At 57.4% G+C, this 57,323-nt stretch carries 55 protein-coding genes, 2 pseudogenes and 1 riboswitch (1 of these 58 running past the window's edge); of the genes and pseudogenes, 37 read left to right on the top strand and 20 right to left on the bottom strand.

Translation table 11 applies throughout. The annotated features are described in order from the left end of the window. The 8 genes in view from larE to HMPREF1546_RS15255 are tightly spaced (at most 46 nt apart) and all read left to right on the top strand, a layout consistent with a single transcriptional unit that may run on beyond the window. On the top strand, positions 1–713 hold the 3' portion of the coding sequence (gene larE, locus HMPREF1546_RS15290; RefSeq protein WP_021751319.1) for an ATP-dependent sacrificial sulfur transferase LarE. The gene continues 43 nt to the left of window position 1, outside the view; only the last 713 of its 756 coding nucleotides appear in the window; the start codon falls outside the window, past its left edge; it ends in the stop codon at positions 711–713. Between the two features lie 14 nt (positions 714–727). Then, positions 728–1,489 carry a nickel pincer cofactor biosynthesis protein LarB gene (gene larB / locus HMPREF1546_RS15285; RefSeq protein WP_021751318.1) on the top strand — a complete coding sequence of 254 codons (762 nt, stop codon included), beginning with the start codon at positions 728–730 and terminating at the stop codon, positions 1,487–1,489. A gap of 2 nt (positions 1,490–1,491) precedes the next feature. Further along, positions 1,492–2,805, top strand: coding sequence for a nickel pincer cofactor biosynthesis protein LarC (larC, locus tag HMPREF1546_RS15280; RefSeq protein WP_021751317.1), 1,314 nt, complete (start codon positions 1,492–1,494; stop codon positions 2,803–2,805). An 8-nt stretch (positions 2,806–2,813) separates the two neighbouring features. Next, entirely contained in the window at positions 2,814–4,451 is a 1,638-nt protein-coding gene (locus HMPREF1546_RS15275) for an ABC transporter substrate-binding protein (RefSeq protein ID WP_036631338.1), read from the top strand. A gap of 21 nt (positions 4,452–4,472) precedes the next feature. Then, positions 4,473–5,465 (top strand): ABC transporter permease, encoded by a 993-nt coding sequence (locus HMPREF1546_RS15270; RefSeq protein WP_021751315.1) that lies wholly within the window; start codon positions 4,473–4,475, stop codon positions 5,463–5,465. Further along, positions 5,462–6,283, top strand: a complete 822-nt coding sequence (locus HMPREF1546_RS15265; RefSeq protein WP_021751314.1) for an ABC transporter permease — start codon at positions 5,462–5,464, stop codon at positions 6,281–6,283. Before HMPREF1546_RS15270 ends, HMPREF1546_RS15265 begins: the two co-directional genes overlap by 4 nt. A gap of 46 nt (positions 6,284–6,329) precedes the next feature. Continuing rightward, on the top strand, positions 6,330–7,268 hold the full coding sequence (locus HMPREF1546_RS15260) for an ABC transporter ATP-binding protein (RefSeq protein WP_021751313.1): 939 nt from the start codon (positions 6,330–6,332) through the stop codon (positions 7,266–7,268). Continuing rightward, on the top strand, positions 7,265–7,885 hold the full coding sequence (locus HMPREF1546_RS15255; protein WP_021751312.1) for an ABC transporter ATP-binding protein: 621 nt from the start codon (positions 7,265–7,267) through the stop codon (positions 7,883–7,885). The genes HMPREF1546_RS15260 and HMPREF1546_RS15255 overlap by 4 nt, the downstream gene beginning before the upstream one ends. Positions 7,886–8,150: 265 nt before the next feature. On the opposite strand, the gene HMPREF1546_RS19975 is transcribed toward HMPREF1546_RS15255, so the two are convergent. From HMPREF1546_RS19975 to HMPREF1546_RS15210, 9 genes and pseudogenes are all read right to left on the bottom strand, one after another. Then, positions 8,151–8,291 (bottom strand): hypothetical protein, encoded by a 141-nt coding sequence (locus tag HMPREF1546_RS19975; RefSeq protein WP_337601395.1) that lies wholly within the window; start codon positions 8,289–8,291, stop codon positions 8,151–8,153. Positions 8,292–8,415: 124 nt separating this feature from the next. Beyond that, positions 8,416–10,115, bottom strand: a pseudogene (locus HMPREF1546_RS15250) (type IV secretory system conjugative DNA transfer family protein). Positions 10,116–10,178: 63 nt separating this feature from the next. Next, positions 10,179–11,105, bottom strand: coding sequence for a DUF3991 domain-containing protein (locus HMPREF1546_RS15245; protein WP_021751309.1), 927 nt, complete (start codon positions 11,103–11,105; stop codon positions 10,179–10,181). 84 nt (positions 11,106–11,189) lie between these two features. Further along, positions 11,190–11,267, bottom strand: a complete 78-nt coding sequence (locus HMPREF1546_RS19015) for a hypothetical protein (protein WP_301546212.1) — start codon at positions 11,265–11,267, stop codon at positions 11,190–11,192. A 10-nt stretch (positions 11,268–11,277) separates the two neighbouring features. Further along, on the bottom strand, positions 11,278–11,484 hold the full coding sequence (locus HMPREF1546_RS19010; RefSeq protein ID WP_021751308.1) for a hypothetical protein: 207 nt from the start codon (positions 11,482–11,484) through the stop codon (positions 11,278–11,280). Positions 11,485–11,604: 120 nt separating this feature from the next. After that, complete coding sequence (locus HMPREF1546_RS19720) at positions 11,605–12,588, bottom strand: tetratricopeptide repeat protein (RefSeq protein ID WP_147629947.1); 984 nt, start codon at positions 12,586–12,588, stop codon at positions 11,605–11,607. Then, positions 12,485–13,438: a MobP3 family relaxase gene (gene mobP3, locus HMPREF1546_RS15230; RefSeq protein ID WP_021751306.1), complete on the bottom strand. Its 954-nt coding sequence runs from the start codon at positions 13,436–13,438 to the stop codon at positions 12,485–12,487. Before mobP3 ends, HMPREF1546_RS19720 begins: the two co-directional genes overlap by 104 nt. 368 nt (positions 13,439–13,806) lie before the next feature. Then, the gene (locus tag HMPREF1546_RS15220; protein ID WP_021751304.1) at positions 13,807–14,874 is read right to left on the bottom strand and encodes a hypothetical protein; all 1,068 of its coding nucleotides are present in this window, start codon (positions 14,872–14,874) and stop codon (positions 13,807–13,809) included. 286 nt (positions 14,875–15,160) lie between these two features. Continuing rightward, positions 15,161–15,652 (bottom strand): hypothetical protein, encoded by a 492-nt coding sequence (locus tag HMPREF1546_RS15210; protein ID WP_021751302.1) that lies wholly within the window; start codon positions 15,650–15,652, stop codon positions 15,161–15,163. A 197-nt stretch (positions 15,653–15,849) separates the two neighbouring features. Here HMPREF1546_RS15210 and HMPREF1546_RS15205 point away from each other — a divergent pair, with 197 nt between their 5' ends. After that, a complete protein-coding gene (locus HMPREF1546_RS15205) occupies positions 15,850–17,142 on the top strand; it encodes an ATP-binding protein (protein WP_021751301.1) in 1,293 nt (430 codons plus the stop codon). Positions 17,143–17,425: 283 nt separating this feature from the next. Here the strand turns inward: HMPREF1546_RS15205 and HMPREF1546_RS15200 are convergent, their stop codons facing one another. From HMPREF1546_RS15200 to HMPREF1546_RS15165, 8 genes are all read right to left on the bottom strand, one after another. Then, complete coding sequence (locus HMPREF1546_RS15200; protein WP_021751300.1) at positions 17,426–17,884, bottom strand: hypothetical protein; 459 nt, start codon at positions 17,882–17,884, stop codon at positions 17,426–17,428. A gap of 991 nt (positions 17,885–18,875) precedes the next feature. After that, entirely contained in the window at positions 18,876–19,166 is a 291-nt protein-coding gene (gene cas2 / locus HMPREF1546_RS15195; RefSeq protein ID WP_021751298.1) for a CRISPR-associated endonuclease Cas2, read from the bottom strand. A 9-nt stretch (positions 19,167–19,175) separates the two neighbouring features. Then, the gene (gene cas1 / locus HMPREF1546_RS15190) at positions 19,176–19,856 is read right to left on the bottom strand and encodes a CRISPR-associated endonuclease Cas1 (protein ID WP_083491032.1); all 681 of its coding nucleotides are present in this window, start codon (positions 19,854–19,856) and stop codon (positions 19,176–19,178) included. 3 nt (positions 19,857–19,859) lie between these two features. Further along, positions 19,860–20,519, bottom strand: coding sequence for a CRISPR-associated protein Cas4 (gene cas4 / locus HMPREF1546_RS15185; protein ID WP_036631331.1), 660 nt, complete (start codon positions 20,517–20,519; stop codon positions 19,860–19,862). Next, positions 20,519–21,415 carry a type I-C CRISPR-associated protein Cas7/Csd2 gene (gene cas7c, locus HMPREF1546_RS15180; protein ID WP_021751295.1) on the bottom strand — a complete coding sequence of 299 codons (897 nt, stop codon included), beginning with the start codon at positions 21,413–21,415 and terminating at the stop codon, positions 20,519–20,521. Before cas7c ends, cas4 begins: the two co-directional genes overlap by 1 nt. Further along, positions 21,408–23,168, bottom strand: a complete 1,761-nt coding sequence (gene cas8c / locus HMPREF1546_RS15175; protein ID WP_021751294.1) for a type I-C CRISPR-associated protein Cas8c/Csd1 — start codon at positions 23,166–23,168, stop codon at positions 21,408–21,410. Before cas8c ends, cas7c begins: the two co-directional genes overlap by 8 nt. After that, positions 23,165–23,827 (bottom strand): type I-C CRISPR-associated protein Cas5c, encoded by a 663-nt coding sequence (cas5c, locus tag HMPREF1546_RS15170; RefSeq protein ID WP_036631302.1) that lies wholly within the window; start codon positions 23,825–23,827, stop codon positions 23,165–23,167. The genes cas8c and cas5c overlap by 4 nt, the downstream gene beginning before the upstream one ends. 95 nt (positions 23,828–23,922) lie before the next feature. Further along, positions 23,923–26,073, bottom strand: coding sequence for a CRISPR-associated helicase/endonuclease Cas3 (locus HMPREF1546_RS15165; RefSeq protein ID WP_021751292.1), 2,151 nt, complete (start codon positions 26,071–26,073; stop codon positions 23,923–23,925). A gap of 343 nt (positions 26,074–26,416) precedes the next feature. Between HMPREF1546_RS15165 and HMPREF1546_RS19970 the strand changes: the two genes are divergently transcribed. From HMPREF1546_RS19970 to HMPREF1546_RS18995, 5 genes and pseudogenes are all read left to right on the top strand, one after another. Then, a complete protein-coding gene (locus tag HMPREF1546_RS19970; RefSeq protein ID WP_083491031.1) occupies positions 26,417–26,647 on the top strand; it encodes a helix-turn-helix transcriptional regulator in 231 nt (76 codons plus the stop codon). Between the two features lie 120 nt (positions 26,648–26,767). Then, entirely contained in the window at positions 26,768–26,983 is a 216-nt protein-coding gene (locus HMPREF1546_RS19005; protein WP_021751290.1) for a DUF6514 family protein, read from the top strand. A 180-nt stretch (positions 26,984–27,163) separates the two neighbouring features. Continuing rightward, positions 27,164–28,116: pseudogene (locus HMPREF1546_RS19715) on the top strand (transposase); the annotation flags it as partial. A 455-nt stretch (positions 28,117–28,571) separates the two neighbouring features. After that, complete coding sequence (locus tag HMPREF1546_RS15155) at positions 28,572–28,847, top strand: hypothetical protein (protein WP_136890698.1); 276 nt, start codon at positions 28,572–28,574, stop codon at positions 28,845–28,847. Positions 28,848–29,051: 204 nt separating this feature from the next. Beyond that, complete coding sequence (locus tag HMPREF1546_RS18995; RefSeq protein ID WP_147629945.1) at positions 29,052–29,660, top strand: hypothetical protein; 609 nt, start codon at positions 29,052–29,054, stop codon at positions 29,658–29,660. On the opposite strand, the gene HMPREF1546_RS15150 is transcribed toward HMPREF1546_RS18995, so the two are convergent. Further along, positions 29,628–30,515, bottom strand: coding sequence for a LysR family transcriptional regulator (locus tag HMPREF1546_RS15150; protein WP_021751284.1), 888 nt, complete (start codon positions 30,513–30,515; stop codon positions 29,628–29,630). The two genes, HMPREF1546_RS18995 and HMPREF1546_RS15150, sit on opposite strands and share 33 nt — an antisense overlap. Before the next feature lie 479 nt (positions 30,516–30,994). Between HMPREF1546_RS15150 and HMPREF1546_RS15145 the strand changes: the two genes are divergently transcribed. The 11 genes from HMPREF1546_RS15145 (at position 30,995) to HMPREF1546_RS15095 (ending at position 43,634) form a co-directional block, all read left to right on the top strand. After that, positions 30,995–32,071, top strand: a complete 1,077-nt coding sequence (locus HMPREF1546_RS15145; protein ID WP_051320052.1) for an NAD/NADP-dependent octopine/nopaline dehydrogenase family protein — start codon at positions 30,995–30,997, stop codon at positions 32,069–32,071. 137 nt (positions 32,072–32,208) lie between these two features. Then, positions 32,209–33,777, top strand: coding sequence for an ABC transporter substrate-binding protein (locus tag HMPREF1546_RS15140; RefSeq protein ID WP_021751281.1), 1,569 nt, complete (start codon positions 32,209–32,211; stop codon positions 33,775–33,777). 111 nt (positions 33,778–33,888) lie between these two features. After that, entirely contained in the window at positions 33,889–34,821 is a 933-nt protein-coding gene (locus HMPREF1546_RS15135; protein WP_021751280.1) for an ABC transporter permease, read from the top strand. A 6-nt stretch (positions 34,822–34,827) separates the two neighbouring features. Further along, on the top strand, positions 34,828–35,721 hold the full coding sequence (locus HMPREF1546_RS15130) for an ABC transporter permease (protein ID WP_021751279.1): 894 nt from the start codon (positions 34,828–34,830) through the stop codon (positions 35,719–35,721). A 14-nt stretch (positions 35,722–35,735) separates the two neighbouring features. Beyond that, positions 35,736–36,749 carry an ABC transporter ATP-binding protein gene (locus tag HMPREF1546_RS15125; RefSeq protein WP_021751278.1) on the top strand — a complete coding sequence of 338 codons (1,014 nt, stop codon included), beginning with the start codon at positions 35,736–35,738 and terminating at the stop codon, positions 36,747–36,749. Continuing rightward, a complete protein-coding gene (locus tag HMPREF1546_RS15120; protein ID WP_021751277.1) occupies positions 36,746–37,705 on the top strand; it encodes an ABC transporter ATP-binding protein in 960 nt (319 codons plus the stop codon). Before HMPREF1546_RS15125 ends, HMPREF1546_RS15120 begins: the two co-directional genes overlap by 4 nt. Positions 37,706–37,753: 48 nt before the next feature. Continuing rightward, entirely contained in the window at positions 37,754–39,229 is a 1,476-nt protein-coding gene (locus HMPREF1546_RS15115; protein ID WP_021751276.1) for a serine carboxypeptidase, read from the top strand. A 63-nt stretch (positions 39,230–39,292) separates the two neighbouring features. Next, a complete protein-coding gene (locus HMPREF1546_RS15110) occupies positions 39,293–40,624 on the top strand; it encodes a M20/M25/M40 family metallo-hydrolase (protein ID WP_021751275.1) in 1,332 nt (443 codons plus the stop codon). 24 nt (positions 40,625–40,648) lie between these two features. Further along, entirely contained in the window at positions 40,649–41,020 is a 372-nt protein-coding gene (locus tag HMPREF1546_RS15105; protein ID WP_036631299.1) for a hypothetical protein, read from the top strand. A gap of 105 nt (positions 41,021–41,125) precedes the next feature. Then, entirely contained in the window at positions 41,126–42,643 is a 1,518-nt protein-coding gene (locus tag HMPREF1546_RS15100; protein ID WP_198016090.1) for a UxaA family hydrolase, read from the top strand. Positions 42,644–42,797: 154 nt separating this feature from the next. Continuing rightward, a complete protein-coding gene (locus HMPREF1546_RS15095; protein ID WP_256264618.1) occupies positions 42,798–43,634 on the top strand; it encodes a DMT family transporter in 837 nt (278 codons plus the stop codon). 287 nt (positions 43,635–43,921) lie between these two features. Here the strand turns inward: HMPREF1546_RS15095 and HMPREF1546_RS15090 are convergent, their stop codons facing one another. Then, the gene (locus HMPREF1546_RS15090) at positions 43,922–45,808 is read right to left on the bottom strand and encodes a heavy metal translocating P-type ATPase (RefSeq protein WP_021751270.1); all 1,887 of its coding nucleotides are present in this window, start codon (positions 45,806–45,808) and stop codon (positions 43,922–43,924) included. A 115-nt stretch (positions 45,809–45,923) separates the two neighbouring features. Beyond that, entirely contained in the window at positions 45,924–46,142 is a 219-nt protein-coding gene (locus HMPREF1546_RS15085; protein WP_025544472.1) for a cation transporter, read from the bottom strand. 221 nt (positions 46,143–46,363) lie between these two features. Here HMPREF1546_RS15085 and HMPREF1546_RS15080 point away from each other — a divergent pair, with 221 nt between their 5' ends. The 12 genes from HMPREF1546_RS15080 to HMPREF1546_RS15025 form a co-directional block, all read left to right on the top strand. After that, positions 46,364–46,726, top strand: coding sequence for a helix-turn-helix transcriptional regulator (locus HMPREF1546_RS15080; RefSeq protein ID WP_025544470.1), 363 nt, complete (start codon positions 46,364–46,366; stop codon positions 46,724–46,726). Positions 46,727–46,745: 19 nt separating this feature from the next. Continuing rightward, positions 46,746–47,729 (top strand): AraC family transcriptional regulator, encoded by a 984-nt coding sequence (locus HMPREF1546_RS15075; RefSeq protein ID WP_021751267.1) that lies wholly within the window; start codon positions 46,746–46,748, stop codon positions 47,727–47,729. A gap of 56 nt (positions 47,730–47,785) precedes the next feature. Next, the gene (locus tag HMPREF1546_RS15070) at positions 47,786–48,568 is read left to right on the top strand and encodes a heparan-alpha-glucosaminide N-acetyltransferase (RefSeq protein ID WP_021751266.1); all 783 of its coding nucleotides are present in this window, start codon (positions 47,786–47,788) and stop codon (positions 48,566–48,568) included. Positions 48,569–48,729: 161 nt separating this feature from the next. Then, entirely contained in the window at positions 48,730–49,878 is a 1,149-nt protein-coding gene (locus HMPREF1546_RS15065; RefSeq protein WP_036631297.1) for an ROK family protein, read from the top strand. 156 nt (positions 49,879–50,034) lie between these two features. Beyond that, positions 50,035–50,967 (top strand): carbohydrate kinase, encoded by a 933-nt coding sequence (locus HMPREF1546_RS15060; RefSeq protein ID WP_021751264.1) that lies wholly within the window; start codon positions 50,035–50,037, stop codon positions 50,965–50,967. 63 nt (positions 50,968–51,030) lie between these two features. Next, positions 51,031–51,137: riboswitch (TPP riboswitch) on the top strand. Positions 51,138–51,250: 113 nt separating this feature from the next. After that, a complete protein-coding gene (tenA, locus tag HMPREF1546_RS15055; RefSeq protein ID WP_021751263.1) occupies positions 51,251–51,910 on the top strand; it encodes a thiaminase II in 660 nt (219 codons plus the stop codon). Between the two features lie 2 nt (positions 51,911–51,912). Then, the gene (locus tag HMPREF1546_RS15050; RefSeq protein ID WP_025545093.1) at positions 51,913–52,668 is read left to right on the top strand and encodes an ABC transporter ATP-binding protein; all 756 of its coding nucleotides are present in this window, start codon (positions 51,913–51,915) and stop codon (positions 52,666–52,668) included. Further along, on the top strand, positions 52,665–53,420 hold the full coding sequence (locus HMPREF1546_RS15045) for an ABC transporter permease (protein WP_021751261.1): 756 nt from the start codon (positions 52,665–52,667) through the stop codon (positions 53,418–53,420). Before HMPREF1546_RS15050 ends, HMPREF1546_RS15045 begins: the two co-directional genes overlap by 4 nt. Before the next feature lie 64 nt (positions 53,421–53,484). Then, a complete protein-coding gene (locus HMPREF1546_RS15040) occupies positions 53,485–54,498 on the top strand; it encodes an ABC transporter substrate-binding protein (protein ID WP_326131160.1) in 1,014 nt (337 codons plus the stop codon). Positions 54,499–54,508: 10 nt separating this feature from the next. Further along, complete coding sequence (locus tag HMPREF1546_RS15035) at positions 54,509–55,690, top strand: M20/M25/M40 family metallo-hydrolase (RefSeq protein ID WP_021751259.1); 1,182 nt, start codon at positions 54,509–54,511, stop codon at positions 55,688–55,690. 149 nt (positions 55,691–55,839) lie between these two features. Next, complete coding sequence (locus tag HMPREF1546_RS15030; RefSeq protein ID WP_021751258.1) at positions 55,840–56,901, top strand: M23 family metallopeptidase; 1,062 nt, start codon at positions 55,840–55,842, stop codon at positions 56,899–56,901. After that, positions 56,885–57,323 (top strand): peptidase M50 (locus tag HMPREF1546_RS15025; protein WP_021752085.1); only part of this gene is annotated, 439 nt, incomplete at its 3' end. The genes HMPREF1546_RS15030 and HMPREF1546_RS15025, both read left to right, overlap by 17 nt.

Here is a 57,323-nt window from a genome sequence, read left to right as displayed (position 1 = left end):
CCGCCTTCTCCGGCGGGACGGATTCGGCTCTTCTTCTGTGGGCTGCCAAGCGGTATGGCTGCGATGTGCGGGCCTACTATGTAAAGACTCCCTTCCAGCCCCGATTTGAGTACGAGAATGCCTGCCGCTTGGCCCGGGAGCTGGACGTCCTCATGAGCGTGGTGGAGCTGGATGTCCTGACGGTGCCGGAGGCGGCGGCCAACGGCCCCCAGCGGTGCTACCACTGCAAGCGGGCCCTGTTCAACCGCCTGTGGGAGACCGTCCGGCGGGACGGCTACCCAGTGCTGCTGGACGGCACCAACGCCTCCGACGACGCGGGGGACCGCCCCGGGATGCGGGCCCTGCAGGAGCTGGAGGTCCGCTCGCCCCTGCGGGAGTGCGGCCTTACCAAAGAAGAGGTCCGCCGCCTGTCGAGGGAGGCGGGGCTGTTCACCTGGGACAAGCCGGCCTACGCCTGTCTGGCCACCCGCATCCCCACCGGAACGCCCATCCAGGCCCGGGACCTAGAGCGGGTGGAGCGGGCGGAGGCCGCGCTGGCGGCATTGGGCTTCCGGGATTTCCGGGTGCGGCTCTTCCACGGGGCGGCCCGCGTCCAAGCAACGGCGGCCCAGCTGCCCCTGGCCCTGGAGCGGCGGGAGGACCTGACGGTCGCCCTCCGGTCGGACTTTTCAGACATTCTGCTGGACCTGGCCCCCAGAGCCCCGTCCGCCTGAGAGGAGGCACTTCCATGGATAACAAACACGATATTTTGCAGCTGCTCCGCAGCGTGGCGGAGGGCGCAACCGCTCCGGAGAATGCCCTGCTGAAGCTCAAAGAGGCGCCTTTTGAGGACCTGGGCTACGCCAAGGTGGACTTCCACCGCTCCGTCCGCCAGGGGGCAGCGGAAGTGATCTACGGCGCTGGCAAGACAACGGAGCAGATCGCCGGCATCGCCCGAACCATGGGGGAGCGGGGCTGCCGGAACATCTTGGTGACCCGCATCGGCCCGGAAGTGGCGGAGGCCGTCGCCCAGTCCGTCCCTCTGGAGTACCACGCCAGCGCCCGGCTGGGCCTAGCCTTCCCCGGGGAGCAGAAGCGGCGGGGCAACATCGTGGTGGCCACCGGCGGCACCAGCGACATCCCGGTGGCGGAGGAGGCAGCCCTCACCGCCGAGGCTATGGGGAATCATGTCACCCGTCTGTACGATGTGGGGGTGGCCGGACTCCACCGGCTGCTGAGCAATCTGGACACCCTGATGGCCGCCCGGTGCGTTGTCACTGTGGCGGGGATGGAAGGAGCGCTGGCCTCCGTAGTGGGCGGCCTGGTAGACTGCCCGGTTATCGCGGTACCCACCAGTGTGGGCTACGGAGCCAGTTTCGGCGGTTTCTCTGCCCTGCTGAGCATGCTGAACTCCTGCGCCTCAGGGTGCAGTGTGGTGAATATCGACAACGGCTTCGGCGCGGGGTATCTGGCCAGTCGGATCAATCAGATGGAAGGGCTGAAGGAGTGAAAATGAAAACACTTTTTATTGAGTGCAACATGGGCGCAGCCGGGGATATGCTGATGGCCGCCCTGTATGAGCTTCTGGAGGACAGGCAGGCGTTTTTGGACGCCATGAACGCCCTGGGCCTGCCCGGCGTCCGGGTTGAGGCCCAGGCTGCCGCTACCTGCGGCATCGCTGGCACCCACATGACGGTGGCGGTCCACGGCCAGGAGGAGACGGGGGGTTCCGTTCCCGCGGAGGCACCCCACCCCCACGTCCACAGCCACGGGGAGGCCCACGGCCACGACCACGATTACCATCACCATCACGACCATGACCACGATCACCCCCATGACCATGGTGAGGGCCACCATCATTACCATGCCACACCGGGGCACATCGGGGAGCTTCTGGACGGCCTTCCCCTGCCGGAGGAGGTGCGCCGTCGGGCCCGACGGGTGTACGACGCCATCGCCCGGGCGGAGGCCAAGGCCCACGGCTGTCCGGTGGGAGACGTCCACTTCCACGAGGTGGGGGCCCTGGACGCAGTGGCTGATGTGGCAGGGGTGTGCTACGCCCTGTACCTGCTGGCACCGGAGCGGATCGTGGTGTCCCCCATCCACGTGGGCAGCGGCACCGTCCGGTGCGCCCACGGGGTGATGCCCGTTCCGGCCCCGGCCACCGCCAACCTGCTCTCCGGCGTACCCATCTGCGGCGGGACAATTCAGGGGGAGCTGTGCACGCCCACCGGTGCGGCCCTGCTGACCAGCTTCGCCGACGCATACGGTCCCATGCCGGTCATGGTCACCAAGGCCGTGGGCGTGGGCATCGGCACCAAGCAGTTCCAGCAGGCCAACTGCGTCCGGGCCTTCCTGGGGGAGACGGTGGAGGAGGCCAACGGGGAGATCCTGGAGCTGGTGTGCAATGTCGATGACATGACGCCGGAGGCACTGTCCTTCGCCGCCTCCCGCCTACTGGAGGCGGGAGCCCTGGACGTGTACACCCTCCCCGGCACCATGAAGAAGGGCCGCCCCGGCCACGTGTTGACGGTGCTGTGCGTCCCGGAGCAGGAGGGGGAGCTGGCCCGGAGGATCTTGGCGGAGACCACCACCAACGGCCTGCGGGTCCGGCGGTGCGGAAAATACTTCCTGACGCCCGGCGCGGGGATGGTCCAGACCCGGTGGGGACCGGTGAAGCTGAAGCTGGCCCGGGGCTACGGCATCACCCACGTAAAGCCGGAGTTCGAGGATGCGGCGGAGCTGGCACGTGAGCACGATGTTCCCTACCAAGCTGTCCTCCAGGAGGCCCTGGGACAGCTGCGGCAGGAAGATTTCCGTAAGTGAGGTGTTCCGTGAAAGGAAAATACCTTGTCAGTATCTTTCTGGCTGCCGTTCTGGCGGCCGGCACCCTGACCGGCTGCGGGGGACCGTCCGCCGCCGGCGCTTCCGCGGCAGAAGGGCCCGCCCAGAGGACGGACACCGTGGTCATCGCCATGGACCCCAATTCCGAGCCCGCCGCGGGCTTTGACCCGGCCTTCGGCTGGGGGGCGGGGGAGCACGTCCACGAGCCCCTGATCCAGTCCACCCTGACGGTCACCAACACGGACCTCACCATCGGCTATGACCTGGCGACGGATTACGTAGTCAGCGGCGACGGCCTCACCTGGACGGTACACATCCGGGAGGACGCGGGATTCACCGACGGGGAGCCCCTGACGGCGGCGGACGTGGCCTTCACCTACAACACGGTCAAGTCCAGCAGCTCCGTCAACGACTTCACCATGCTGGATTTTGCCGAAGCGGCGGACGACACCACTGTGGTCTTTCACATGACCCGCCCCTTTTCCATCTGGCCCTATACCATGGCCATCGTGGGCATCGTGCCGGAGCACGCCTATGACCCGACCACCTACGGGGCAAATCCCATCGGCTCCGGCCGGTATGAGCTGGTCCAGTGGGACCGGGGCCAGCAGGTGATCCTGGAGGCCAACCCGGACTACTACGGGGAGGCCCCGGAGATCCAACGGGTGGTGATCCTCTTCATGGAGGAGGACGCCGCCTTTCTGGCGGCCCAGGCGGGGCAGGTGGACGTGGCCTACACCTCCGCCACCTACTCCGACCAGACGATCGATGGCTATACCCTGGCCGCCTATGACAGCGTGGACAACCGGGGCTTCAACCTGCCCGCCGTCCCCGCCGAGACGGACAGCCGGGGCCGGGCTGTGGGCAACGACTTCACCGCAGATGTGCGGGTCCGCCGGGCCATCAACATCGGCATCGACCGGCAGGAGATGATCGACCACGTGCTGAACGGCCACGGTTCCCCAGCCTACAGCGTCTGCGACAATCTGCCCTGGTACAATCCGGCCTCGGAGGTGTCCTACGACCCGGAGGGGGCCGCCGCCCTGCTGGACGAGGCGGGCTGGCTCCTGGACGATGACGGCTATCGCTACAAGGACGGCATCCGGGCGGAGCTGGACCTACTCTACTCCACCGGGGACTCGGTGCGTCAGGCTCTGTGCGCCGACTTCGCCGGCCAGCTGGAGGAGCTGGGCATCGCCTGCACCCTGGAGGGGGTGGGCTGGGACACCGCCTATGACCGGGCCCTCTCCCAGCCCCTGATCTGGGGGTGGGGCGCCCACACCCCTATGGAGCTCTACAATCTCTATCACACCATCGGGGACACCAGCTCCGCCCAGTACTCCCCCTATGCCAACCCCGACGTGGACCGCTATATGGACCAGGCTCTGGCCAGCACCGATTTGGAGGCGTCCTACGAACTCTGGCAGCTGGCCCAGTGGGACGGCACCGCCGGCGTCACTCAGGAGGGGGACATCCCCTGGGTGTGGCTGGTGAACGTGGACCATCTGTACTGGGTGCGGGACGGGCTCCGGATCGCGGAGCAGAAGATCCACCCCCACGGCCACGGCTGGTCCATCGCCAACAACGTGGACCGGTGGAGCTGGGAGCTGCCGGCGGAAAATCCCTGACCCTCGGAAAGGAGCGACCCCATGAGACACCGCCTGGAATTCGCGGGGAAAAAGTGCATCCAGATGATGCTGCTCCTGCTGGGGGTGAGTCTCGCGGCCTTCCTGCTGATGGCCGCATCTCCCCTGGACCCGCTGCAGACCAACGTGGGTCAGGTGGCTCTGGGTTCCATGAGCCCGGAGCAGGTCGCCCAGCTGGAGGACTACTGGGGCACCAATACCCCCCTGCCGGAGCGGTATCTGGGCTGGCTGGCCGACGCGGTCCGGGGGGACTTCGGCACCTCGCTGCTGTACCGCCGGCCGGTGCTTGAAATCATCGCGGAGCGGCTGGGGAACTCCCTGGGGCTGCTGCTCTTCGCCTGGGGGCTGTCCGGCGTGCTGGGCCTGACACTGGGCGTGACGGCCGGAGCCCTGCGGGGCCGGTGGCCGGACCGGCTCATCCGGGGCTGGTGTCTGCTGATCTCCAGCACCCCCGCCTTCTGGCTGGCCCTGTTGCTGCTGATGGTGTTCTCCGTCTGGCTGGGGTGGTTCCCCATCGGCCTGTCGGTGCCCATCGGCGCGGCGGCGGACAGCGTCACAGTGTTGGAGCGGCTCCACCACGCCGTGCTTCCGGCCCTGACCCTCAGCATCACCGGGGTGTCCTCCATCGCCCTCCATACCCGGGAGAAGATGGTGGATGTGCTGGAGTCGGACTATGTGCTCTTCGCCCGGGCCCGGGGAGAGCGGCTTCATGCCATCGTTCTGCGCCACGGCCTGCGGAACGTGGCCCTGCCCGCCATCACTCTGCAGTTCGCCTCGGTCAGCGAGATCATCGGCGGCTCCGTGCTGGTGGAGCAGGTGTTCTCCTATCCGGGCCTGGGTCAGGCCGCAGTCAATGCTGGGCTGGGAAGTGATCTTCCTTTACTGCTGGGCATTACGGTCATCACCGCCGCCATCGTCTTTGCCGGGAATCTGGCCGCAGATCTGCTGTACGGCGTGGTGGACCCCAAGATCAGAAGGGGGGCGGCCCGGCGATGAGATCCTGGAACCGTAGGCAGCGGGCTCTTGGGCTGCTGCTGTTCACGGCAGTGCTCCTGCTGGCGGTCACGGTGTCGGGGGCGCTTTTGACAGATCGGGCCACGGCGGCGGACTTCTCCCGTACGAATCTGGCCCCCGGCCCGGACGGGCTGTTCGGCACCGACTGGCTGGGGCGGGACATGCTCTCCCGGACCCTGGCGGGGCTGTCCCTGTCCATCCGCATCGGGGCCCTCACTGCCTGCGTCAGCGCCGTCATCGCCCTGGCCCTGGGCGTGGCCGCCGCCCTGAGCCGTTGGGCGGACGCGGTCCTCTCCTGGCTGATCGACCTGTTTTTGGGTATTCCCCACATCCTGCTGGTGATGCTGATTTCCCTGGCCTGCGGCCGGGGCTTCCTGGGGGTGGTGGCCGGCGTGTCCCTCAGCCACTGGTCCTCCCTGGCCCGGCTGGTCCGGGAGGAGGTCCTCCAGCTCCGTCAGGCCCCCTATCTGCTGGCGGCGGAGAAGCTGGGCGTGCCCCGGGGACAGCTGGTCCGGCGCCATCTGCTGCCCCATCTGCTGCCCCAGTTCCTCACGGGGCTGATCCTTCAGTTCCCCCATGCCATCCTCCACGAGGCCAGCGTCACCTTCCTGGGCTTCGGCCTGTCCTCGGAGCAGCCCGCCATCGGGGTGATCCTGTCGGAGAGTATGCAGTACCTCACCACCGGCCGGTGGTGGCTGGCCCTGTTTCCCGGCGCGGCCCTGGTGGGGGTGGTGTTGCTGTTCGCCGGTCTGGGGGAGCAGGCGCGGCGATTGCTGGATCCCTCCAGCTTGCATCAGTAAGGGCGGGCCGGTGTGTCCGCCCGAATCTCAGGAAAGGAGGCCGTCCATGGAGCCTCTGTTACAGGCGGAGCACCTCTCCATCTCCTTTACCCAATATGACCGGGGCACCCGGCGGCTGAGCCTGCCGGTGATCCGGGATCTGACTTTTGCCATCCGTCCGGGCCAGGTGACGGCGGTGGTGGGCTCCAGCGGCTCCGGAAAGAGCCTGCTGGCCCACGGCATCCTGGGCATCCTCCCATACAACGCCAGCTTGGAGGGGACAATCGCCTATGGGGGCGAGCCCCTCACCCGGCGGCGGGTGGAGGCCTTCCGGGGCCGGGAGATCACGCTGGTGCCCCAGGGGGTCACCTACCTGGATCCCTTGATGGAAATCGGCCCTCAGATCCGCCGGGGCCGGCGGGATGATAGGGCCCGGGCGGAGAGCCGCGCCGTCCTGGCCCGGTACGGCCTGGGGGCGGAGGCAGAGGGGATGTATCCCTTTGAGCTCTCCGGCGGCATGGCCCGACGGGCGCTGATTGCCGCCGCCGTGGCGGAGCGGCCGAAGCTGATCATCGCCGATGAGCCCACCCCCGGCCTGGACGCCCGGGCCGCTGGGCGCATCCTGGGCCACTTCCGGGAACTGGCGGAGGAGGGGGCCGGGGTGCTCCTCATCACCCATGACCTGGAACTGGCCCTCACCATCGCTCACCGGGTGCTGGTGCTCTACGCCGGAGAGACCATCGAGGAAGCGGATGCCGCCGACTTCGCCGCCGGGACCCTGCGCCACCCCTACACCCGGGCCCTGTGGAACGCCCTGCCTCAGAACGGCTTTGTCCCCATCCCCGGCACCCAGCCCTATCCGGGGGAGATCCCGGCGGGCTGTCAGTTCGCCCCCCGGTGCGCCCGCTGTCAGGAGGTCTGCCGGTCCGGCGGACCGGTGCCGGATACCGCCCTCCGGGGCGGCCGGGTCCGGTGCTATTTTCCGGAGGGAGGGGAGCGTCCATGAGCCTGGAGGCAAAAAATCTCACCTTCCGCTATCCCCGCCGGGGGAAACGGCCGGTACTGGAGGACGTCAGCCTTACCCTGGAGCCCGGGGAGCGGCTGGGGCTGTCCGCCCCCAGCGGCCGGGGCAAGACCACCCTCTGCCGGCTCCTTGCGGGATACCAGCGGCCCACGGACGGTCAGATCCTGCTGGACGGGGAGCCCCTGTCCCGGTACGGGAGAGCCTGCCCGGTGCAGATGATCTGGCAGCACCCAGAGACAGCCCTGGACCCCCTCCTGCCGCTGGAGGTCTCGCTGCATGAGGCCGGCCCGGTGGAGGAGCGCCTGCTGAAGGCCCTCCACATCCAGCCCCAGTGGCTCCGCCGGTATCCCCGGGAGCTCTCCGGTGGGGAGCTCCAGCGGTTCTGCATCGCCCGGGCCCTGGGGCCCCGGACCCGCTATCTGCTGTGCGACGAGATCACTGCCATGCTGGACCTGATCACCCAAGCCCAGATCTGGCAGTTCCTTATGGAGGAGGCTCAGCGGAGGGAGCTGGGGCTCCTGGTGGTCAGCCACAACAGCACCCTGCTAGAGCGGATTTGTAGCCGGATTGTGACCCTGCCGCCGTTGAGAGCTCCCTAAGAGGAAGAAGACCGGAGCAGTTTTGGGTGTCCTTTTATATCCTTTATGTAGCTATTCTCCAGAATGGTATCATATTACCATAAATGGGAGATGGAGTTGGCCTACAATCGGTACCGGAGAGAAATTAGAAGAGTAATGTATTCTGTTCTCTGAAGATAACGATCCTTCTCTTGGGATTATCTTGGTGGTCCACAATGACCCGCCCCCGGGGCTAGGTGATTGAAACAGTCTCCCCTTGGCGGGGAGACTGCTTTTTCGTCTGCTCTCATTTTCGCAATCGGTACAGGTTGGAAGTCTGGCCACCGTTCTCTCGGTAACGGGGCTGCTTCTCCACCTTGCCCAGCCGGACTAGATCGCTGAGAGCCCGTTTGACTGTGGAGCGGGAGAGGGCCAGGTCCGCCGCAATGGTGCCAATGGCGTACTAGCTCTCGCCATCTCCATTGGCACGGTCATGGAGGTACAGACATACCGTTTTAGCCCGAGTGGACAGGTCACGGTCTCCATAAACATCATTAAAAAAGCTCATCCATTCACACCTCCTGGGCCGTGTTATAGTCGCTCTGGCCCCTGTACTGATTTGTGGGCGGAGTAGTCCCACGCTTTTTCCTTATGATAGCCTGCGTCAGCTGCCGTTTCCCGGCATAGGCCACCTTTCTGGCCACCCGCTCCGGCATCTGGTAGGGTTCGCCAAAGATAATACCCCTTTCCAGAAACAGCCGCAGCCGGGTCCGCATGGGATGGGTTCCGGTCTTCATCACCACAAACTCTCCCTTTGGAATGGATTTCAACTATCCGGCGTCATGAGCGCCCGCTCCATCATCTACAGGGACTGGCTAGGATCGTTTTTCCCCCGGGAGATGGAGCCGGAGAGGACGGTGTGGCTGCCCAGGGCCTTGGACAGCACCTCCACTGTCTGGCTCTGGGGCGCGAAGCCGCCGAAAATCGTGTCCTGGCAGTTGTCCGTCAGGATCTCCGCACCCTCCTTGCCATAGATCTTCTCCAACTGCGCAATGCTCTGAATGATGGGAACCAGGGTCAGCCGCCGAGAACGGCCAGCGGAGAATAGCGGCAGGATGTCAAAGGGCGGCATGGTGCCCAGCTCGTCGCAGAAGAACACCACACGGTTCTTCAGCTTCCCCTCGTTTTTGTCCGCCAGGAAGAACAGCTCTCTCGCCAGGTTCTGGATGATGAGGCCCGCCATGAAGTTCTTGGTGGCGTCCTCCTCCGGGAGGATCAGGAATATGGCGCATTTTTGGGAGGCGAAGGTCTCCGCGTCAATGGCGCTGTCGAAGCAGAGTACCTGCTCCAGCTCTGTGTCCAGAAAGGAATTCGGTCTGGAAAGCACCGTGGACATGACAGAGGCCATGGCCTGATCGGAGGCGGTCAGGGCGGCGCCGGCCAGCATATAGGCCCTGTGATTCTCCGGCAGCCGGTCCATCAGGATCTGGAAGCCGTTCCGCTGGTCCTTGCTCCTGGGGTCTACGGCCAGGAGAGCCTGCACCAGCTTGAACACCGACACGATATGTCGTGTCTCCGGCTCTCCTTCTGCTGGCGGGAGATACTCTGACAGCAATAGGATCACCGCAGCCAGAAGGCCCTCCGCGGACTCGTAGAAGTAGGCATTTTCTCCCCTCTGGGAGCTATCTCCGCCTGGGTTGACGATGCTCTTGGCCAGGATTTTCGTGTACTTCTCGGCTCGAGCCTTGTAGGTCAGGCTGTCCGGATGTTCTCGGGCCAGATCCATGTAGCGGTTGATAAGAGTCAGCAGGTTGTTCCCATCGGACCGAGTGGGATTCCGCAGATCGATCACGGAGACTTGGTAACCGTAGTATTTGCTGGCCACCGCGCCGTAGTTCCGGGCCAGGTCTCCCTTGGTATCCAGAGCCAGATAGCTCATGCCGCTGGCACAGGCATATTCCAAATTCAGATACAGAAAGAAGGCGGTTTTGCCAATACCGCTTGCGCCGATCATCAGACAGTGGATATCGTCGCAATCCACCAGTGCTGTAACATGATTTTTCCGGCCAAGACTGCCCAGCACTAAGCCCTGCTGTTCCGGTAGGTGTTCTCCCTTCCGCCAGAGTTCTGGTTGGAAGGGCACATGGCGATACGTTTTTTGAATCTCCCGCTTTGTCGCCCAGCGGGCGGTGCCGTACTGCCCGTCACCCACAGTTTTACTCTTGATATTGTCCAGCGTATAGTGCTGGGAGAGAAATGCCAGCCCGCCCATCACGATCAAAGCCACCGCAGCAAAGCCGATCAGTGACCAGATATTCTGATTCACGTGAGATTTTCACCTCATTTCCATCTCCATTCTCTGACGCCTTGGGGCTTCCCGCAGGGCGCAGAGGTCCTCATTCCAATCCTTTTGCTCCGGGACCAGTCGACGAGTGGGAAAGCCGAACTCCGAGGAGATCTGTTTCGCCATCCGTTCGCAGCCCTGATCTCCCGCATTGTCGTGGTCCAGACAGAGAGACACCATCTGCGGAGCTTCCATCCGCGTCAGAATCCACCGTACCGGTTCATAGCTGGTACCGCAGCAGGCCACATAGCTGTGCTGCTGCCAGTTCTCCGGATGCAGGGTGATATAGGAGAGAAGGTCGATAGGGGCCTCAAATACATACAGGTCCCCATCATCTCCCAGATGGTGAAAGCTGTATCGCGCGTCACTGCCCGCCACGTTGAGTTTGAAGGACTTGCCCTGACTGTTGGTGCTGCGCTTCTGCGCGTGACGGGAAACGCCGTGTTCGTCTGTTCCGACGAACACGGCGTTGTGATATTTCGCATCCTCATAGAGTGTTCCCGCCCGCGCGAAGTGGGTGATGATATCCCGGTCGATGTGCCGCTGCTTCATAAGGTAGGCATACACCCGGCGCATATTGTGGTGGGGGAGTGGCAGCGCAAAGAGCTTCTGTGGTTCCGCGTTTCTTTCCGACGCAAACCGAAAAGCATGTCCCTGTTCTCCGTCCAGCAGCTTTGCGACTGCCTCCTGAAAGGAGCATCCGTCGTGCGTCCGCACGAAGTCGATGGCGTGACCGCCCTGCTGCGTATCATGGTCGAACCACTCGCTGCCTCGTATGGTCACACTGTGATTTGTGGCCAGACGCTTATCCCGGCCCGAGGGGAGTAGTTTCTCGCCCCGGCGGAGCAGGTAATCCTCCAGATCCACCGCATTGGCCCGACGCTTCTGTTCGTCGGTGAAGGGGATGTAGGGTTCCATGATTCTGTTCACTTCCAAGTAAAAAGCACCCGCCCTCCCAAAAGGAGAGCAGGTGCCCTTTACACAACTATATTTTACGACTGCTTATTCAGCGGTCGTGGGGCGGAGCAAATTTGTGATCGTACTTTTTCCGGAGCCATTGGGGCCAGCAAATGCGACCACCTCTGGTTTCTTAAGACAGCCGTTCACTGTAACGTCCCTTTCTGGCCTCGCCGACCTCCTCGCGGGTGCCGTCACTATGCAGCAAGTATACCTTGCCGGTTTTGGGATCGAATTTTGCAATCGGTTGTTTCAAAATTTTCTTTTTCCGCAGTTCCGCCGCAACCGCTCGTCTAGCATTCTGCACAACGACGCCATCAGATGGGATCTTGCCTGCCATACTGCATTCACCTCCACATAATCCGCCCGTTCGGAATCACGGTCTTCTGCAATATCTTATGAAAGTAGTATACTCAATTTACTTGCCATTGTCCAGTCAGAACAGTGTGTGCTCAAGCACTCAGTGGAGTCCGATCTCCTCATCCTCATGGTCATCCGGCTTGTGCCCCAGAGCGAGTCTCCGCTCCCGGAGCTGATGGCGGCGCTTGCGGTCGATCTGTAGCCCCCGGTTCATAACGTCTGTCTTGCAGTTGTCCTCGAAGATCCGGCTCATGTGGTACAGCAGCCGTGTCACAGACTGGGCTGCGATAGACCATTTCTGGTCCGGGTGATCCAGAAGATGCTGGGCGTATGGGTTTCCCTGGGCCGCAGAACGGGACAGCCACTCCCGTCCCAGGGCCTCGTCTCTGGAGACCCCATCTCCGGAACGATACAGACTTCCCAGTGTGTACTGAGCATACTGGTTTCCGCACTCCGCGGAGGCAGTCAGATATCGGACTGCCAGCTCCAAATTCTTCTCCACCTGTTCGCCCTTCAGGTACAGCATACCCAGACGATACTGGGCAGTGCTGCTGCCCAGGTCAGCAGCCGCAGTCAGCCATCGGAGTGCGTTTTGGACATTCCCTCGTTTCAGATACCACGTTCCAAGCACATATTGCCCGCGAGGATCGCCATTTCGGGCGGACTGCTCCAGCCAGTACAGCGCCTCACTGCTTCTTCGTTGCTTCATCAGGAGGTCGCTCAGGTCACACATGGCCACCGGATCGCCGCTTTCCGCAGCGTGTTGGACGTGGCGTAGGTCAGCTTCCCGCTGCGGCTCTTCTGCAATCCCTTCTTCCTGTTGTACCAGTAGTAACGCCTCTCGGATCACCATGTTCCGCACAGGCTTGAACTCCTTCTGTTTGGAGAGCGGCAGCCGCTCTGGCAAGTGCTCCGAGTAGGTCCGGCAGATAGACTCCCGCATCTCATTCCAGAGATCATAGGTTTTTGTCACTCGCTCATCAGCAGCCAGCGCATCCACAATCCCATCCACCATCAGCTTCACCTCCGGCGGCAGGTAGCCGTAGACCTTTTTCCCTCGGACCGTCCGCAGGCGCCGCGCCAAGGCCTCTATCTGATCTTCCAGCTGCGGGTTCTCCAGGGGTCTCATCCCGCATCTGCCGGATCAGCTCCTGCATGGCCTCCGCGGCATTCTGCTGTAGCTGGTTGCGGTACGCTGTCTTCTGCTCATAGATATGCATCAGGTCCTGTTGGAAGATCCGCCGGGCGAAGGCGGACTTCACCTGCCGGATGCCGTCCGGAGTGAGGTAGCCCTCTTTGGGATCGGAGGAGAATACTACCATGTGGATATGGACGCTCTTCTCTTTTTCATGGAAGGCGGCGTACCACCGCAGGTGATCCGGATGGATCTTGTAGCCTTTGGCGATGTCGCAAAGGCTGGCGTTTACCAGGGCGCGCCAGTTTTCCGCGTTGTCGTAGCCCAGCCGCTCCGCGTCCTGCCGGCGGATCGCCACCACCGGCGTCCAGACGTTGCCGGGATGCTCCGCCACCTCCCGCACCGCCTCGGCCAGATTCTCCACCTTGCCGCCGCTGGTCCAGAGACCATGCTCTCCCCGCAATTCCACGCCGGGGCGGTAGGACACATAGTCCAGATAGTTCTCCCGCTGGCTCATGGGCACCGCAAAGTCCTCTCGAGCCTGTCGGATGAACTCCGACGCGGACTCCTGCGTCTGGTTTTTCAGATAGTCCTCATACTCCAATAGCTCCCTGGCGTCAGGGAAGGCCCGGAGCAACTGCTGGATATAGGCTTTCTGCTTTTTGGTGGCGGGTTGACTTCCCCCATCGGAGAGCACCTCCACACCGGGGCGAGTGGCAAAGTAGCGGATGCGATTTGCTCTCCGGGCGCTGTCTCCTCCGCCTTTGAGATATGGTGACATGAATCGAAGGTCACTCATACGTCATCGTCAAAGACATCCTCCGGGAACCGGCGCTGCTGGTCCAGTGCCCTGTCGAAGCTGATCTGACCGTTGGTGCGCCGCACTTCGTCCTTTAGATGTTGATCCAGAATTGGAAGCGTGCATCGACTATCAGAAATATGGCCAGCACCGCATCCAGCAGGAAGGCGGCCGCTTTGGAGACCGGGGCTATGTAGCATATCTGGGGTCAAAGCCGGAAATCCGTTCGATCATGGACCGAAATCTGTCGGAGAAGCAAATGAATCAGAGTCTCTGCCAAAAGAAGAATACCAGCATAGAGATGGGAGGTGGGCGGTTTTGAACGGTAAATACTGGGCCAAAGAAGAATGTTATCGGGCAGTAGAGGACTACATCCTGAAAATAGGAAAACTTCCAATGGCAAAAGATATGAGAGGCAAGAATCGCCTGCCGCCATATAAATGTTCGGATTTCGTGATCAGAAACCAACCATACTCTTCCGCCGAGCTGATGTCCGGAACCACAGTAAAATCACGAAGTTCTTCTGCCAGATACAGGACTTCCTCCGGTGTCTCCGGCCAAACAGTATCAAAGACTGTATGGAAGTCCTCAAGCGCCTGACCGTCGAACTTTTGAAGGCATCGGGTCAGTGCGTTTAGTGTTTCCAGGTGCTCATTCAGGGGATACTCATCCTCGAAAACACCACAGACCGCCTCGCTGATTTCGGAAGTGTCCAGAGTCGCCACGCACTGTTCTGGCTGTTCGACTTCCAGCCGCCGCAGTGCCCGGGCGATTTTGCTCTCTGTGCAAGGAAAATAAAGCATCTCCCGTTCCTTGGGATGGCCTGGGAGGGTGAGGATTACAGAGGCTAAACAGCTTTCGTAGAAATACTCTGGAAAGCGGCGGCCATCATAAAGCTGTGGGAGCCTCATGCCATTGTTATACACAACGCCGTAGGGAGTGATTGTTTCGCCTCCGCCCTCAATCAAGAGCAACGCTGTTTCATATCCATCCAGATATTCCAGTTTCTCCGATCTGACGGTGCCGCCGTTCAGATCCATATAGTGATTCTGGCCGATTTCCTCCAAGTCGGAAAAATCCGTGATGATGGTAACCTGCTGACAGGAAAAGGTCAGGTTGATGAGATCTACAATCCCATGGCAGCCGCAGCTGACTGCCGCCCCCTGAAATTTTGCCATCTCCCGATCATCGAAGCTGTCCAGCCGCTTGGCCAGATAGTCCAATTCATCCACTGTCACGTTACATCCGACCAACTGCTGCAGGATGGAGGGGTCGTGCTGGATTTCCCGGATAAAGCAGTCCCGCTTGATTGGGCCTCCAATCTCCATTTTCCCCAGCAGTTCCAGGCGGCGGTCGTATTCATTTTCCCCAATAGGGAATGGGATGGTCGCCTTTCCATACTCAGGGTGCTGCGCGTTGCTCAGTATGGCTTGCATTTTGTTTTACCTCCAGTTCCTCCCAGTCGCAGGACCACAGATCCGTAGTGGTCGATTAGCAGGGCGTCCAGAATCAACGCCAATGTGAGATTATCCACAAGGTCCGCATCGCATAACTCGGGGATCGTGATGGTCCACCGTCTCTGGCTGATTCCCCGTGCGGCCTGATACAGTGCATATTCCTGTCCGCTGAGTCCATGCAGCACACGCCATTTATGTAAAGCCGTTGGCCATAAGTCAAAGAGATTTAGAGCGCCCCACCGCCGGAGCGGCTCGGTGGCAGTCATCAGATACATAGCAGCCAAACGACGATTTCCGTCATCACGTTTCCAATGGCTGGCCAAGTATGTGGAATAGACCTGTAGGCGGGCAGCGTGACCCTCGTTGTAGTAGGTGACCGCCTTTTTCCTGAGAGCACCTCTCGAATCCGATTTCCGAGCAGCCCGTCCATCCAGTGCTTATAGAATTCGGATGCCAGAACAGCGTATGTGACCACACCAGCTTCCGCCCGTTCTTCCAGCCAGGGACATACCCGCCGGGTGTCACGTTTTTTATGATATTTTGTGCAGTTTTTGCAGTCCACATCCTCTGGTCGGTATCGGAACCGGCAGAGGATCATCTGGCCGCCACCGCGAGACATGAAATTCGGAGGCGTCATCATCTGCTGTTCCAATCCTGCCAGAGGAGTATCCTTGAAAAAATACTTTGTTATGTCGTCCTTTCCGGCCCAGTTTCCGAAAAGGGGCGTCAAAAAGGCCGATCCCCCTTTCGGGATCACGGCCTTATCCTCTTTTTGATTTATATTTTAGGTGTCGAAGGACTCTCTGATTATGTTCTATTTCCCCTTTGTTTAGGAGAAACTCGAAATAGTGTGCTTTTTCACTTGCTTTTTTCTGAGAAAATGTGATAATACTTGGTTGAATTCATCAGAAAAACGTATTACAATTTTTGTAAATTACAGTGGCGGTGATTTCAATGAAGCGTAATGCGATTTCTGATTTAATCAACTGGAAAAACAGTGCGGACCGCAAGCCGCTGGTCATGCGCGGCGCACGCCAAGTGGGCAAGACCTGGCTGATGCGGGAGTTTGGGCAGAGCTGCTACAGCGGCTTTGTCTATTTCAACTTTGATGAAGAAGACGAATTGAAGTCTATTTTTGAGACCAACAAGAACCCGCAGCGCATTGTTGAATTGCTTTCCCTCATTGCCGGAGAAAAAATTCTCCCCGGGGAGACGCTGATCATTTTTGACGAGATCCAGGAATGCCCGGAGGCGTTGAATTCGCTTAAATACTTCAAAGAGAAAGCCAATGAATACCATGTCATTGCAGCAGGAAGCCTGCTTGGAACACTGCTTGCTCAACCGAAGTCCTATCTGGTGGGCATGGTCAACTTGCTGGACCTCTATCCACTGACCTTTGATGAGTTTCTGGAAGCCACAGACGAGGCACTCTATGCCTATTACGAGAGCATCCATAAGGATCAGCAGATCGAGGAAATTTTTCACAACCGCCTGCTGGAAGCCTACAACAACTACCTGATCATTGGCGGGATGCCGGAGTGCGTTGCCTCCTGGGTGAAGGAGAAAGATCCGGCTAAAATTTCCCAAATTCAGAGAGAACTAATCGAAATCTATGAAAACGACTTCTCCAAGCACAATGGCAAGGTCAACAGCGGGCGGATTTTGATGGTCTTCCGCAGCATTGTTTCCCAGCTTGCCAAATCCAATGAGAAGTTCATCTACGGCGCTGTGAGGCAAGGCGGCCGGGCTCGTGATTTTGAGGGGGCGATCGAGTGGCTGGTTTCGGCGGGAATGCTGAACCGTATCTACAATGTCTCCAAAATGGAGCATCCCCTCTCCGCCTTTGACAAGCTGGATCAATTCAAGCTCTTTCTGTTCGATACCGGCCTGCTCAAACACATGGCGGGCATTGACAACAGCGCAATTCTTCTGAAGGCTGATTACCAATTCAAGGGGCCGCTCACTGAAAACTATGTACTGCAGCAACTCCGAGGACAATTTCCGGTGGAGCCGCGATACTATTCTGATAAGAATGGAGAAATCGACTTCGTACTGCAGCATGGAATGGACATCATTCCTGTTGAGACAAAGGGCGGTGAGGAAAAATCCGCTCCGTCCTTTAAGCGGTACATTGCTGAGCGTCATCCCCAATATGCCATCCGCTTTTCGAAGAGAGGATATCGCAAGGACGGAGCCATTACCAATATTCCGCTTTACCTTGTCAGAAAAACAAAAGAGCTTTTATGATTTGCCTTTTTGAACAGAGAAGGCACAACGCTTTACAGCAGACTTTTATTGTGCGCTTGTTGTGAGGTGTGAGAATTCGGAGGCGTCATCATCTGGCGCTCCAATTACGCCTGAAGGGTGACTTTTAGAGAATACTTCGTCATGTCATCTTTTCCGGCCTAGCCCCCCAAAAGGACACCAAACAGAAGGGGCTCCCTTTTGAACACAGTTCATTTCACTTCTTAATGTGTTGTAGTTATGAATAGGGAGAAGGGGGCCTTAAACACCCATTGAACCTAAGTCCTCAGCATTCTCCCACTGCGTCACCATTGAGATACACCCAGGCTCCAGTTTGCATTTTCTCTTCCAGATTGAGAAGGCATATCCGATGTTCTCGGAGCATCTTTTGCAGTTCTGGAGAGATTTGTGTAAATAGAGATATATCGGCGGATTCTTCCGACAAGGCTGTGTCGAGATTCTCATCGCGTGATTTGCCAGACATCAGTGCGCATGGTTCCTGTTGACCACAGTTGTCACAGTCTGAGCATAACTTCAATAATCTGTCAACTAACCCAGTCACTAATTTCAAGAGGGAGTCGCTAACTTCAATCAGCTCAGAGGCGGTCATCTCACCAGGGAAGATTACTACGGCTTGATTCAGGAGATGAAGTTCTAATCGATCAAACCCCGTCAGGTTTGCCTGTTCCAGCTCCTCAGCAGAAATCATAATCTCATTTCTCTGATCAAATTGTCTTTGTTTCATTCTTTTTCCTTTCCACAAAATTCCCTATGACTTGACCCATTTTCTCGTACCGAACTGACCCATTTCAAGATAGACAGGTGTAGACTTATTGGACATAAAAGTTCACAAAATAGCACAAATATGCCGATGCTGGATATGTTTTGAATGGTTATAGTAACAAACGGTAGTTCGGGACCAAGAGGCCGTGGGTTCAAATCCCGCCACTCGGACCATGCTGAACGCCCCCGCCTAATCTGAACAGTTTGTATGAGACTGACGGATTAGATGGGGTTGTTTTATGGCTGAAAACCTTGACACAGCAAGGTTTTCAGCCATTTTCATATCTGCAATAGAAATGGGACATGAAAACACAAAAAACTCGAAATCGATTTACAAAACAGAAGATTTCCGAAATCTGAACCCCTATATGCCAACCCCTTGGAATTGGCACCACTACGTTTGGTAGTCTTCCTCCATCTGGCATGGAGTCCAATTTTTTAATGTGCGATAAGGCCATGTTGTATTGTGGAATTCAATATGTGAGTCGATCCTTCTCTTGAACTCTGATTCAGAAGCATAGTCCCTCCGATTTTGAAGTACTTCGGACACGGATCAACCCCATCTCACGCACAGATATCAGCCACAAATCTTGTGCTGACCTTGTGCTCCCTCTGCATGAGAATCATGTGGATTTTCTCAGCGCCAAGCAGAGTCTGTCTGCAGACATTGAATTTCAATTGTCGCTCCCCGTGAGGGGAGCGACTCTTCACCCAGGGCGGTTCAAGCCCGAGATCGCAATTTCAATCCACGCTCCCCGTAAGGGGAGCGACAGCGAAACAGCACAAAGGCACAGGTATGTTTTGTGACAAATGTGCAATTTCGTAAACCGGAATGGCTAGGAGCCGTGTCTGTGTCACAGTTCGCACGCTTAAATTTACGGAAATCTCCTGTCCATTTGATGATATTTGAGTGCGAACCTGCCGGGAAAACGATGTTCGCTTCCCCTTCGCACTCAGAGGATCAGAGGGGCCTCCGGTTGGTAGCTGCGCTGATTGCCGAAGTGCTCGATCTTGTTTTCATAGCGCTTTCCCAGATAGTAAAACCGCAGACTATCTCTTCCCGGGTCCATGATGGAGAGCAGTTTGGCCTGCAGCACCTTGCACTGGGCAGTGTCCAGCATACACTCAAAGACGGAGTTCTGGACCCGCTGGCCGTAGTTGACGCACTGCCTGGCGATCTGCCGCAGGCGTTTGCGGCCGGCGGGGTCCTCTGTGTTCACATCATAGGTAATCAGTACCAGCATCCGGACACCTCACTTCCACAAAAAGGGCGGGTATTCCTCCAGGTCGTCCCGCAGAGTCCGGGCCAACAGCAGCGCCTGTACATAGGGGACTAGGCCCCAGGGGATCTTCTCTCCCAGATAGGGGTGCTTCAGTTCAGTTTTCTTCCGCTCCTGCCAGTGGGTCAAAAAGACCTTGCGGCCGGAGTCCGTCAGATAGACCGCCCCATTTTCCCGGAACTGGAAGTCGTCCCTGTGCACGACACGATTGTTGATTAGAGTCAGGACGAAGCGGTCCGCAAGGCAGGGACGCAGTTCCTCCATCAAGCCCAGGGCAAAAGAGGTTCGCCCGGGGCGGTCCCGGTGGAGAAATCCCACATAGGCGTCCAGCCCCACGCTCTCCAGAGCGGAGGCACAGTCGTGCGTCAGCAGGCTGTATGCAAAGGACAGCAGGGCGTTGACCGGGTCCAGCGGCGGCCGGCGGTTTCGGTTCGAAAAGGCAAACAGCGGTTTCTCCCCTAAGATCATCTGGTCAAACACGCTGAAGTAGATCGTGGCCCCGGCGCCCTCCAGGCCCCGCAGCTGCTCCAGGGAGGTTTCGGCGGCGATCTGGGGCAGCAGCGCCCGCAGCTGGGCGGAGGCGTTGGAAAACGCGCTTTCATCTATCCGGAGGCCGTGGTCCCGCCGGGTACGCTCAACGCTCCACCGGGTGATGTCTCATGGCGATTCCTCCATGGCGCGGCGCAGATACGTCTGGACGCTCTCCCGCCGGACCAGCTGGGGCAGGCACAGCTCCTTGAGAGAGCAGGCGCTGCAGGATTTGGAGGGCTTGGCCTTGGGCGTATGGCCTCGATGGTACAGCTGGTGCATTTCGTCGGAGTCCCTGCGCACCGTCTCCCGTAGCTCCGGGGTGAAGAACACCACCGTGCGGCGGCGTGGCTCCCCATAGAACAGAACGCCTTCTGGAATAGAGCAGCAGAGCATCTCCTCCAGGCACATGGCCTGGGCGCACAGCTGCAGTTCATCCGCCTGATGGGATTTGGGCTTTCCCCGCTTATACTCCACGGGATACGGCTGCCAAAGACCCTCCTCCCCCTGAAGCGGTACGCCTTTGGGGGTGGCGTGGAATTCCACCACGTCGCACTGGCCGGAAAGCCCCAGTTGATGGGAGACCACCTGCAATCCCCGGAGGATCAGGGTATCGCCCCGCCGCTCCCGGGCCGCCTCGTCGTGGGCTCTGCGATGGAGAAGGCCGCCCTCCACAGTCCGCAGGTTCTCCTGCCATTGCTGCTCCAGATGGATCAGTGCCCACTGCCGCCGGCAGAACGCGAAGTGCTGCAGACCGGAGAGGGGGAGGAGGTCCTCAGAAAAATCAATCACCCCATGCGGGTACAGGTGATGCCGGCGGGCAGCGCGGACTCGTCCACTGAGACAGTGTAGTCTCCAAAGGAGCGGGCGGGGGAGGCGTCCGCCGGGTCCTTTCGGGCGATCTTTACCGTGTCGAACAGCTTCCAGGCGGGGGCGCAGCCCAGCTCGCTGTCGTGCTTAAAGACGATCAGCTCCCGGACTGCCATCTTGCCGCGGGCGGCGGAGTGATCGTTCTCGAACATGTTGAGGATGGCCTCCCACAGCAGGGACAGGTCCTCCTCGGAGAAACCGGTGGTCTTGCGGGCCAGATTGGCGGAGATATAGCCCTCGCACCGATAGAGCCCATAGGGGACGATGTACTTGCGGCCCATCTCCGTCCCCTTTTTCTCCGCGTCCGCCTCGGTAGTGATGGCCACCCGTGTAATGGTGATTTCCTGGGGGATAACGGGCTCCACGCTGCGGGCAAAGCCCAGCTGCACTGGACCACGGACTTGGCCGCAGTTCAGGGCGGCCTTCATAAACGTGGTCATCACCGCGCCGAAGGCGCGGATGTCGTAGAAGTTGGCGCACATCCAGTCCCGGATTTTTCGGTCCAGTTCCGGATCGGCTTTTTTCTTCTCCTTGGCGGTTTTTTCATCGACATCCAGCGCCTTGTAGGCCTCGGCATCGCTCCGGTTGAGAGGGACCCCGTCCTTCACATAGATACGGTAGCCGGCAGCGTCTTCCTTGACCGTCTCCACATAATTGCGGATCTTTCGCTTCAGGCACACGTCCGTGACAAGGCCCAGGCCGGTTTCGGGATCTACCCGGGGCATATTCCCCGCATCCGGGTCTCCATTGGGGTTGCCGTTTTCCACGTCAAAGAGAATGACAAATTCATAGCGGTTCTTGATGGGTTCAGACATCTTTCGCTTCCTCCTTTTTCTGATAGCGGGCCTGGGTCTGGCAGTAGTAGCCCAGCTGGAACGAGCCCTGCTGGGGCAGATTCATGTGGGCGGGATACTGTTCCCCAATGCGGCTGCAAAGCTCTGTCAGCTGTTTTTCATAGAAGACCACCAGCCCTGCGTTGGAGCCGCGCAGCTTTTTCAGATGCTTCTGCGCCAGGTTGAGGAGAATGGGGAAGATCACGGCCGGCGTAGCGGCGGCGGAGTTGAAATACTTGTCCTTGATGGTGGCGTTGATGCCGGGATTTGCAGAGGCCTGGATGGCCTCCAGCACAGAAAAGAGCCGGCCCAGCGTATAGGGCACGTTCGATGCATCCGGATTCAGGGACACTTGCAAGACCTCCTCTGGTATGTCTGGATTTTCGTGTTTGGTAGTTTCTGCAAGCTTTTGGTAGTAGGCTTTTACGATGGCTGCCCGCCCCCGAGTGACCTCCCGCTCCGCCCGGATCCGGAGGGCCACGCCGTTCAGCAGCGTGGCGGGATACCGGGTATTGGTCAGGACTGCCCGCAGCACTTCACCGGCCAGGTCGGGAGCAGGGGATTTGTCCCTGGCATTTTGGTTGACGGTCTCACTGAGCAGCTTCCAGAGGGGCAGCGTCTCAAATTTGTCGTAGGCCGGGCGGACGATCTCCAGCCGGTCATAATGGGCCTGGACATTCCGAAGGAACCCACCGAACGTATTGTGGAGGAAAAACCGCACCGACAGGCGGGCGGAATTGGGAGACAGGCCCAGGATGTAAAAGTCCATGCTGGGGTCCAGTTTTGTCTCATCGTAGACCACCGGATTGCCCTGGCACAAGGCGCCAACCAACCCTTTCAGGTCCGTTTCGTCATAGAAATCGGAGAAAAACGTCTGAAAGACGTCCTGATATCCCCGCTCTCCGCTTCTGGCCCAGCAGACGACGGTAGCATCGCCCACGCGAAAGACGTGTTCCCGGTCGGCCAGGAGCGCGTTCAATGCAGAGGTATATGCAAATGCCGCATACTTGCCGGTGGGAGCGTTGAGGTTCTGCTCCTTTCCGTAGGAGCAGAAGGCCGGGGCGTTGAAGGACACCAGGGCCGCTCCGCTGGACTGGGCACCCGCCACATTTTTGATGGCGGGGTGGACGCTTTCCACCGGTCCCGGCTGCCCGGTGACCAAACAGATTCCCTGAGGACCATCCCCCTTGGTCTGATAGGATGCGTCCCAGGCCCTCCGGACGGAGGGATCCCTGTGGACATAGCCGTCCAGGGTGCGGAAGATCAGGTTGCCGCCGGAGAGAATATCCTCCAGATGCTCCGCCAGAGCGGGGTGTTCCCGGGCTGTCTCGGGGTCCCAAGAGCGGAAAAAGGCGGCGACTGCCCGGGCGGCGGGGGAGTCTACACCCGCCAGCAGCTGTTCGTGCAGCGATCTGCTGGCTTCAAAGCACTCCCGCGTCCGCTGGGGCTTGCCCTTGCTGTCGATCCCCAGCAGATAACCGGCGTTGTCGCAGAGGAAGTTGGCGGCCACTCCCACCGTTCGTTTCACAGGCGCGGGGAGGGAGAGGATCTGCGGCGCGGAAGCCATCTTCTTTCCCCGCGGCTGTTCCGTCTGAATGTCAATCACCTGCTCCAGCGTGCCGTTTTCCGAGAGCAGCAGCGCATAGGACACCTTCACCGGCGCCCAGCCGGGGGCGTCGATCTTCCCGGCCTGTTCCAGTACCCGGTAGTAGTCGGTCAGCGCCTGTAAGATCATCCCCGCACCTCCCTGCTGTTCCGACCAGGGACCCGCAGGACGCCGTCTTCCAGGGACGCCCGGAAGAACAGGGGGCGGATATCCTCCGGGTCTGTGTAATCCATGTCATACAGCATCCAGCCCAGATCCCTTGGCCCTTTCAGCTCCTCCGGACAGGGCGGCGGCTCCTCGCACCAACGGAACTGGGCGGGAAATTCCCGGCAGCCGAAGCAGGGCTGATGATAGAATTGTCCCCGCTGGATGCGGCGCTTGACAATGTCCTGGAACTTGCCCGGGTTATCCCCGGGAGCGGCTTTGTCCGTCACATCAAAATGGGCCTCAATGACATAGTGCACATCCCGCAGCAGCAGCGCCGCCCGCTGCTGGATGTCGTTGGCAGTACAGAGATACAGCTCTCCGGTCCCGCGTTCCATGACGGTGCGGACAGACCGGGCGGAGAGAGTGGACTTCACCTCATTGCGCCGCAGATTGGTGAACCGGATCGGCGCGCACACGTAGATGCAGTCGATCACCCACCGCAGCCCCGGATGCCAGTAAATTGCCTCGATCAGCCCCCGGGCTGCCGAAGGGGTCATGACATCATAGCTGACCCGTTCCACCTTCATCTCCGGTCTGGTGAAGAGGGCGTAGTCCCCCCAGACCTCCAAAGAGATGGGCATCAGCATGCACTCCTTTCTTTCGTTTGTGGAAGGGTGGAGCAGCGTACCGCTCCATAGACAGATTTTGGTATAGGTATTTCAATGGATTCTCCGGCCTATCCGATGAACAGGGCATTTCCACCGCTGGGCTCCAGAGTCAGCCCGGTAGTCTGTGTATACAGCCCAATATCCCGCAGGACCACGGAGCCGTCCTCCAGATGCTCCAGCGCCCCTGCCTGCTCCAATGCCGCTAAATGCTGCGGATAGACCGACACGCCGTATTGCCCCAGGCGGCGGTACAGTGTGCGGCTGTATTGACCGCTCCGCAGCAATTCCACAAGTCCGGCGCCCTCCTCCAGAGGAAGGTACACGGTTGTGGTGGGGCTTTCAATCAGGTGGAATCGCTCCGCCACAGTGCGGAAGGGGAAGAACTCCGATTCCATCAGCGGCAGGATGTGGTGAGCATCCTGAGCTTCCGCGCCTTTCAAATCCAGCAACGTGGAGAAATAGGTGTGTATGGCCGCTCGGGAGCTGACGTCCTGGCAGTGATCCAGGACGATCTTCCCGGCGCCGATGGAGGTCTCAAACAGACGGGGAGGTGGATCTTCTCCCTGAAAGATGGTGACGATGCTGTCCTCCGGAGGGCGCTTGCCCTCCCGGTTGCACCGCCCAGCGGCCTGGAGAATGGAGTCCAGACCGGACAGCTCCCGATAGACGGCTGGGAAATCCACATCGACACCGGCCTCGATGAGAGAGGTGGAGACCACTCGGCAGGGCAGCCCATCCCGCAGGCGCCGGCGGATCTCATCCAGAATTCTCCTGCGGTGCGCGGGGTACATCAGGGTGGAGAGATGGAAATTGCCTGAGCCGGACAGTTGGTGGAAGACCTCCCGCGCGGCCCGGCGGGTGTTGACGACGCACAGAACCTGCTCCTGCTGCTGCAGGCAGGCGGCCAGGTCCATCCAGGACAGCGTTCCTGCCTGCTGGAAGGAAACCCGGCGGAAGGACTCCCAGTGCGCTTCGGCCATGGGGCAAATCTCCCGGATGGGGATCTCCGGAGCGAATTCCTGAAAAATGGGGTCCAAAGCGGGCTGAGTGGCGGTACACAAAACAGCGGAAGCGCCGTAGTGCCGGACCAGCTGGGCAATCGCCCAGACACAGGGGCGCAGATAGGGGAGGGGGAGCATCTGGGCCTCGTCAAAGATCAGGACGCTCTGGGCCAGGTTGTGGAGCTTCCGGCATTTGGAAGGCTGGCAGGCATAAAGGGATTCAAAGAATTGGACTGCTGTGGTGACGATTACAGGAACATCCCACGTCTCCACAGACCGAATCAGCGGAGCGGCCTCCGGACTGGATGCATCGTCCTCCTGCTGGTCGAACTGCACACCGGAGTGAAATTCCAGAACATTTTCATCACCCAAAATCTCCCGAAAGGCCTGGGCAGTCTGCTCGATAATCGATGTGTAGGGGATCACATAAACGATTCGCTTCATCCTGCGGGCTTTGGCCTGCGCCAGCGCAAAGGACAGGGAGGCCACCGTTTTTCCGCCGCCGGTGGGCACTGTCAGCGCGAAGAGGCCCGGCCCATACTGTGCCCCCGCCGATATGCACTGTTCCAGAATCACACATCGCTGCATGTTCAGAGCGCCCTTCGGAGGAAACCAGCCGGAGACATAGGTTTCCAGGCGGCGCCACAATTCCTCCATAGAGGAGGACGATGCTGGCAGATACGGGCTGTTGTCCATAAACGCGCCCGTATCTGTGTAGTCTGCATCTACCAGGCAGGAAAAGAGCATCCGCGTGAAAAACATCCCCTCCAGCCTTGTTCCCGCAAATGCGGGGGTATTTGCATGAGGCAGGGAGAATTCACTCTGCCAGGCATGATAGTCCTCCAGATTCCTCTGACTCGCCCGATTGATGCGCCCCCAAAAGGTGCCGGTGCCAGCGGCGTCTCCCCGGCCGCCGCCGTCGGGGAGGCCGCCGTGGTGTCCGGAGATCGCAAAAGCAGCCGCCAGCTGTTGAGCTTTCAGACACTCGAAAGCCCCGGCAGAGGCGTGATCCACTTTCGGCCCGCCATGAAGCCGCCGCTGAAAGGCAGCGGAGTATTTTCCAATATCATGAGCCATACCGGCCAGCTGTCCCTGCGCCTCTGCGTCAAAAGCAGCTGCGAAAGCGGAACACAGAGACGCGGTGCCTTTGAGATGTTCCAGAATTGTCTGGGTCCGGCCGTCTTCTGTGAGATGGGCCAGATAGGCGTAAGTATCCATCTTGCAACCACATCCTGAAATTATATAAAATGCACAATTTATAGATTTATTATATGATTTTCTTGGTTCTATTGCAAGAGGGATATCTGATTCCGGCAGCATCCATGAAACAGGGGGAGTAGATAGAGACATCTTGCAAGGAGGCTCAGGCAAGAATACGTGAAAATTGGATGACATTGGGTGACGAAACTGCTATTTCGCAGAGCAGTTTAACGCGTGATCTATCTCTGCAAGCAAGCTCGCTAGAAGCGGGCTTGCTTTTATGTGTTTTGCGACAAAATCCGATGTTTTTCTGTTGCTCTATCCAACAAGAACTATAGGTCCGTCCAAATTTTTATAGTTCATGGTTAAAATCCTCTATATAAGGAGGGATTTTCCCATGACAAAAATAACTTTACGACGAATCTTTTCAAAGCACGTCCTTCTCAAACGTACGCAATTTCGACTGACACAGGCTCAACTTGCAGAGGCGGTTGGGACCTCCCATGGATGGATTCAGAAAATTGAATCTGGTAAGAAGATGCCTGGCTTTTTCTCGCAATCAAACTTGCAGTCTTTCTCGAAATTGATATGAATAGCTTTCTGAAAGATCTGATAGAAGCCTCTGGCACTCCAATAACTGCATCTAAACGTCAGGAGTCTCTTGTTCATACCGATGCAGCAAAAGAATCCGGGGATACTGAGGTGACTGGTCATGTACAAGTATGAGGTATTTAAGATACATTCTTTATCTTCCAGATCTTACGGCATTCTTGCTAAAGAAAAAATAGGCCGAAGTTGGATTACAGTAGCAGTTACTGCCCCTTTTTCCAACGATTACGGAACCGCCCATCAACTAGCTGAATCCTGTTCTGCCCGCCAGCTTTCTCCCCCGCATCTCGTGGATGTTGTTTCTGATTTTATCTCTTAGAAAACGGTTATATCTTGAAGTTTTTAGCCTTTTCTACAGGAGCGATTCCATCGGAATGGCTCCTACCAGTTTTCTCCTATTTGGACGCTACTACAACGGGTGAAGCACACCCGTCAGACGTGCTTCATTCGTTCCCAAGATTCAGCCACAATGGGGCAACATACAGACAGCGAACGATCACTGCTTCGCGGGCTGCCCGGCAAGCCCCGTGCTGTAATGGAGTCTACGGGTAATTATCATTTACCGGAAGCCTGACTGCTGAATGCCTCCGGATTCTATGCTTCGGCAATCAGTGCAGCGCTGGTGCCAATTTGCGCCGTGCCAAGACCGACAAGAAGGATGCCATTAAACCGGCAAACGACGGTCTTGGCCACTGGCTTACCTTGGCGAGGTATAGATACCCGATTGATGCACAGAAACTGCTGCCAGGCAATACCAGCCGTATTCAAAAGTTGAAGAACAACCTGATCTCTCTGTTAGACACGGCTTTTCCGGGCGCAAACCGCCTGTTTTCAAGCCCTCCGCGTACCGATGGCAGCGAGAAATGGTGGACTTCGCAGCGACATTTTGGAACTGTGAGTGCGTTTGCGTTTTATGTGAAAAAGCATTTATTTCCAAATACCAAAGGTGGTGTAAGAAATATAGCTACAACTTCAGCGAAGATAGGGCATTGAATATTTATGCTTCTGCCCGTAGTCACTTTGATGTTATGCCGAAAACTGATACTGCCAGACTTCTGGCAGAACGGGCTGTCTCTCAACTCCGGACGGCCTGTGCAGCATTGGCCGCCCTGAAACTGTAAAACTGCAAATGCGATCTTGGGCATCTTCACGCCCGGAATATCCCGTGGTGATGAAGATATTTGGTGTTGGTCCATCGCTCGGCTCACAACTTATGGCGGAGATTGGCGATGTCCGCCGTTTCCGCTCCAAGACGGCGTCGGTGGCTTTTGCCGGTATTGATGCATCGCCTTACCAGTCTGGTCAAATAGATATTTACATCCGCAATTCCGCTTCGTTACAGAACTTTTCCTGCTGATGGGTGGATATCTCTCCAATGCCCCTGTAAACGAGGCTGCGCATCAATTCATGGAGAAAAAGTGCTCTGAGGGCAAGCATGACAAGGGTTACATGACGATCCCTTTTACCACACAGTCATGGTTCGATCCGGCTCCCGGACCAGATCCAGTTGGCAGCTTGTAACAGAAATTGTATCCACAGGCAGGAAAATCGGGAGCTAGTCCTGCGGCGGCAGATAGAGATCTGCGTCAAGGACTGCTTTGACAACTATCTGCTCCACAACATGGGAGCATCCCGGTATCCCATGGCAGAGCGGCTGGCAGCTTCCGGTTTCCCCGTGAAATGCGAGACAAGGAGTTGGCGCAGCATATCAGTTGTTCTTTCCGAAGAGCTGCGGAGGCCCTGGAGAAGATCCCCCAAGATCATCCAGATAGTTGAGCTGGTGCAGCTTCAGCGCAACTGTCCGGACTGGGAGGGATCCCAATCTCCAGTGCCGGAAGTGCGATGAGGTGGCCCGGAGATACGGGAAAGAGATTGCGGTCGTGGAGCCGGTGAAGGGAGGCGCTCTGATGAACTTACCGGAGGAGGCCGCTGTGCTGCTGTACCAAGCTGATGCGACCGCCGGACCGGCCTCCTCCTGGTCCATCCGGCTCATTGCGGGGCTGGACGGGGCTTTGACTGTTTTAAGCGGCATGAGAAATCCGGAGCGATTGGGGAACAACACGGGCTACACTGCCAACCAGGAGGCGTATTATGCGGCTCTGCCCCAGACTTACAGAAAGGCATCCGACTGCATCCGCTGTGGCCTGCGGGAGAAAATTGCCCGCAGAGGCTTCCGCCCGTGATCTGCTGGAAACGGTTGCAGAAGCGTTAGAAGCGGAAATATAAAATTTCCGGTGTCCCCAGACAAAACACATTCATAAACAATTGGCTCAGAAACATTAGAAATCTATCTCGGGGCTGTCATTTTGAAGAATATATTGGGACGCCGCACCAAAAGTCCATTGGTGCGGCGTCCGATCTTATTCAATACCTGTGTAAATATTCCTATGTCCAGCCAATTACTTGCTGTGTATTGCCCCCGTAAAATCCATATCCTGCGCCTGCCAGGAACTCCAGACGGGCTGAAGGATAGACCACTCTTTACGGAACAGGGCAGGGGGGACGGTGCTGTCCGTATTTACGAGACTCGGAAGGACATCCTTATTCTGGGGGGCTATCGCCGCATAGATACCATAGCCCAGCAGAGTTCCCGCTTAGATGCGGCCAACGGTCATCCACAGGGAAAAGTAGCTGTCCGGAACACCCTCCACGCCAGAAAAAATCTCATTCATCATTCTTTTATAGAAGAAAATCTGAGAAAAATCCCGGGTATGGATGGGCAAGGATGGTCCAAGTTATACTCTGGATCAGCAGTTTCTGAATCTCCGCCTGGAGCAAGCAGGTTTTATGTAATAAAAGGCACAGGATGCGAGGCCGAGATGAGACTGGGCAGAGAAGTGTTTCGGAAGGGGAGATTTGAGGATGGAAGGAGGCTGCTCCATGTCGCTGTTTGCTCAGTATGTTGGAATATCCTCGTTAAAGACCATGGAACATTTTTTTCAGTTCTTCCACATAGGGAGCGGTCAAAGGGTGAGGCGTCTGCCCCTTCTTGGTGACATAATAATGGGCCAGGATACTATCTTCTCCCTTAAGCGGGACCGAGGAAAATGGTAGTGCTGCGGATGCTGCCAGCGGGTAGAACTGATGAAAAAAGCATCGGATTGAGCCACAATATCCTGGCTGGCAGCACTGTCGTTAATAGAGATGATGCATTTTGGGGGAGACTGAAACAGTTGAGAGATGGACTCGGAATCATCATCGTAAAATCTGCCGAAATTCTCGTGGTTTTCTGCAATCACATAGGGATAGTCCGTCATACGGTCTTCCACCGGAACGGTCTCCTGAGCCTGCAGAATGGGGTGGTCCGCTCTCGTGACGATGCTGATATGGCTCTCCCCCAACAGATGGTAATCCAAGTCCTTTACGCTGCAAAGCCGCGTGATCCGATTACTGTGGGATTTCATCAGGAAGACGATCCCCAGGTCGGAGCGGCAGTGCTGCACATCATCCAGAACATCGTAAAAAGACTGTTTTTTCAGCCTGATATAGATAGAGCCGCCGTGGCCGTCTGAAATCTGCGGCCAAAGCCTTGTGATGGGCGTGCTGAGAAAGAAGGATCGCATGGAAGAGACACTGAAATACTGCTTGCGGAAGTGGCTCTTTGCATACAGATCTTCTACAAAAATTTTTTTGTCTATGATCTCGTTTGCATAGCTCAAGAACTCCCGCCCCTCTTCCGTGACGGAAACGCCCTTTTTGGTTCGAAGGAAGATCTGGATTCCCAATTCTTCCTCCAAGGCCTTGATGCTGTTGCTGACATTGCTCTGGGACGTATAGAGCCGCTCGGCGGCTTTGTTGATGGATTCGCAGTTGGCGACCTCTACCACGAAGCTGAGCTGTTGGAACGTCATGTTGGATCCTCCCTCCGTACATAATAATGCCCCCCTAGACAGCCTCGGCATTTTCCGCCCAGTTTGCTGAGGGGCCTTTGGGATTGCTCTCCAATGTCCTGTCACAGTCCGGAAAAACGCAGAAGTCGGACAGGGGATCCGGCGTGCGCCCGGGAGAGACAGTCTCCCTGAAGTGTGCCCGTAAAGATATGAAATTCATATATTTAGTACTAACAATACCATATAAACGGATTTCCTGTCAATGTGATAAAATTAAGACAAGCAAAACAGGACAGGATCAGACAAAAAACACAATGTTTGCAGAGAGGAGCAGTACGGACAGGAAAAGAGCTGACGAGATCACCTTCAATCAGGCACAGAAGCCGCGGTAATTTTGGAAATAGAAACAACACCTAAGGAGAAACGCCCTTGGGTATTTTTTCAAAGCAAAATACGTTTGTTCAAATTCCATAGGAAAATGAAATGTGGAGGGAATCAAGATGTTGAAATTTGCGATTATCGGAGCGGGCGCAGGCGGACAGAGCATGGCCGCCATTCTCACCAGCAAGGGCTATATCGCCAAGCTGTATGACATCGACAAGGAAAAAATCCATCGTCTGCAGGAACTCAAAACAATCAAGGTCACCGGCGTCATTGCCTGCGAGGCCGCACCGGCGGTTATTACGGACCGGATCGATGAAGTCATGGATGACGTGGACGTGATCATGGTCGTCTCTACTACGGATGCCCATAGAAGCATCGCCTATGCCTGCAAGCCCTATCTGAAGGATGGGCAGATCGTCATGCTGAATCCCGGCCACTGCGGAGGTGCTCTGGAGATCGCCAATATCCTGCGCGGCGAGGATGGCTGCGGCAAGGATCTTATCATTGCGGAGGCGGGGGACCTGATGTATGGCTGCCGCAGTTATGAGGTCGGCAATATCCTTCACACGGGCCTGAAGGTCCACGTGCCGGTGGCGACACTGCCCGCCAGTGATATCGACCGCCTGATGAAAGTGCTGGGACCCATCTTCCCCTGCCTGCAGCCTGCGGCCAATGTGCTGGAGACCGGCTTTGAGGGCGCCGGCGCCATGCTGCACCCCATCCCCAGCCTCATGAACATCAACAAGATGGATCTGGGGCAGAGCTACGACTATTACATGGAGGGAATCACCCCGCATATTGCCGATATCATCTCCGCTTGCGACAAGGAGCGTGTCGCTGTATGCAGGGCGCTGGGCGTGGATGCGCTGGCGCTGGGGGATATGCTGGTCAAGACCTACAAGCTGGAGCCGAAGGACAGCCTGTATGATCTGATTCAGAGCATCGAATCCTATCGCGCTCTGCGCAACCCGACCAATACCAAGCACCGGTTCATCGTGGAGGATACCATGTCCGGCTTGGTACCTCTGGCTTCCGTGGGCCATGCATTGGGCATCCCCACCCCGATGATGGACGCCTTTGTCAATATCGCCAGTGCTGTCTGCGGTCGGGACTTCTGGAAAGAGGGACGCACCGCAGAAAAGCTGGGGATGGCCGGCAAGACGCTGGAGGAGATTCAGGAGATGGTGCAATAAAGAAATCCCAAAAATAAAAGAATAATTTGAAGCCGATGAATGAAAAGCGGTCCTTATATAACAGGGGGAATCTTAGTTTAGCAATTCCCGATATGCAGATCGGTAGTTGTAAATAAACTTCTAAAGGAGAGAAACGTATGCGAAAGATGAAAAGATTTTTCGCCATGCTACTGTGCATGTGCACATTGGCAACTGTAACTGCTTGCGGTGGAAACAATGCTACACAGACGAATGAGTCTGGGAAGAAAGACAGCATTACAGTTTCTTTAGGCGGGAACGTAACGACACTGGATCCGGTTTCCTCTAACTTGGCCGTAAACCAGATGCTGGGAAACGTATGTATGTCTACCCTGGTTGATTTCGATGAGAATTGGAATGTTGTTCCCAACTTGGCAGAGAGTTGGACGATTTCGGATGATGCCTTGACTTACACGTTTAAATTACGGGATGACATAAAATTCCACAGCGGAGATACTATGACTGCAGAAGATGTGGTCTTTTCTGTAAATCGTTGCATGGAGTCTAGCTTCACGCAGACCGACTGGCAATATTGCGATGGTGCGGAAGCTTTAAATGATAGTGAAGTCAATATTTATCTGAATACCCCCTACACAGCATTCCTGGCCATTATGGCGAAGACGCTCTTCATCCATAATCAGAGCTATTACGAAGAGTATCTGGCTGCGGGACATACAGATGAAGAGTATCAGATGAATATAGATGGCACCGGACCGTACAAATTTGTCTCTTACGAAGACGGTGTGTCCATTGAATTCGAAGCATTTTCTGATTTCTATAAAGGTGAACCTGCCATTAAGCATTGGTATGGAAAGATTATCACTGATGACAATGCCCGCGCCATGGCTATCGAGGCTGGTGACATTGATCTAATTGAGCCCCATACTACAGTCCCTTCATCCAATATGGAGCTTCTAAAGTCTCTGGACAATATTATAGTGGAGAAGACCGACTTTGAAAAAGTGGGATCCATTGTTATCAACAACGAGATTGAACCCTTCAATAATAAGCTGGTCCGTAAGGCTCTGGCCTATGCCATTGACTATGATTGGCTCATTGAAGTGACTGCAAATGGCGATGCGTCTCCTGCCGAATGCGCTTATCTTGGTCATAAGACGGTGGGCTTCTCTACTGCGGATACCATCACGCACTACACCTATGACCCTGAAAAGGCCAAGGATCTGCTGGCCGAGGCTGGTTATCCCAATGGAGAAGGAATCCCGACGGTTGTGGCCACTATTGCCGAAAATCGTAAGAGCATCATGGAAGTTGTTCAGGCATGTTGGGCGGAACTGGGAATCAATGTTGAGTTCAATATCATGGAATCTGGAGTTGTTCTTAGCGAGGTCCGAGGCGGCAACTTTACAGTAGGCGTCGTGTTCAATAACTGCATGGCAGATGCCAGCATGTATAATACCTACTATACCGAAGAGTCTATCGGTGCTAGTAATATGGCACGTTATATCAATCAGGATCTGATTAATAAGATGACTGTAGCAGCTGCCGAGCTAGAACCTGAAGTGCGGCAAACAGAATTTGATGAGATTTGGAGCATTATTACCGATGAGGTTCCGGTTATTTGGATTTATTCTCAGGCGGCCGATATGATCTATGCTAAGGGCTTGCATGTTGGTGGAACGTATCCCACGCAGTCGGTCGTACGCTACGAGGATATGTATTGGGAATAATTTGACTCGCAAGGTTTTGCAAAACAGCAGCAAAAAGATCTGGAGGGTGGGTAGGGCATCCTGCCTGCCCTCCAAGCTCTAGATTCATGGGGCTAAAGAAAGGAAAACGGCATGTGGAAATATATTATTAAGCGATTACTCCTCATCATTCCAATTCTATTTGGCGTTTCTTTGCTAATTTTCACAATTATGTATTTTACCCCAGGAAACCCTGGAGAGATTATGACCGGTGGAACAGCCACACAAGAAGTTGTGGATGAGATTAACCACGAACTTGGATATGATCAGCCTTTTTTAACGCAGTACCTCAATTATATTAAAGATGTGGTGTTCCATTTTGATTTCGGAACTTCCTGGACTACGAAGTTATCTGTTACCAGTGAAATTATGTCTCGGCTTCCTCGGACTATAACACTGGCAGCGGTATCTATGATATTTACAGCATTGGTTGGTATTTCCGTAGGTATTTTGTCAGCTGTTAAACAGTATTCCATTGTTGATTATATTTGCTCTGTACTCTCCATGTTGTTTTCTGCAGTCCCGAGTTTCTGGATTGGAATGTCTCTTCTGGTCTGGATTGCCATGCAGAACACATGGTTCCCAATCAATGGAGTTGAAACTTGGAGAGGTTATATTTTACCTTGTCTGGCATTGACTTTGTGCAACTCTGCGCCATTGATGCGCTTAACGAGATCTACTATGTTGGAAACGATCCGATCAGATTATATCCGGACTGCACGAGCTAAAGGCGCGAAGGAGCGGCGTGTTATTTGGTGCCATGCGCTAAAAAATGCACTGTTACCAGTCATCACTGTTATCGGAAACAATTTTAAATCTTTGCTGGGAGGCTCTGTGGTCACAGAGAGCGTTTTCGTGATCCCTGGCTTAGGTGCGTATCTGGTATCTGCAATTCGCAATAAAGATGTGCCGGTGGTGATGGGCTCTACGCTTTTCATGGCAACTATGTTCTGCATTGTAATCTTGGCGATTGATATCCTCTATGCTTACATTGATCCTCGGGTGAAAGCAAAGTATACCAAATAAGGTGGGATGACCGTGAAAAAGCTTATATGTTCTGAACAGACAAAAAAACGGAGAGGCAACAGCCAGATCTGGGAGGTTTGGCGACGCTTCAAGAAAAACAAGATCGCTATGGCAGGCCTTATCATATTTTTGATTTTATGTATGGTCGCCATCTTTGCAGATGCTATTACACCATATTCTGCAGCGATTACGCAGATAAAGGGTGCATCGCTGCAAAAACCCAGTATGGAACACCTTTTTGGTACGGACAACCTGGGAAGAGATATGTTTGCCCGTGTGATACATGGTTCGCGGTATTCAATCTCGCTGGCAATTATCATCAGTTTAGTATCCCTGCTTATCAGCAGTATTCTGGGGGGTATTTCTGGATATTACGGAGGGACATTGGACAATATCATTATGCGTTTGCTGGATGTCCTCATGTGTATCCCATCACTGATGCTGGCGCTATGTATTGTCGCCGCATTGGGTGCAAATCTTGTAAACCTTTTGATTGCAATGACCATCGGACAGATCCCGGGAACAGTTCGGCTGGTGCGTTCGGCAATAATGAGTGTATCTGGAGCGGATTATATTGAGGCTGCCAGATGCCATGGCGCCAGTGACCTGCGGATTATTGTGAAGTATATCATTCCAAATGCATTGGGCCCCATTATCGTGGATACCACAGTGAATGCATCCCGTTTGATCATTACATGTGCATCCATGAGCTTCTTAGGATTGGGTATTCAGCCCCCGGCACCAGAGTGGGGCAATCTTTTGGCGGGTGCCCGCGAGTATATGCGGATTGCTCCGTGGCTGTTGTATATCCCCGGCATTGCTTTGGTGATTACTGCGCTGTCTATCAATCTGATAGGTGATGGCCTCCGGGATGCATTGGACCCGAAGATCAGGGATTGACGGGAGGCAAAGAGATGGATAATCAAAATTATTTATTGAAAATCAACGATCTGGAAGTCATATACAAGACGGATCTGGAGACAGTGAGAGCGGTAAACGGAGTAAGTTTAGACCTTGCAGAAGGAGAGACGCTGGGCTTGGTAGGAGAGACTGGCGCCGGAAAGACCACATTGGCACTGTCGATTCTACAGCTTTTGCCTGATCGCACGGGACATATCACCAATGGGGATATCCTTTTTAAAGGGAGAAATCTTCTGGCCTTGAGCCACAATGAAATGTGCGATATTCGCGGTGAAAAAATTTCTATGATCTTCCAGGACCCGATGACGGCCTTAAACCCCACGCAGACAGTGGGGGATCAGATTTATGAGGCTTTGATGCTCCATAACCATCAAGAAATGTCCTCTGCAGATTTGCATAAGCGGGTAGATGAGTGCCTGGAAATGGTGGGCATTCCTGCTGCCCGGAAAAAGGACTATCCCCACCAGTTTTCAGGTGGCATGAAACAGAGAGTGGTAATTGCCATTGCGCTTTGCTGTGAACCGGAACTTCTGATTGCTGATGAACCCACTACTGCTCTGGATGTAACGATTCAGGCCCAAGTGCTTGTTATGATGAAAAACCTGAGAGATCGGTTGAAAACCTCTATGATCCTCATTACGCATGACTTGGGGGTGGTCGCGCAGGTATGCGATAAAGTGGCGGTAATGTATGCAGGAGAGATTATAGAGTCTGGAACGTTGCAGGACATCTATGAAGGAGAAAAACACCATCCGTATACCGTAGGCCTTTTTGGTTCTATTCCACAACTGGACTCTGAAACCGACCGGCTCTCTCCTATTGAAGGCCTTATGCCAGACCCCACAGCCTTGCCAAAGGGGTGCAGCTTTGCCCCGCGCTGCCCGCATGCCTGTGAGGCCTGCCAGCAAGAAAAGCCCGGTGTATATGAAGAGGGGACGCATCGCATCAAATGCATTCTATTTTCAGGAGAGAAAGATGAAACCGGGAAGGGGGGCGCAATGCGGTGAGCACATTAGTTGAGACAAGGCATTTGAAAAAGTACTTTAAGGTCTCCAAAGGGATGCTTCATGCGGTAGATGATGTAGACCTGACGATAGAAGAAGGAGAAACCCTTGGAGTTGTAGGAGAATCCGGCTGTGGAAAGTCAACACTGGGGCGGGCTATCCTGCGTCTTCATGAACCGACCTCCGGCGAAGTGCTCTATAAGGGCGAGGATATTTTGAGGTTAAAAAAAGGAGAAAAACGTCAACTGTACACACAGATGCAGATGATTTTCCAGGACCCCTATTCCAGCCTGAATCCACGAATGTCTGTTCAGGAACTGATTGCTGAACCTATGCTTATCAATGAAATGTATGCTCATGATAAACAGGGGCTATACCAGAGGGTAGAAGAACTGATGGACATTGTAGGGCTTGCTAAGCGGTTATCCCACTCCTATCCCCACGAACTGGATGGCGGACGCAGACAGCGAATTGGCGTTGCCCGAGCACTTTCAGTAAATCCGAAGTTTATTGTATGTGATGAGCCGGTATCCGCGCTAGACGTCTCCATTCAAGCTCAGATTTTGAATCTTTTGATGGACCTTCAGGATAATTTCGGCTTGACGTATATGTTCATTACTCATGATTTAAGCGTGGTCAAACATATCTCCAATGAAATCATGGTGATGTACATGGGGAAATGCGTTGAACGAGCGCCAAAAGCTGAACTTTTTGAACATCCAAAACATCCTTATACCAAAGCATTGCTCTCTGCGATTCCGGAGCCGAATTTGAAAAAGAAATCGGAGATTCAGGTACTCAAAGGTGAAGTGACGAGTCCCGTTGATCCAAAGCCGGGCTGCCGTTTTGCTCATCGTTGTCCCCACGCAGCACCGCAGTGCTTCGAACAGGAGCAGCCCCTTGTACCAGTTGGAGAGAAACATTTTGTGGCGTGTAGCAGAGTGGCAGAAGGCGTATAGATAAACATTTTATAGCACGAAGAAACTTCAGAAAGGCGGGGAAATGCAATGTTCGATGCCATGTATAAAACCGCGTCATTTGAGAATTTCAAGCCAGAACGCTTTCTGTCTCAGGGAAGTATTGAAATAAACGGTAAAGAAGTCCCTTACCAAACCGTTTGTGAAGACAATGTCTTCTACAACAACGCGGGAAAACCTATTGCAAGCATTTTTTCCTATTCCTATATTAGGACTGATGTCAAAGATCGAAAGAATCGACCTGTTATTTTTGGATTTAATGGCGGTCCTGGCGCTTCTTCTATGATGGTCCATGTAGGGTTTCTTGGAACAAAGCGGCTGAAATATATGGATGATTGCAACCAGCCCTCTACACTGCCGCCATATGAAGTCATAGATAACTTTAACTGCTTACTGGATGTGGCGGACATTGTAGTGGTGGACCCGGTAGCCACTGGGTATGGACTGTTGCTGGATGCCGAGAGCGCGGATCAGTTCTTAGCTATTGAGCCGGACGCTGAAGCTTTGCTCACCTTTATTTCCTGCTGGCTGACAAAATACAGCCGATGGATGAGCCCTAAATATTTACTGGGAGAAAGCTATGGCTGCATCCGTTCGGCGGTAGCTGCGGGAATTGCGTCAGGCGGCGGGAAAAAGAGATCTTATTCCATGGCATTTGATGGGCTGATCTTGATTGGAAACTCCATAACTACGGGAAGATATTTCAATCAGGATATTCCCACCGAACTTTCCGTCTTGGCGTTTCCTACGGCGGCAGCTCTCAACTGGTATCACCGCCATCCTACGCAGCAATCGCTAGAAACTTTTGTGGGGGAGGCCCGTGCGTTCGCTGAGAGGGATTATCTGCTTGCCCTCTTCAGGGGAAATGATCTTTCTCCGGAAGAGTATGCAGATATTCTCCGCAGGACAGCATTTTATACCGGCATTTCTGAAGCATATTTGGACGAGCATCTGCTGCGTTTCCGGGAAGAAGATATGGTAACGCAGATCTTGAGGGAAAAAGGAGAACATCTCTCAAGATATGATGGTCGAATAACACTTCCACGGTTTACTAGCCAAATGGGAACCAATTTCTCCACAGTAAAAGATGATCCTGCTACTGCCAAATATGGTCCATATTTCCACGCGGCCCTTTGTGGAGAGCTATTCCCTGCACTCAATATCCATCTTGAGGGGGATTTTGTTCCAAGTGCGGCCCTACATGGCGACCGTTTTGTCCGGGAGACATATGATCGCCTATCTGGTCAGCAGCTCTCTTCCGCCATGCGGCGATGCCCTGGTATGCGAGTCTTTTTTGCCAGCGGATGGTATGATGTCTGTACGCAGATCGGCATGGCATATTATCTGATAAATCATGCCTACCTTCCTAAAGACCGAACTTTTATCAAGGGATATCCCTCCGGCCATATGCTCTACATCGGCGAAGAAAACATCAAGGCGCTCAATGATGATATTCGCACATTTCTGAGGGGAGAAGACCCCAGCAAAGCGGTATCTAAAAGTTGAAAGCGGAATGGATCCAAATAGCAATTGTCCACTAGCTTTAATAATATTTAAGGAGGAATTTATATGGTAAACGAAGATGCAAAGAAAGTATGGGCGTATATTGACGAACATGAGCAGGAATACATCGATCTGCTGAAGAAATATTGCGCACAGCCCAGTGTCTCGGCACAGAATTGGGGAATGCGTGAAATGGCGGAGATGATTCGCCAAACCATCACTGAATTGGGTGGCAATGGCACACTGATTGAAACAGGAGGGAACCCTTTTGTCTATGGTATGATTGACAATGGCGCCGAGCGTACCTTGACACTGTACAACCACTACGATGTGGTTCCTCCTGAACCTTATGAACAGTGGAATACACCGCCTTTTGAGCCTACCATTATTGACGGACGGCTGTATGCACGTGGTTCCAGTGACAACAAGGGAAGCCTGCTTTCACGCTATATTGCTGTGGATGCTTATCAGAAGGTGCTAGGAAAGCTCCCGATCAACATTAAATTTGTGGCGGAAGGCGAAGAGGAGATTGGATCGCCTCATTTGATGGACTTCATTCGGGATAATCCGGAAAAGATCCAATCTGATGGTATCATCTGGGAAGGTGGAAGCAAGGTGGTCAATGGCCCTCTTGTAGTGCACATGGGCGTTAAGGGCGTTACCACGTTTGAGATTGTCTGTAAGGAACCCAAGAATCACAGCAATCCTGTATGGAGACTTATTTGGGCGCTGAATTCCATGAAGAATGCAGATGACTATATTACCGTAGACCATTTTGATGACAGCATTGCTCCCTTGACTGAGTATGAGCGCAATTTTGTCCTGAATAATGACTATGATGAAGAGGCCATGAAGAAGATGAATGGCATCGATCATTTTGTCCGTGATCTTACCGGTAATGCTCTGAAAGAAAAGCTGTACACAGAGCCGTCTATGAATATTCAGGGATTGTACTTCCGGGAAATCGATCCGGTTACTGGCATGCCCAAGAGTGCTGCGGTGAAAATGGATATTCGCACAGTTCCCAATCAGGAACCGGAAGAACTGATGCGGCAACTGCGAAATCACCTGGATGCCCATGGCTTTGAAGATTTGGAGATCATCGAAGGCCATTCTACGTTGCCTTATCGAGGCAAACCCGACTCTCTGTTGGCCAAGGCAGTTATTAAGGATGTGGCTGAGGTCTATGGAATGCCTGCAGATGTGCATCTCATGATTCCAGGCTCCTGTGGGATGGCGCGGGTCGTCAAAGCCACAGGAATCCCCATTGTACATTACGGCTGTATGGATGATGCCAGCCGCGCTCATGCTCCGAATGAGTCTGTGGATCTCGACCACTATATCAAGGGTGCCAAACTCAGTGTGCTGGTGTTCCAAAACTTTGCAACGATGGATTGATTGAGAGAAGAGGAGGAAACAGACATGGAAAACACTCAAAATGCCATCCAGGTGGAGCTGAGCCTTCAAATTTTAAGCAGCGATGTGCACTCTATGAGCGCAGCAATCGTTCCCAGTGCCGCATGGCGCCTGGTTTGGGCGCTTGGAACCATGAAAAACGAGAATGAGACGGTTCTTGTGGATGGGCTGTGCCAAAATGGAGCCAAAGCTCTGAACGTGGTGGACCTAGATATTGGATATAGCGGAGAGGGAAGTAAAACGATTGTCCCGGCGTCCGGTAAATGCCGTATAGAGGTAGTGCCTATGGACAACCTCAGTGCACAGGAAGCTGTTGAGAAGATCCGGAAGCATCTGGACAGCTACGGCTTTGCGGACATTCAGGTAAAGCTTTGCTGAAAAGTTTTTTCAGAGGCGTTCAGTAGAGCTTGCAGTCAATAATGTTTACAGCCGGATGAATCCGATGGTAATGCAAAAAGAATTCTCAGGAGTGGAAGAATGGGAATGTACAAAAAAAGCATGCTGATTGAGGAGAGCGACAACGTCGCAGTTGCCGTAGAGCCTATCCAGGCGGGTGAGTGCACACTAGTGGCTGGTGAGGAGATCACGGCCAACGAATATATCAAAGAGGGGCACAAAATCGCCCGCACTGATATCGAAAAAGGAGCCGAGATCATCAAGTATGGTGTACATATCGGCGTGGCCACCCAGTTCATCAAAAAGGGAGACTGGGTACATGAGCACAATGTTTACGATGACTTTGAGGAAATCAACCGGGAACAGCGTGCTTACTATCGCTCCATGGCACCGGATGCCATGGATTACACGATCCACCATAAATACAAAAAGGAAGAGTTGGGCCTGCCGGAGACGATCATGGGCTATAAGCGGGCAGACGGTTCCTTTGGGATCCGGAACCAGGTGGTGGTGATCTCTCTGGTTCAGTGCTCCAACAATGCGGCGCAGCGGATCTCTGCTGCCTGCAATGTCCCCGCCACGTTTGTCGATGCGGCTTGCGGTGAGTTTCCGGATCGCTTTGAGCGGACCCGCAGAGGATTCATCACAACCGGCACGCACCCGAACACCTTTGGCGTGGTACTGCTGTCCCTGGGGTGCCAGCAGACAGATCCTGAAGATGTGGCGGAGGAGATCCGTAAGACTGGCCGGCCGGTGGTGAATATCAGCATCCAGGCGGACGGCGGTGTCACCAAGGCCATCCAGGACGGGATTGCAGCTGTGGAGGATCTGAAGCGGCAGGCAGAGGCCCAGAAGCGCGAACCCTGCCCCCTCAGCGGACTGATTATCGGCGGCTATAACGGCGGATCTGACTGGACCAGCGGCCTGTCCGCCAATCCGGTGGTGGGTGAGGCAATCGATATGCACCTGTCCGCCGGCGGAAGAGCGGTGGAGGTTTGTGGCCGCGGCGGCTATCCCACCACAGCGGCTTCTTATGAGATCGGCATGCGCCTGATGGATATCGGAGATTTCTTCAATGAGGACTGCACCCGCAGAGGCGGTAAGGGCCTCTCCCAGGTCAATCCCACTCCCGGCAATAAGGCGGGCGGACTGACCACTATGACCGAGAAGAACCTGGGCAGCTTCAAAACCCAGGGACATCGCCGGATCCTGGGGATCCTGGACTGCGGTGATCCGGTCCCCGGCGCGGGAGCCTGGGGCATCAACCAGGCACAGGGCGCCAATGATGCCTATGCGTCCACCACGCTGGCCATGAGCGGATGCCATATCTGCCTCTTCACCACTGGGCGGGGCAACCCCATCGGCAACGCATGTATGACGACCATCAAGATCACAGGCAACCCCCAGACTGCGACGGCGCTGGAGGACATGATCGACTACTCCGCAGCTCCCATGCTGTATGGGGAACTGAGCCTGCAAGAAAGCGGCCGCGAGCTTTACGAGCTGCTTCTGCGTGTGGCCAACGGCGAGGAGACAAAGGCGGAAAAGCTGGGAGATTATAGCTGGACAACGCCCCACGGAACCAGTTACAACGGCGACTATTGATTTCTGCTGCGCAGGCCCCGGGTGGGATCGGAACAGACGACCGGAAGTGTATTCCGGTCGTCTGCGCTGATTTCCCGTGCAGACGGCCACGCTGTATGTTGCCATATAAAAGGAGAGACTGATTACGAAAAACAAAAAAACCAAAGCTATATATTTGATGCTGGTCTCATCGCTGTCCTTTTCCATCATGCAGGTATTTGTCAAATTGAGCTCTGAAGAGGTGGGGACATTTGAGCAGACCTTCTTCCGCAATCTTGTCAGCCTGATTATTGCAGCTGTTATGGTCCGACGGGAAAACCTGCAGGTTTTTCAGGAGATCAAACGAGGAGGCTGGGCGCTTTGGGGAAGGTCGTTCTTCGGCTTTCTGGGGATCGTGCTCTTCTTCTATGCGGCCGGTCACGCCCGCCAAGCGGATGTAGCTATGCTGAACCGGGCATCTCCGGTATTTGTCACACTGCTCGCCGGTATTTTCCTGAAGGAGAAGATCACTCCCGTCAAGATCGCCTCAACGATCCTGTGTCTTGTGGGCGCATATATCGCCATGCAGCCGTCCTTCGACTCCAACCCGTTCCCGCTTCTGGCGGCTTTGCTGGCAGCGGTGGTATCCGGCATGGCTTACACCATGTTGTCCTACTGTAAAAATTTCACGCACCCATCTGCGATTATCTTCCACTTTTCCGCACTGAGTACGGTCTGCGCAGGACTGATGATGCTGCCGAATCTGGTGATTCCGTCTCCAAAGGTATTCGTGATGCTTTTGCTGATCGGCGTCTTTGCGGCAGGGGGACAGTTCTTCCTGACATACGCTTATCAGCAGGCCCCGGCCTCTGAGGTCAGCATCTATCAGTATTCCGGTGTTGTGTTCACTGCCGTGTTCAGCTATGCCTTTTTGGGAGAGACCCTGAGCAAAAGCTCCATAATTGGTGGGATTGTGATTCTGGGCGCTATATTCTGGGTGTTTGAAAACACCAGGAAAGAAAAGAACACATGATTTGAAAATCTTGTGATCACATAAGCTGCAGTTCCCTACGGAATTCCAGGCTATTCACCAATAAGCAGGGAACGTCATGGCCGTGTTCAATTTTACTGAAATGACATTTACTCTTTGCATTTTGACCTGGTCTGTACATACAGAACCCGGCGCCGGGAATTCCCGGCGCCGGGTTTTTGTGCGGATTTGGTCCCTTCACGCTTGACCGGAGGGCTGCCTTTGCCTGGGGCTCTGCCGCCGGACTCCGGGACATGCCCGTGCAGCCTTGGACGGGGCGCTTTCCGCGTTCACAGCTTTTTGACGAACAGCGCACGGATGGCGTTGAGCACTGCCAGGATCATCACACCCACATCGGCGAAGATGGCCAGCCACATATTGGCGAACCCCAGGGCCACAAGCACCAGACACGCCAGCTTGATGCCGATGGCAAAGACGATGTTTTCATAGACGATCCGCAGGCACTTGCGGGAGATCCGGATGGCCTTTGCGATTTTGGCGGGATCGTCATCCATCAGGACCACGTCGGCGGCCTCGATGGCGGCATCGGAGCCCATGGCGCCCATGGCAATACCGATATCCGCCCGGCTGAGGACCGGGGCGTCGTTGATGCCGTCCCCCACGAAGGCCAGCTTTCCCCGCTCAGAGTTGTCCAGCAGCAGTTCTTCCACCTTTTCCACCTTTCCGGCGGGGAGCAACTCGGCGTAAACCTGATCGATGCCCAGGGACTGGGCCACCTGGTCTGCCACCGGCTTGGCGTCGCCGGTGAGCATGACGGTCCTATGAACACCGGCGGACCGCAGCGCCTGGACAGCCTCCCGGGCGTGGGGCTTCACCACGTCGGAGATGACGATATGTCCGGCATACTTCCCGCCGACGGCCATGTGGATGATGGTGCCTACGCTGTGACAGGGGATGTACGGCACGCCCAGCCGGTCCATCAGCTTGTCGTTGCCGGCGGCTACCTCCACGCCGTCCACTTTGGCGATGACGCCGCTGCCGCTGATCTCCTGAACATCCGTCACCCGGCTGCGGTCGATCTCCCGGCCATAGGCCCGCTGCAGGCTTTTGCTGATGGGGTGGCTGGAAGCGCTCTCCGCCAGAGCGGCGTACTCCACCAGCTTCTCGTTCTCCATCTCATGATGGTGGATGCCGTTGACCTCAAACACGCCCTGGGTCAGGGTGCCGGTCTTGTCAAAGACCACCGTTTTGGTTTGGGACAGAGTCTCCAGATAGTTAGAGCCCTTTACCAGTACGCCGGCGTTGCTGGCCCCGCCGATGCCGGCAAAGAAGCTGAGAGGGATGCTGATGACCAGAGCGCAGGGACAGCTGGCCACCAGGAAGGTGAGGGCCCGGTAGACCCAGACGCTCCAGCCGGCGGGCAGGCCCAGAAGGAGCGTCCGGGCCAGAGGGACCAGGATGGCCAGGGCCAGGGCGGCGAAACACACGGCGGGGGTATACACCCGGGCGAACCGGGAGATGAAGTCCTCCGACCGAGACTTGCGGGAGGAGGCGTTCTCCACCAGGTCCAGGATCTTGGACACCGTGGACTCGCCGAATTCCCGGGTGGTACGGATTTTCAGCAGCCCGGTCATGTTGACGCAGCCGCTGATGATCTCGTCCCCCTCCCGGACCTCCCGGGGCAGGGACTCGCCGGTGAGGGCGGCGGTATTCAGGGTGGAGGCGCCCTCCACCACAGTGCCGTCGATAGGAACCTTCTCGCCGGGCTGGACCACAATAACGGTGCCGATGGACACCTCGTCCGGGTCTACCTGCTCCAGCTTCCCGTCCTGCTCCACGTTGGCGTAGTCCGGGCGGATGTCCATCAGCTCACTGATGTTCCGGCGGCTCCGGCCTACTGCATAGCTCTGGAACCACTCGCCGATCTGATAGAACAGCATGACGGCGATGGCCTCGGTGTAATCCCCGCTCCGCTCGTACAGGGCCAGGGCAATGGCGCCCACAGTGGCCACGGCCATCAGGAAGTTCTCGTCGAACACCTGGCGGTTTTGGATGCCCTTCAGGGCCTTTCGCAGGATGTCGTAACCTGCGATCAGATAGGGGATCAGGTACAGCCCAAACCGCATCCAGCCTGTGACGGGGAGAACATGCAGGACAGCCAGCAGGGCCGCCGCTGTCAGAATGCGGATCAGCATGATTTTCTGCTTTTTATTCATGAGGTTCACTTCCGATCTGAGCCGCTCCGTGCGGCTGATAATTCAATAAACGTTTAATTGTTTTGGGAAAGAAAACACCCCGCCTCCGGAGGGGGTGCTTTCCTGAAAAACGCGCTTACAGGTAGATTTCGCAGTCGTCCTCCACCTTTTTGCAATTTCTGCGGACCTGCTCCATCACGGCCTTGGGGTCCTGCCCCTCCGCGAATTCCACGATCATCTTCAGCGCCATGAAGTTCACGGTGGCGCTCTGGACGCCTTCGGTCTTCCGGGCGGCCTCCTCCATCTTGTTGGCGCAATTGGCGCAGTCCACATCGATCTTATAGGTTTTTTTCATATAAAAGTCTCCCTTCAGCAATTGAGCAAAACGATTAAGCAATTATTTAATCTATGGTCTTATCATACACGGGGCGGCCCCCCAAGTCAACGGGGGAGGGAGAGAATCTTCCGATTGGGCAAAAACTCCTTCCGATTGGGCCAATGCGGGGCGGCATATTTTCGCTCTTCCAGAATGGCGCGGGGTGTGGTAGAATACAAAACCAGAAGGAGGGACGACCGATGGAAGAAAAGAAGCTGCCCCACGACCATGGACAGTCCATGGAGCGGGAGCTAGAACAGATGCCCAGCGTGGACGATTTCCAGACAGTGGCTGACATCTTCAAACAGCTGGGGGACGGCAGCCGCATCCGGATTTTTTGGCTGCTGTGCCACTGTGAAGAGTGCGTCATCAACCTCTCCTCCATGGTGGAGATGAGCTCCCCGGCGGTGTCCCACCACCTGAAGCAGCTGAAGGCCGGCGGCCTGATCGTCAGCCGGCGGGACGGGAAAGAGGTCTACTATAAGGCTGCCGAGACGGAGCGGGCCCAGCTGCTGCACCACATGATTGAGGCGATGGTGGAGATTGCCTGCCCCTCGGCGTGAGGTGGGAAGGAGCGGCGGAATGAAGCAAGCGGATTGCCTGCGGATGGCTCTGGCGGAGCTGCCGCAGGGGACTATGGAGATCGTGGGGCGCTCTGCGGCCGAACCTGGGGTTTTGTTCACCGGGACATTTCAGGGAGAGACGGATGGACGGGGACGGATGGAGGTCTACCCGGTCTTTCCGGGAGTGGAGGCGTCCTTCAACACGGTCCTGGGCACCTATGCCGCCTTCCGGCACGAGGCGGCCCGGTCCACGCTGGAGATCAACCACTGCCGGCTGGGCCGGGTGGGCTGGGACCTGCGGGACGGCATGTCGGTCTATCTGGGGGAGGGCGATCTGTCCCTCCACAGTGCGGACTGCTGCGCGGATTCTGTGATGCACTTCCCGGCGGAGATGTACGCGGGGCTGATGATCTGCGTGGATTTGACCCATCTGGCGGAGTCGCCGCCCCCCATCTTGGCGGAGGCGGACTTCCAGGCCGAGAGGCTGGCGGAAAAATTCTGCGGAGGCGGGACCTTCGCCCTTCCGGCGGGACCGGAGCTGGAGGAGATCTTCCGGCCCCTGTACCGGCAGCCGGAGATGCGGCGGCTGCCCTATCTCCGGCTGAAGCTCCAGGAGCTGCTGCTGTATTTGGAGGGGCTGGAGTCCGGCGGGCGGGAGCTGACCCGGTACGGCTCCCAGCAGACGGCGCGTATCCAGGAGATCCACGCATTGCTGACCGAGCACCTGGACCGGCGGTACACCATTGAGGAGCTCTCCCACAGGTATCTGCTGAACACCTCCACCTTGAAGGAGGTGTTCAAGGCGGTGTACGGCCTGCCCATCGCCACCTATATGAAAGAGTACCGGGTGCGCAGGGCCATGGAGCTGCTGCGGGAGAGCGGCGGGAGCATCGCCGCCATCGCGGCCGCCGTGGGCTACGAGAGCCAGGGGAAATTCACCCGGGCATTCAAGGATGTGACGGGACAGCTCCCCACGGAGTACCGGCGGGAGCACCGGGGCTGACCCCGGAGTGAGATAGACGACCGGTTCCGCCGGTCGCCGGAGAGGAGGAGCGGAAGATGGCAGCAGACAGCGGGACTCGGACACTGGTCCGGCCCAGAAGGCGGATCGCCTCCCTGGATGCCCTGCGGGGCCTGACGCTGGTGAGCATGATCGCCTATCACGCCTGCTGGGACTTGGTGTATCTGTTCCACGCGGACTGGGATTGGTACCGGGGCACCGGCGCGTACATCTGGCAGCAGAGCATCTGCTGGACCTTTATCCTCCTCTCCGGATTTTGCTTCAGCCTGGGGCGGCGGCCCCTCCGGAGGGGACTGACGGTGTTCGGCTGCGGCTGGGTGGTGACGCTGGTGACGGTGCTCTTCATGCCGGAGGAGCAGATCTGGTTCGGCGTGCTGACGCTGATCGGCTCCTGCATGTTGCTGATGGTCCCACTGGAAAAACTGCTGCGGCACGTACCTGTGGGGGTGGGCCTCGCCGCCAGCGCGGCCTTGTTCACCCTGCTGCGGAACGTGAACCAGGGGACGCTGGGATTTGAGGACTGGACGCTGGGAACGGTACCGGAGGGACTTTACCGTAATCTGCTGACGGCGTACATAGGATTTCCGCCGCCGGACTTTTTCTCCACGGATTATTTCTCCCTGCTGCCCTGGCTGTTCCTGTTCCTGGCGGGGCATTTTCTCCGCCGCCTGCTGGCCGGGCCGATGGAGCGGCTGGATCCGGACGCGCTCCGGTGTCCGCCCCTGTGTGCCTTGGGCAGGCAGTCCCTGCCGGTATATATGCTCCACCAGCCGATAGTCTATGGGGTGCTGCTGGGCGGGGCTGCCCTGCTGGGACGGTGATATGGGACAGAATTTAGATGATGTCCTATACCGCTCCTCCGGGTGGGGGAGCGGTTTTTCTTGACGGGCCTCTGGGAGCGTCATATAGTAAACAAATGAAGAATGCCGGAGGCCAACTCCGGCACGGGAGGTTTGACAGGCATCGCGGGAAAGGACAGGTCATGCTGGAGAAAGCGGGAAAAAACAGCGGAGACAACCGGCGGGACAACCGCGGATTGGTCCTGCGCATGGTTGCCACCGGCGCATGCCGGACCCGGCGGGATCTGGTGGTGAGAACGGGCTTGAGCAAAATGACCATCTCCAATATCGTGGGTGAGATGATCGACGGGGATGTCCTGCGAGAGAGCGAGGTGGTGTGCAGCGAGGAGCCGGGGCGGAACCCCGTGCGCCTCCGGCTCTCACCCGAAGCGCCGAAGGCAGCGGGCGTGGCGTTCCTCCCGGGCCGTTGTGAGAGTGTTCTGTGCGGGCTGGACCTCCGGGTATTCCGGCGGGCTGGCACGGACCTGCCGAAGGACGCTCCGGAGGCGGTGCGGCGGGAGACCGCTCTCAGGCTGTTGGACAAGATGCTGTCCGGGACGGCTGGTGTACGGGCCATCGGCTTGGCGGCGGACCTGCCCTGGCGGCCCGGCGGGGAGCAGATGTGTCCCTCGGAATCCGTGCGTCCGGCAGTCCGGGAGCGGTACGGCCTCCCGGTATTCCTGGAGGACACCTGCCAGAGCGCTCTGCTGGTGGAGAGCCTGTTCGGCAGGGCCCGGAACTGCCGGGACGTGCTGTTTGTCAGCCTGGGGGACCGGGTGGGCAGCGCGGTCCTCAGCGGCGGGCAACTGTGCAGGGGCCGGGGAGGACGGCCCCTGGGGCTGGGCCATGTCACCATCTGCGCCGGTGGCCGTCCCTGCCGGTGCGGCGGCCGTGGCTGCCTGGAGCTGTACGTTCGTTCGCCGGAGGTGCTGAAAAAACTGTATCATCGAACGGGACTGGAGGCTTCCTACGCCGATTTCTGCCGGATAACCGGCAGCGGGGAAGTAGACCGGGTGTTCCGGGAGACCGTGGACTTTCTGGCTGCAGGGATCGCCAGCGCCCTGAATCTGCTGAACAGCGAACTGGTGTTGCTGGGCGGCGACGGACTCTGCTGGACCGACCGGCACGTAGCGGATCTGGAATCCGCCATTGCCCGCCTGCGCCCAGCGGATGGGGGCGGCAGAGTCCTGGTGAGAAAGCCGCGCTTCCTGGGGGAGGGAGCGCTTCTGGGGGCGGCCTGCGGCGGGATCGCCCGGATCTTCTCGGGGGAGCTACCTCTTCAAAACGGGTGATTTCCCGGGGCGGCTTGCCGCAATATCGGAAATCCCACAAAAAGTACATTTTTCTCCTATAAAAACATCAGCTAAACGATTGACATTGAACGCTGGAAATGGTTTAATAATCGATGCGAATGATTGCAAAACCACCTCAGACAAGGAGGACCACTGGTGGACCTTTACAGCGTTGGCGAGATGCTAGTTGACTTTTTGCCGGGCAGTGAGCCCGGAAGCTATATTCGAAACGCCGGGGGCGCCCCTGCAAATGTGGCCATCGCCGCCGCCCGGAACGGGTTGGAGGCGGCCATGTGCTGCTCTGTGGGGGATGACGACTTCGGGCGGTACCTGCTGGGCACCCTCCGGGAAAACAGGGTGCGCTGTATCCGGCGGGAGCCCTGCCGGGAGGCGGTCACCACCATGGCGTTTGTCTCTCTGACGGAGGAAGGGGAGCGGAGCTTCACCTTTGTCCGCAAGCCTGGGGCGGATATGTTCCTTCGGGAGGAGGACGTACGGGAGGCGGACATCCGGGACACGGTGATCGTCCACGCCGGGTCGTGTTCTCTCTCCGCCTCCCCGGCGGCAGAGGCCACGGCCAAGGCCCTGCACCTGGGTCGGGAGATGGGCAGGCTGGTGAGCTTTGATGTGAATTACCGGGACATGATGTGGAACGGCAGTCAGGAGGCCTGCGCCGCAAAGGTGCGGGAGATCCTGCCGGACGTGGATCTGCTGAAGATCTCGGAGGAGGAGGCCGATATGCTGGGGGGCGAGGCGGAGCTGCCCGCCCTTATGGAGCGGTACGGATTGACGCTGGTGGTGCTGACCCTGGGCGGTCAGGGTGCCAGAGGATATTTCCGGGGGCGGCGCCTCGCTGTCCCGGGTCGGCGGGCCTACTGCGCGGATGCAACCGGCGCCGGAGACGCCTTCTGGGGCGGAATGCTGTCTCAGATGCGATTCCGGGGTGTCACCCAGGCGGAGCAGCTGACGGAGCCGCTGGTGCAGGAGGCGCTGGAGTACGGCAACGTCAGCGGATGGCTCTGTGTTCAGGGCAGAGGGGCGATCCCCTCCCTGCCCACCCGGCAGGAGATCGAGCGGCATCTGGTGTAAATGCGGGATTTTTACCGAAAACCGGGAAAAATTTATTGACAAAAAGAAGACGGGCTTTTACAATAAAACGTGCAAGGGAGCTTCCGCGAGGAGGCTGAGATGAGGGGCCGGTCCCTCGACCTGACCTGATGTGGGTAATGCCAACGTAGGGACGCAGCACAAGCTATTCGTGCGGAGTCTCTTCCGCACGGAAGAGATAGGATTGGAGCGAAGGCGGGGTGTCCCAAAGGGGACCCCGCCTTTTTGCATGGGGCGGACCGGCCATTGGATAGGAGGAATACGAATGAGAACGACACAGCGGCTGTACGAGGCCGCCCATCCCATCTGGGAGCAGTGCCATGACCATCCCTTTGTCCGGGGGATTGGAGACGGCAGCCTGGACCTGGAGAAGTTCCGGTGGTTCCTGCTGCAGGACTATCTGTACCTGTTCGACTACGCCCGGGTGTTCGCCTACGGTGTAGTGAAGGCCCGGGACCCCGGCCTGATGCGGACCTTCTCCGCCAATGTGGACGCGATTCTGGGCGGGGAGATGAAGGTCCACCGGGCCTACATGGCTCGGTTGGGCATCACGGAGGAGCAGGTGTTTTCTGTCCAGCCGGCCCTCTCCAATTTGTCCTATACCCACTACATGCTCTCCTGTGCCGCCGCGGGCGGGCCGGCGGAGATCATCGCCGCCATCCTCTCCTGCTCCTGGAGCTATGCGGAGATCGGCACGCGCTTGGCGGCCATCCCCGGCGCGGCGGACCACCCCTTCTACGGCGAGTGGATCCGCAGCTACGCGGGGGAGGACTACCAGAAAACCAACGACGCACTGGTGGAGCTGATGGACACCCTGGCGGAGAGCTGCACGGAGGCGGAATACCAGCGGCTGGAGGAGATCTTCGTCAACTGCAGCCGGTATGAGCTGGGCTTCTGGGAGATGGCCTGGACGCTGGAGCGATGACCATGCTGGAATTTCAGAACGTCTCCTATCAGTACCCCAGCGAGGACTTCGATATCATCGACCACCTGAGCTTTGCCGTGGAACCCGGCTCCTTCCACTGCATCATCGGCATCAGCGGCTGCGGAAAGAGCACCATCTTCCGCATGACCAACGGACTGCTAAAGCCCAAGGCGGGGACCATTCTGGTGGAGGGGAAGTCCATTGTGGGACGCAAGCACTACTGCGGCTATATGCCCCAGAAGGACCTGCTGTTCCCCTGGCGAACCGTGGGAGAAAATGTGGCGCTGCCCTTGGAGATCCAGGGGGAGCTGACCCGTGCGGAGCGCCGGGACCGGGCGGAGGCGGCGCTGGCCGACGTGGGACTTGCCGGCTGCGGCAGCAAGATGCCAGACGAGCTCTCTGGCGGGATGCGGCAGCGGGCGGCCTTTGCCCGCACCATGCTGACGGGCTGCGACCTGCTGCTGCTGGACGAGCCCTTCTCCGCCCTGGACTTCCTCACCCGGATCTCCATGCAGGAGTGGCTGCTGGACCAGTGGCAGCGGCACAAGAGGACCATCCTCTTCATCACCCACGACGTGGAGGAGGCGCTGTTCCTCTCCTCCAGCGTGCTGGTGGTGGAGCGCACCCCCATCCGGGAGCTGGCGGAGATTCCGGTCCCCGCGTCCTTCCCGCGGGACCGCTCCTGCCTCAAACTGCCGGAGATGGTGGAGCTGAAGGAGCATCTCATCGACCTTCTGCGAAAGCAGGTGACCCCATGAAAAAGACCTGTAAAGCAAATCTACCTGCCATGATTTTTCTCTTCGCCCTGTTGATTCTCTGGCAGGCGGGGGCCATGGGATTAGACGCGGCCTATATCCTGCCGTCTCCCACCCAGATCCTGGCGAAGCTGTGGGAGCTGCGGGATGTCCTCTTCACCGTTCATCTGCCCGCCACCATGCTGGTGACGGCCATCGGCCTGGGGATCTCTCTGGTGCTGGGCCTGGCCCTGGCGGTGGTGATGGACGAGAGCGACCTGGTCCGCAAGATGATCTATCCCATCGTGGTGGTGTCCCAGACCATTCCCACCACCGCCATCGCACCGCTCTTTGTGCTGTGGTTCGGCTACGGCATCTGGAGCAAGGTGCTGGTGACAGTGCTCATCACCTTTTTCCCCATCACCATCACAGTGTACGACGGGCTCCGCTCCGCCAAGACGGAGATGGCGGAGCTGCTGGAGACTTACGGTGCCACGAAGAAGGACATCTTTTTGAAGATCAAGGTGCCCTGCGCCCTGCCATACTTCTTCTCCGCCGTCAAGATGGCGGTGCCCATGAGCATCATCGGCGCGGCCATCGGCGAGTGGTTGGGGGCCAAGAGCGGCCTGGGCTACTTCTCCCGCCGCATGATGACCCAGTTGGACGGCGCCGGGGTGTTCGCCCCTATTGTGCTGCTGTCCGCGGCGGCCATCCTGGCGGTGGCCGTTGTGAACCTGCTGGAAAAGCGGTTCGTCCGCTGGAGGGGAGAGTCCTGAAACCTGCGGGGCGGGCCCCGCAGGAATCACCTGGATCCAGTTTATAAAGAAAGGAAGATTGATGATGAAACAGAAACTTGCGCTGTTGCTGACGGCGCTTCTGCTGCTCACCGGCTGCTCCTCCGGCGGAAGCGGGGACACGGCGGACGGGCAGGACGATGGAGAGCTGGAGACCATCGACGTGGTGCTGGACTGGTATCCCAACGCCGTCCATGCTTTCCTCTACGAGGCGGAGGAGAAGGGCTACTTTGCGGAGGAGGGCCTGCAGGTGAATATCCTGTTCCCCTCTAACGCCAGCGATCCCCTGACCATGACGGCGGCGGGCCGGGCGGATATCGGCTTCTACTATCAGGAGGACACCATCATCGCCAGGGCCAATGAGGACGTGCCGGTGAAGGTGCTGGGAGCTGTGGTCCAGCAGCCCATCAGCATCGTCTGTGCCCTGGCGGAGAAAAACATCAAGACCCCGGAGGACCTGATCGGCAAGACCATCGGCTACTCCGGCACCCGCTTCGGCGAGGTGGCGGTGGGCCAGATGTTGGAGACTGTGGGCGCCACGCTGGATGACGTGGAGTTGATCGACGTGGGCTTTGACCTGATGAGCGCCATGACCACCGGAAATGTGGACGCCACCTTCGGCTGCTTCATCAACCACGAGGTTCCTGCACTGGAGGAGGAGGGCTTCGCCGTGGACTACATGGAGGTCATGGACTACGGCGTACCCAACTACTACGCGCTGATGCTGGTGACCGGCGAGGACCAGCTGGAGGCCAACCGGGACAAGTACACTCGGTTCCTGCGGGCCTGTCAGAAGGGCTTTGCCGATATGCAGGCGGACCCGGAGGAGGCATTGGGGCTCCTGTTGGCCAACCAGGACGAGGAGAACTTCCCCTTGACGGAGTCCGTGGAACGGCGAAGCTTTGATGTGCTGCTGCCCATCATGGAGACGGCCGACGCGCCCTTCCTGTCCCAGGACGTGTCCGTGTGGCAGGAGAACATCGACTGGCTCCAGAAGGTGGGCATGATCGACGCCGCCTTCGATCCGGCGGAGGTCATGGTGGACCTGCTGGCGGAGTGAGGCACGGCCGATGGAGGATGCCAAGAGACAGACACTGGCCCGGATCGTCCGGGCCGGGGCGGAGGAGATGCTGCCCCGCCAGCTGGCGCTGCTGGAACAGATCTGCGCCATCGACAGCGGCACCGGCAATGAGGCGGGCAACGCCGCCGTGACCGGGCTGCTGGAGCCGGTGCTCTCCGAGCTGGGGGCCCGGACAGAGCGGGTGACGGAGCCTGGTCTGGGGACCCATCTGGTGGCCCGGGTGCGGCCGGAACAGCCCCGGGGAAAGGTGCTGCTGGCCGCCCACCTGGACACGGTGTTCGGCCCCGGCTTTGCGGAAAAGCACCACTTTCATATTGAAGGGGAGTGGGCCCACGGCCTGGGGGCCGGGGACTGCAAGAGCGGCGTCCTTATCTCCCTGTTCGGGGCGCTGATTTTGAAAAAGGCGGGCCTGCTGCCCCCCTGGGAGCTGACGTACCTTTTCACCTGTGACGAGGAGACCGGCTCCCGGTCCGGCCGCAAGGTCTACGCCCGGGAGGCGCAGGACGCGACTCTGGCCCTGGTGTTCGAGGGCGGCCGGGAGCGGGACGGACGTCCCCGGTTTGTCACATCCCGCCGGGGGGTGATTCTGGGAACCGTCGACGTGGCGGGGCGGGAGGCCCATGCGGGCAAGGCGTATCTGGAGGGCCGCAGCGCCGTGCTGGAGCTGGCTCACCAGATCATCCGGCTATACAGCTTCAACGACTATGAGAAGGGCATCTACTACAATGTGGCGCCCATCTCCGGCGGACGGCCCAACGGCGTGGTGGCCGGAGAGGCCCGGGGGGAGTTCTGCGTGGCCGGGATTCCGGAAAACGCGGACTTCCCGGTGATCCAGGCCAGGCTGGACAGCATGGCGGACCAGGTGACGGTGGAGGGCTGCCAGGTGCAGGTCACCTACCGGACGCTGTTCCCCGCCATGGAGCGGAACGCCGCCAATCACAGCGCCTATCTCCGGGCGGCAGAGGCGGCGGAGCTGCTGGGTTGGGAGCCGGAGGAGATCGCGGACCCCGCCGCCACCGACGGGGCCTATCTCTCCACTTACGGCGTCCCCACGGTGGACGCCCTCTCCGCCATCGCAGAACAGATCCACACCACGGAAGAGCGGGTGCGCATCCCCTCCATCCGGGACAGGACGGCCCTGTGTGCGGCGATGCTGGGCCTGCTGGGATAACGCCCCGCAAAGCGGGCAAGTGCAAGAGACTGGGAAGGGAGCCCCTTCCCGGTCTCTTTTTCGGCGGGGGCAGACGATTCCCAAAGACGCATATCCCGCCCGGTCGGCGCATAGAGTTTGGAATAGATTCCGACAGGGGAGGGAGCGTCATGGCGGCACGGCACGTTGGGCGGCGGATCGGCACCGTCTCGTCCCAGCATCGGGCGGCGGAAAGGCGGCGGCGGAGTACCCCGGCTGCGCCGCACAGGGTCCAGCGGGGAAAACGGGAAACTCTGACTCCGGGAGAGCGGCGGCATCTGATCCAGCTAGTGGCCTGCGGCAGCATCTTTGTGCTGCTGGTGGCGGTGAAGCTCCTGCTGCCGGGACGCATGGCCCAGGTGAATGCCAAGCTCACCGGAATGCTGGAACAGAACATCGATGTGCAGGCCGTGTTCTCCGCTGTGGGGCGGGCCGTGAGCGGCGAAGCGGATGTGGACGTAGCCCTTCAGGATATGTATCAGGCGGTGTTCGACCCTCAGGAGGATTCCGCCGTGGAGGTGTCAGCCCCGGCAGGGGGAGAGGCGGTGTCTCTCCAGCTTCCTGCGGCCATCGCGCCCCTGCGGGCCTTCCGGACCGGGACCGGCAGCAGCGACGGCTGGCTGGATCTGCCCGCAGCAGCATCCCAGACGGCAGAGACCGCGCAGACAGCAGAGGCCGATCAGACAGCGGAGACTGCGGAAACCGCATCCCAGGGCGCGGCGGAGGCGTCTACCCTGGCCTACGTCCTCTACTCCGACCAGAACCTGCCGGACAACGTGTGCCTGGAACAGGCCCTGCTGGGCTTTGATTACTGCACCCCGGTGATGGGCACCCTCACCTCTGATTTCGGCTACCGGGAGCACCCGGTGGAGGGAGAGGAGCGGTTCCACTATGGTATTGACATCGGCGCCGCCGCCGGGACGGAGATCGGCTGCTTTGCCGACGGTACCGTCACCGCCGTGGGGGAGAGCAGCAGCTACGGCAAGTACATCACCGTTGCCCACGAGGGGGGCTACTCCACCCTGTATGCCCATTGCAGCCGGATTATCGCCTCCTCAGGCGCCTCTGTGAAGGAGGGGGACGTGATCGCAGAGGTGGGGGAGACCGGCGTGGCCACCGGGCCTCATCTGCACTTCGAGCTCCACGAGGGCAGCCAGTACCTAAATCCCATCTACTATGTCTCGCTGGCGTGACCGGATTCGGATTTCCGGCGGCTTCTGGCTGCTGGCGGCCTGGTTCACACTGGTGAACGGCTGGCAGCTGCTGGCGGTGATCCTCTCCGCCGCGGCGCTCCACGAGCTGGGACACCTGCTGGTGCTGCGGCTGCTGGGGGCCCGGGTGCGGGAGCTGCAGGTCAGCGTCTTTGGGGCGGAGCTGATGACTTCCGCCGCCCGCCTGTCCTATCCGGGGGAGATCGCGGCGGTGCTGGCGGGGCCAGCAGTGAATCTGCTGTGCGCGCTGGTTCTGGGGGGCGCCCACGCCTGGGTGGCGGCGGGAGCCCATCTGTCACTGTGCCTCTTCAACCTGCTGCCGGTGCGGCCCCTGGACGGCGGCCGGGCGCTGTATCTCGCGGCCGCATGGCTGGCGGGTCCCTCCGCCGCGGAGCGCATCGCCT

This window comes from Oscillibacter sp. KLE 1745 (genome assembly GCF_000469445.2).
Taxonomy (GTDB): Bacteria; Bacillota; Clostridia; order Oscillospirales; family Oscillospiraceae; genus Oscillibacter; species Oscillibacter welbionis.
This window is presented reverse-complemented; position numbering and strand designations above follow the sequence as displayed.

Excerpts from the sequence above, each read along its gene's own strand:
- larB (WP_021751318.1), top strand. The coding sequence starts at position 728 with ATGGATAACAAACACGATATTTTGCAGCTGCTCCGCAGCGTGGCGGAG.
- larC (WP_021751317.1), top strand. The coding sequence starts at position 1,492 with ATGAAAACACTTTTTATTGAGTGCAACATGGGCGCAGCCGGGGATATG.
- HMPREF1546_RS15270 (WP_021751315.1), top strand. The coding sequence starts at position 4,473 with ATGAGACACCGCCTGGAATTCGCGGGGAAAAAGTGCATCCAGATGATG.
- HMPREF1546_RS15265 (WP_021751314.1), top strand. The coding sequence starts at position 5,462 with ATGAGATCCTGGAACCGTAGGCAGCGGGCTCTTGGGCTGCTGCTGTTC.
- HMPREF1546_RS15260 (WP_021751313.1), top strand. The coding sequence starts at position 6,330 with ATGGAGCCTCTGTTACAGGCGGAGCACCTCTCCATCTCCTTTACCCAA.
- HMPREF1546_RS15255 (WP_021751312.1), top strand. The coding sequence starts at position 7,265 with ATGAGCCTGGAGGCAAAAAATCTCACCTTCCGCTATCCCCGCCGGGGG.
- HMPREF1546_RS15245 (WP_021751309.1), bottom strand. The coding sequence starts at position 11,105 with ATGGAACCCTACATCCCCTTCACCGACGAACAGAAGCGTCGGGCCAAT.
- HMPREF1546_RS19010 (WP_021751308.1), bottom strand. The coding sequence starts at position 11,484 with ATGGCAGGCAAGATCCCATCTGATGGCGTCGTTGTGCAGAATGCTAGA.
- mobP3 (WP_021751306.1), bottom strand. The coding sequence starts at position 13,438 with ATGAGTGACCTTCGATTCATGTCACCATATCTCAAAGGCGGAGGAGAC.
- HMPREF1546_RS15220 (WP_021751304.1), bottom strand. The coding sequence starts at position 14,874 with ATGCAAGCCATACTGAGCAACGCGCAGCACCCTGAGTATGGAAAGGCG.
- HMPREF1546_RS15205 (WP_021751301.1), top strand. The coding sequence starts at position 15,850 with ATGAAGCGTAATGCGATTTCTGATTTAATCAACTGGAAAAACAGTGCG.
- HMPREF1546_RS15200 (WP_021751300.1), bottom strand. The coding sequence starts at position 17,884 with ATGAAACAAAGACAATTTGATCAGAGAAATGAGATTATGATTTCTGCT.
- cas2 (WP_021751298.1), bottom strand. The coding sequence starts at position 19,166 with ATGCTGGTACTGATTACCTATGATGTGAACACAGAGGACCCCGCCGGC.
- cas7c (WP_021751295.1), bottom strand. The coding sequence starts at position 21,415 with ATGTCTGAACCCATCAAGAACCGCTATGAATTTGTCATTCTCTTTGAC.
- cas8c (WP_021751294.1), bottom strand. The coding sequence starts at position 23,168 with ATGATCTTACAGGCGCTGACCGACTACTACCGGGTACTGGAACAGGCC.
- cas5c (WP_036631302.1), bottom strand. The coding sequence starts at position 23,827 with ATGCCCATCTCTTTGGAGGTCTGGGGGGACTACGCCCTCTTCACCAGA.
- HMPREF1546_RS15165 (WP_021751292.1), bottom strand. The coding sequence starts at position 26,073 with ATGGATACTTACGCCTATCTGGCCCATCTCACAGAAGACGGCCGGACC.
- HMPREF1546_RS19970 (WP_083491031.1), top strand. The coding sequence starts at position 26,417 with ATGGTTAAAATCCTCTATATAAGGAGGGATTTTCCCATGACAAAAATA.
- HMPREF1546_RS19005 (WP_021751290.1), top strand. The coding sequence starts at position 26,768 with ATGTACAAGTATGAGGTATTTAAGATACATTCTTTATCTTCCAGATCT.
- HMPREF1546_RS15155 (WP_136890698.1), top strand. The coding sequence starts at position 28,572 with ATGAACTTACCGGAGGAGGCCGCTGTGCTGCTGTACCAAGCTGATGCG.
- HMPREF1546_RS18995 (WP_147629945.1), top strand. The coding sequence starts at position 29,052 with ATGTCCAGCCAATTACTTGCTGTGTATTGCCCCCGTAAAATCCATATC.
- HMPREF1546_RS15150 (WP_021751284.1), bottom strand. The coding sequence starts at position 30,515 with ATGACGTTCCAACAGCTCAGCTTCGTGGTAGAGGTCGCCAACTGCGAA.
- HMPREF1546_RS15145 (WP_051320052.1), top strand. The coding sequence starts at position 30,995 with ATGTTGAAATTTGCGATTATCGGAGCGGGCGCAGGCGGACAGAGCATG.
- HMPREF1546_RS15140 (WP_021751281.1), top strand. The coding sequence starts at position 32,209 with ATGCGAAAGATGAAAAGATTTTTCGCCATGCTACTGTGCATGTGCACA.
- HMPREF1546_RS15135 (WP_021751280.1), top strand. The coding sequence starts at position 33,889 with ATGTGGAAATATATTATTAAGCGATTACTCCTCATCATTCCAATTCTA.
- HMPREF1546_RS15130 (WP_021751279.1), top strand. The coding sequence starts at position 34,828 with ATGACCGTGAAAAAGCTTATATGTTCTGAACAGACAAAAAAACGGAGA.
- HMPREF1546_RS15125 (WP_021751278.1), top strand. The coding sequence starts at position 35,736 with ATGGATAATCAAAATTATTTATTGAAAATCAACGATCTGGAAGTCATA.
- HMPREF1546_RS15115 (WP_021751276.1), top strand. The coding sequence starts at position 37,754 with ATGTTCGATGCCATGTATAAAACCGCGTCATTTGAGAATTTCAAGCCA.
- HMPREF1546_RS15110 (WP_021751275.1), top strand. The coding sequence starts at position 39,293 with ATGGTAAACGAAGATGCAAAGAAAGTATGGGCGTATATTGACGAACAT.
- HMPREF1546_RS15105 (WP_036631299.1), top strand. The coding sequence starts at position 40,649 with ATGGAAAACACTCAAAATGCCATCCAGGTGGAGCTGAGCCTTCAAATT.
- HMPREF1546_RS15100 (WP_198016090.1), top strand. The coding sequence starts at position 41,126 with ATGTACAAAAAAAGCATGCTGATTGAGGAGAGCGACAACGTCGCAGTT.
- HMPREF1546_RS15090 (WP_021751270.1), bottom strand. The coding sequence starts at position 45,808 with ATGAATAAAAAGCAGAAAATCATGCTGATCCGCATTCTGACAGCGGCG.
- HMPREF1546_RS15085 (WP_025544472.1), bottom strand. The coding sequence starts at position 46,142 with ATGAAAAAAACCTATAAGATCGATGTGGACTGCGCCAATTGCGCCAAC.
- HMPREF1546_RS15080 (WP_025544470.1), top strand. The coding sequence starts at position 46,364 with ATGGAAGAAAAGAAGCTGCCCCACGACCATGGACAGTCCATGGAGCGG.
- HMPREF1546_RS15075 (WP_021751267.1), top strand. The coding sequence starts at position 46,746 with ATGAAGCAAGCGGATTGCCTGCGGATGGCTCTGGCGGAGCTGCCGCAG.
- HMPREF1546_RS15070 (WP_021751266.1), top strand. The coding sequence starts at position 47,786 with ATGGCAGCAGACAGCGGGACTCGGACACTGGTCCGGCCCAGAAGGCGG.
- HMPREF1546_RS15065 (WP_036631297.1), top strand. The coding sequence starts at position 48,730 with ATGCTGGAGAAAGCGGGAAAAAACAGCGGAGACAACCGGCGGGACAAC.
- tenA (WP_021751263.1), top strand. The coding sequence starts at position 51,251 with ATGAGAACGACACAGCGGCTGTACGAGGCCGCCCATCCCATCTGGGAG.
- HMPREF1546_RS15050 (WP_025545093.1), top strand. The coding sequence starts at position 51,913 with ATGCTGGAATTTCAGAACGTCTCCTATCAGTACCCCAGCGAGGACTTC.
- HMPREF1546_RS15045 (WP_021751261.1), top strand. The coding sequence starts at position 52,665 with ATGAAAAAGACCTGTAAAGCAAATCTACCTGCCATGATTTTTCTCTTC.
- HMPREF1546_RS15040 (WP_326131160.1), top strand. The coding sequence starts at position 53,485 with ATGAAACAGAAACTTGCGCTGTTGCTGACGGCGCTTCTGCTGCTCACC.
- HMPREF1546_RS15035 (WP_021751259.1), top strand. The coding sequence starts at position 54,509 with ATGGAGGATGCCAAGAGACAGACACTGGCCCGGATCGTCCGGGCCGGG.
- HMPREF1546_RS15030 (WP_021751258.1), top strand. The coding sequence starts at position 55,840 with ATGGCGGCACGGCACGTTGGGCGGCGGATCGGCACCGTCTCGTCCCAG.